Genomic DNA, 57671 nt, shown 5'->3' on the forward strand with positions numbered 1-57671 from the left:
CATGTTCGTGCGACTGGCGTTCGCGGTGATTGCTCACGTCGATGCGGATATTCTCGTGATCGACGAGGCGTTGTCGGTTGGCGACGCGGTGTTCACGCAGAAATGCATGCGCTTCATTCGCACGTTCCAGGAGAACGGCACGCTGCTTTTTGTCAGTCACGATATGCAGTCGGTGGTGAATTTGTGCCGCAATGCGATCTGGTTGAATGCGGGTGAGACGCGGATGAAGGGTACGTCGAAGAGTGTGAGCGAGGCGTATCTACAGTACACGTTGCAGGAAGTTTACGGCGAAGAGGCGATTCTCAAGTCGGCGACGCCGAAGCAGATCGAACTGGATGCGCCGATGTTCGAAGGGGCCGCGGCGCCGTTGCTGGATTACGAGGCGCAGGCTTCGGTTAGTTCGAATCTGTTGGATGCGCAAGGGTGGTCGACGGGCGGCGCCACGATTGAGACGGTCAGGATCGAATCGTTGAGCGACGATAACGAGGGGATTTTGCGGGGCGGGGAACTGATCCGAACGATCGTTCGGGTACGCGCGAATCAACCGATCGAGCGGCCGATTGTCGGGTTCATGGTTCGTGATCGTCTTGGTCAGAATCTGTTCGGGGAGAACACGTCCGCGATCAAGGGGCTACCGCACGCCAGTATCGCGGCCGGACAGGCGTTCGAGGCGGAATTCGTATTCCGCCTACCGATGTTGCCGGATGGGCAATATTCGGTCACGTCGTCGGTGGCTGATGGAGATGTGCATAACAACGTGCAGCATCATCTGCTTCACGACGCGTTGATTATCAGCGTCGCATCGAGCAAGGTGCGTTGGGGATTGGTCGGTGTGCCCTTCGAGCGGGTTACGTTGAACTGCATATGATGAAATCAATAAAACAACTCTATCAAGAGCACGAAGGTAAAGTGTCCGACAAATGGGCGCTTTACCTCGAAGAATACAATCGTCTGTTCGCGCCGTATCGCGAGTTGCCGATACGGCTTCTGGAAATCGGCGTTCAGAATGGCGGCTCGCTCGAAATCTGGTCCAAGTATTTCGCTCTGGCCGAGAAACTGGTCGGCTGCGATATCAACCCCGATTGCGCCAAATTGACCTACGCGGACCCGCGGGTCGCGGTAGTCGTCGGCGATGCCAATACAGATCAGAGCGCCGCTGAAATCCTCGGTCATTCGCCCCGCTTCGACATCGTGATCGACGATGGCTCGCATCGTTCGAGCGATATTGTGCGTTCGTTTGCACGCTATTTTTCGAAGCTCAACGACGGCGGGATTTTCGTCGCGGAAGATTTGCATTGCAGCTATTGGGATCTTTTCGAAGGCGGGATCTACGATCCGTATTCGTCGATCGCTTTTTTCAAGCGCATTGCCGATATCGTCAATCACGAACACTGGGGTATCGCCAGAGCGAACCGCACGGTGCTCGAAGGTATCTTCAAGCACTATGGTTGCGAGCTCTCGGAAGCCGAGCTCGGCCAGATTCATTCCGTCGAATTCATCAACTCGATCTGCGTGGTTCGCAAGGCGCCGGCGCATTTGAATCGGCTCGGCGAACGTTTCATCGCGGGCGATATCGAGGTCGTGGTGCCTGGTCATCGAGCACTACTGGGAAGCCAGGCCGAATCGCCGGATCAGACGGGCAATCGCTGGTCGACGCTGGCTATGCCGCCGGACGAGGAATTTGATCTACTCAAGGCGCAGATCGACTATCTGCACCAGGCGGCGAGACTGCGCGATGAGCAGCATCGCGCGCAAGCCGCGGTCATCGGTCAGCGCGAACAGGAAATTGCGCGGCTCAATGGCGTTGTCAACGAATACACGAACGAAATTGGCAAATATCATCAGGTTGTGTTGGCGCGCGATGCCGAGCTCGAAGCAATCCGGACCTCCAGCAGTTGGCGTATTACCGCGCCGTTGCGGCGCGCAGGAGGTTTGGCACCAAGAAAACTGCGCTATCGCGTAGGCGGGGTGGTGGGGCTCGTGCGTCAGCATGGAGTTCGCAATCTGGTGGGCAAGACCTGGCAGATTTTGCGTCAGCAGGGCACGGGAGGTTTGCGTCAACGTGCGTCGCTCGCTTTGCGGCAGCATCATCTGAGCGTGGGGCCGGCCATCGCCCTGCGCCATCCCGAGGCGAACTATTTTCCCGTGACGCCGGTCGATCGGCCGCCGTTGCCTGACGTAACGGTCGACGTCGTGCTGCCGGTGTATCGAGGTCTCGACGAAACGCGCAAGTGCATCGAGTCCGTTCTCAAGGCGCGATGCGACGCGAAGATGCGCGTCATCGTGATAGACGATGCGAGTCCGGAGCCCGCGGTCTCCGCCTATCTCGACAGCCTGCCGCAAACGCCGAGCTTTCAGGTGCTGCGCAACGAGGTCAACCTCGGCTTCGTGAAGACAGTCAATCGCGGCATGAAGCTGGCGCCGGCCAACGATATCGTTTTGCTGAACAGCGACACCGAAGTGGCCGACGGCTGGCTTGACCGGCTCGTATGGCACGCCTATAGCCGCTCGAAGATCGCATCGGTCACGCCGTTCTCGAACAACGCGACGATCTGCAGTTATCCAACCATTTACGGCACACGCGTGCTGCCGTCGGGGGAAACGCTCGAGGAGCTGAATCAGGCGTTCTATATCGCGAATGCCGGCCGTTCCGTCGAATTGCCGACGGGGGTTGGCTTCTGCATGTACATTCGCCGCGCCTGTCTCGACGAGTTGGGCCTGTTCGACGAAGAAACCTTCGGCAAAGGTTATGGCGAAGAAAACGACTTTTGTCTGCGGGCCATCGCGCGCGGCTGGACGCATCTGCTGGCGGCGGACACCTTGGTGTACCACGCTGGCGAGGTAAGTTTTCTCGATACCAGCTCACCGGGCAAAGCGCGAGCCATGGAGATTCTGCGCGAGCGTTATCCCGACTACGAAACCCGCATCGCCGAGCACGTCACGCAAGGCGACGCCGAGCCGTTTCGTATCGCAGCGACTGCAGCGCGTTTCCGTCAGAGCGGCAAGCCGGTCACGTTGATGATCAGCCACCACCTGGGTGGTGGCACCGAAAAGCATCTGCTCGATCTGGCCGATAGCCTCGTACCCGATGTGCACAGTCTGGTCCTGTCGCCGGATCAGCACGTGCCCCACCGCATCGTGCTGCGTTCGGCGAGCGCAAGTGACAGCTTCGAACTGCCTCTGGATTTGCCGCAGCATGAGCGGTTTCTCACCGAGTTGCTGAAGTCGTTCGGCGTGTCGCGCGTGCATTTTCATCATTTGCTCGGCTTGCCGGATTCGATTCAGCAAATCGTTCAGCAACTGGGTGTTGGGCATGACTTCACGGTGCATGACTACTACACGGTCTGTCCGCAAGTCAGTCTGACCATCGACGGCCGCTATTGCGGAGAGCCCGCCAATGGCGGATGCAATGCGTGCATAGCCAAACGCCCGTCTTATGGCGCACAGGACATCGACTGGTGGCGCCTGAAGCACGCGTGGGTCATCGACGACGCCGATCGGGTGATTTGTCCGAGCCACGATGTGGCGCAACGCATCCGGCGTTATCGGCCGGCGGCGAGGACGGTGGTTGCCGGCCACGAGCAAATCGTTCACGTTCCAGTGAACGCGCGATCGCTAGAGGCGGCCGAACCGCTGCGCATCGTCATGCTGGGGTGGCTCGCCACGCACAAGGGTGGTCCACTGGTCGCGGAATGCGTGGAGTTGGCCAGGCGCGAAAAGCGTCCTGTGCACTTTCATCTGATCGGCCGATCCGTTGACCCGATCGCTGCGTCGAGCGTGTACAGCGAGACCGGCGAATACACCGACGAAAACCTTCAGAGTCTGATCGCGCAGGCAGAACCGCATCTGATCTGGCTGCCGTCCACCTGGCCGGAAACCTATAGCTATACGCTCAGCGCTGCGATCGCTGCCGGCGTGCCGGTTGTCGCGCCTTCCATTGGCGCATTTCCGGAACGGTTGAGCGGTCGCGAGTGGAGCTGGGTAGTTCCATGGGACAGCACGGCCCGGCAGATGCTGGACTTTTTTTCAGAGGCGCGCGGGCGCTTTGAAGGCGGCGTGTCGCCGGCAGCGCCGGCCGCCGGTGAAGCTCCACCGGAAGGTTTCTACGAAGGCCTATATCAAGCTGAGTTGCGCGACAAGCACGCCCGGCCGATCGACTTGCGCCGTCCGGACGTGCCCAGTGTGTTGGCCGTGGTCGAAACTTATGGCAAGCACGCCAGCCCATGCGCGTATATCCGCATCCTGCTGCCGCTGATGAAGATTGCGTCGCAGCGACCGTTGACCGTCAAGGTCGTGGCTCCGGAACACGTGAGCGATTATGTGGCGGACACGGTTTATACGCACCGCGTCGCGCTTGCCGGCGGCGATGCGCTTACGGTGGTAGAGCATTGCCGCCGCAACAATATGCGGCTTGTCTACGACATCGACGATGATCTGCTCTCGATTGCCGAGGGCGATCATCCTGAGAAAGACGTGTATGCCGCGTACGCGCAGAGTATCCGGCTGCTCGCTTCTGAGGCGGCGCATGTGCACGTCTCGACCGATGCCTTGCGTCAGAAAATGTCCGCGTTCAGTCGCCACGTGAAGCTGGTGCCGAACGCATTGGACGGCGACCTTTGGCACCTCGGAAGTGAGCGGTCGGCGCGCCCGGCGAACGGGTCGGTGTCGATTCTCTATATGGGGACGCAAACGCACGGCGCCGACTTCGAGATGGTCCAGCCGGCATTGGCGCGCCTGAAGAGCAAGTATCGGGACCGCGTCAAAATATCGGTGATCGGCGTGACGCAGGATCGCGCGAAGTCGAGCATCTATGAATTCGTCGACGCTCCGGCCAGGGTCAACGGCAGTTACGCCGCGTTTGCCGAGTGGCTGGTCGAGCAGAATCGCTTCGATATCGGCATCGCGCCTCTGATCGACAACGAATTCAATGCAGGCAAGAGCGGAATCAAGTTCCTCGATTACGCGGCTTTGGGGCTGGCTGCTGTCTGCTCGGATGTCAGATCCTATCGCTCCGTCGTCAGGCACGAGGAAACCGGGTTGCTGGTGCGCAACGACGAAAACGCCTGGTTCGAAGCGTTGGACCGGCTTGTGTCCGACCGGCAATACCGACTCGATTTGGCGGCGAATGGCCGGGCGGACCTCATCGCGTATCACACCTTGTCGCGTGCCTACGAGAGTTCTCCAGATATGTGGCCGATCTGAGCGCGGGCTGACTGCGCGGTCGGCAACGGGATTGCCGACGGGTTGTGTCAAGGAGCTGGCGCGAGCCGGCTCCTTTGTTTGGTGGATTCGAGTCGCCACAGTTGCCATCGCAGAAGGATGTCGGTCGCCATGCAAGAGTTGTCGCCAAAGACGGTAGTCGTCGAAACCCCCAGATCCACCATAGCCGGCCCATGGAGCGGTTGGATCGGCATCGCCGTGCTGGCCGTCCTGATCTATTTCATCCGGGATCGTCACCAGTTTTCGAATCCCCAGTTCTGGGCGGAAGACGCGACAGTTTTTCTGGCTGTTTCAGTTCGCGATGCGCTGCTTGATTTCGTGCATCCGTACGCGGGCTATTTTCATTTTGGACCGCGGACGCTTGCGCTGATCGGATCGTTTTTTCCTGTAGTCCTCGCGCCGAAGATCTTTTTCTATGCTGCGGTCGTGGTTGCCGCGGCATCGTGCGTCGTCATCTACCGCATGGTGCGGACGTTACCCGCGTACTTGCGTGTGCTGTTCGCCCTTGCGCCGCTGCTTGTTTTGCCGGCTGGCGAAGTGTATGGGAACGTCACCAACGTTCAGTGGTTTTGCGGCGCCGTGTTCGGTGTGCTCGTGCTGACTTACCGTGCCGACACGTTCCGGTCTCGTGGATGGCTTGCGCTGGGCGCGGCGCTGGCGCTGACCGGCCCATTTTCGGTGGTGTTCTGGCCTTGTCTCTTCGCCTGGTCCCTGTTGACGCGTCGGCTAAGGTTGAATGCTGCGATGCTGACTGTTGTTGGCGTCGGCGCGCTGATTCAGCTCGCCACGATCGCGATCATGGGCACCAACAAATACGGCGTGGGATTCGCGGGAGAAGCGGCCTGGCTGCGAGCCGTCAAAATATTTCTTGCGACTTTTGTCACGCTCCATGGCGTCAAGGCCGGGATTGCCTTCCTCGCTGTCATCGCCTTGCTGGCGTACGGCCTCTATCGCAATCTTGGCAAACTTCGCCTTGGGTATCTGCCTGCAGGCTTGCTCTGCATGACGGCGCTGACCTTGTTGATGGGGCTCTGGACTCACAAACACATGCCCGACCTGCTTAATCCCCTCGGGCCGGGTGAACGCTATTATTTCCTGCCGTTCAATTTTCTTCTAATGGCTGTTATCGCCTCGGCACCTGCTGCCGGCAAGAAATACGGTTGGCTTTGTTTTCTGGTCGTGGTGCTGCTGATATTCGGCTGGACCCGCCATTTCGGTAAGGACGAGCAAACGGACTTCAGATGGCGCGACTACTATGCGCTTTCGCAACGAGCACCGGATGCGCTCATTCCGATTCTTCCAAGCTGGGTTTTTCGACCGCCTCAGGAGGCCCAAGATTCTGCCGTGCAGCCAGTGCCGGTCGATCTATCGGGTTTGAAAGCGACCTTCGGCGAGTTGCATGTCGACGGAGGGGGCCATGCGTTGAGTCGGGCGAACGGGCCGGAAGGCGCCGACCCGCAAATCTTTTTCGACGTGCCGTCAGCCTGTTTGAACGACCCGCATCGTTTCGTGCGCGTGGCGCTCAAGGATGCAGCGCGGGTTCGCCTGTTTCTCGCGAATGCCGACGGCAGTTTTGCCGGACCCGGCTCGCAGAGTTGGCCGATCGGCGCAGGCGATCACTGGTACTACGACGTGCCGCGCGAACTCGACAAACAGAAGGTACGCCTCGACGTCGCGAGCGACTCAGGCACAGTGGTGCACGGCCTGGATGTCTCCTGGGTGTGCTGGTAGTCAATACAATGTGGGACGCAACATACTATGAGTTCAATGCGGAAGCTCAAGGTTCGGAGCCGGGGGTGGCGATGGTAGTGCGCAGGTCGACTTGCGGCATTGCGATGTGCACATGCAACGGCGTGGCTTACCTCGACGCGCAGTTGCGCTCGCTCGTCGAGCAGACGCGCTTGCCCGAGCGAATTGCCATCAGCGACGACCGGTCCGACGATGGCACATGGGACCGTTTGAATGTATGGGCGGGCGAGGTCCGTTCGGCTCATGGCATTGATGTGATCTTGCTGCGCAATGAAACGCGGCTCGGCGTCACCCGCAACTTCGAACAGGCGATCAAGGCGCTTGATACGGAGATCATCTTTCTCGCCGACCAGGACGATGTATGGGCGAAGAACAAGATCGAGGTGTTGGCCGATTGTCTCGAGACGGATTCGCATGCGCTGCTGGTCCATTCCGACGCCTACCTGATCGGCGATCGGGACGAGGACCTCGGCCGATCGTTGTTCGAGTCCCTCTACCTCACCGCGGCAGACCGCGAATTAGCGAGTCAGCAGCGTTTCTTCGAAGTGTATTGCCGTCGCAACCTGGTGACCGGTACGACGGCGGCGTTTCGCCGCGAACTGCTTGAACTCGCTTTGCCGTTTCCCGTCAACTGGATTCACGACGAATGGCTGGCGGCGTGCGCAGCGGCCTGGCAGCACGTAACGATGTTGCCTCAAAAGCTGACGTTTTATCGGCAGCATGGGCGTAACGCGATTGGTGTGCCTAGCGGCCGTTTGTCCCGGCTCGCCAAATACGCGCAGCGCGTGCTGGCGACCCCGCGCGATGTCTACCTTGCCGGCAAGATCAGTCGCCTGGGTGCATTGCATCAACGACTTGAAGCGGCCGGAGTCGCGAGTAGCGAGACGATCGAATTGCTCACGCAGGCAGAGCGGCATTTCTTGCGACGCAAAGCGTTTAGCCGGCGATTGCCGTTGCGAATGATGTCGATAATCCGCGAGTCGCGAACGCGCGGCTACATACGTTTCGCGGATGGCGCAGCGGGCATGCTACGGGACCTGATTCACCTCTGATGGTGTAACCTTCCGACAGGCGCGGGTCACGCCCGAGCTGTCTGCTACCATAGGTTTTCCATCGTTGCACACACGAGGTGCCGATAGCATGGACAGACGAGCGGCGGTTCTCAAATTTCTTACAAAAGACATGAGGGGCCTGGAGATCGGTCCATGGTACAACCCGCTGGCCCCGAAGGCAGAGGGCTATAACTGTCTGGTGCTCGATGTCTTCGATCTGGAAACGCTGAGGGCACGCGCCCGAAGTTTCCCGAATATCCCGGTCACGCACTGGGACAAGATTGAAGAAGTGGATGTGCTGGGTTCGTCCACCCATATCGACCAGTTGATCGAAGCGCGCGGTGAATTGGGAACATTCGATTATATCGTTTCCTCACACAATTTCGAACATCTGCCCAACCCGATACGCTTTTTGCGAGGCTGTGCAAAAGTACTCAAGCCTGGCGGCATCATCTCGATGGCGATGCCGGATCGCCGGGCGTGCTTCGACTACTTCAGACCCGTCACCACATTATCTTCGTGGATCACGGCGTTTCTCGCGGACGCGAGCCGTCCAAGTCCGGCCCAATATTTCGACATGGTGACGTGCACCAGTTTTTTCGACACTGGAGATGATAAGACCATTTCCTTCTACCGGGGGGTGGATCCCGACAAGGTGTCGACGCCATTGCGCCTCGATGAATCGTTGGCCGAGTGGAAAGACGAATCGCGGGACGGGGAATATTTCGATTCACACTGCTCGGTGTTCACCCCGTCGTCATTTGAATTGTTGATCCGCGATGTGGCCTATCTCAACCTGGCTCCGTTTGAAGTGATCGAGATATTCGATTCCCCCGAGGTGGACTTTTACGCTCACCTTCGTTTAAACGATTCCAAAGAGGTGTTGCGACCGGAAGGCTATGAGTCGTTTCGCGACGCATTGTTACATCGAATACTCGAAGAGGCGGCCGAAACATCCATCTCGCAGCAGCGGGTGCAGGCGTTGCAGCACGAGGCTGTCACTTTGCGCGAGCGGGTTGACGCTCAGCAGCGAAAAAATTCTGGACTGGAGGACCAACTCGAGCGCAGACGCGCCGAGGTCGAACGGCTGGCTGAGAGAGGGCGCTTGCTCGAAGATGAACTGCGTGCGATACGCGCGTCGACGAGTTGGCGTTTAACTTCACCGATACGGAGTGTAATCGGCAGGCTTCGTAAGTCTTCTTAGGCGCGACGGGCGACCTTTCACGTGAATTCGACCAAGTCTCCCGTCCGACCTGATTCCAGACCGACATGGATAGCGTCCGACGTGGCGTTGGCGTTCTTCGCACTCCTCCTCTCAGCGCTCCTCCTAATCCCATTCCTCCCCAACATGCCGGCCAGCGGCCTCGACGCATCCTGGGGCTACGCGCTCAACGAGGCCATCGCGCACCACCTGATCTTCGGCCGCGATCTGGTCTTCACGTACGGCCCGTTGGGAACGGCCTTCACCCACATGTACCATCCGCAGACGGATGGACTGATGCTGGTCGCCAGCACCGTACTTTCCCTCGCGCTGTGCGCCGGCTTCGCGATTCTGGCGCTTCCGCAGCGGCCGCTGACGCTTCTGCTACTCCCCATCGTACTCGCGACGGCGCAAAGCCCCGACGCGACCTTCGTGGCAATTCCCTTCTGCCTGCTGATCGCCACGTTCGTCACGATCGATCGAAGCAACGCGCGCCCAGACCGCACGCTCCCAAAATCCGTATCGGTGGCCCTGATTTTCATCGCCGCCGCCTGCGGGCTGTTGCCTTTGGTGAAAGGCAGCTTTGTCGCCGTCACCCTGTTTCTATGCTTCTGTTCAGCGCTGCTGCTCGCGATCGCGCGACACACGAAGCTCGCGATAACGATCCTCGTCGCCGTGCTCGCGAGCATGCCCGTGTGCTGGACCGTGGTCGGTCAGCCCTTGGCCGCGCTGCCGCATTTCTTCATTGCCCAATTGCCCATCATCTCCGGTTACGCGGGTGCGATGTCTTCACCGGGCTCGTACCTGGTCGTGGCGCTTTGGCTGCTGCTGGCTTTGGCGGGTCTGGGTGTCGTCCATGCTTCACTGAGCCGTGGACGTGGACGTGCAGGCCTCGTGTTGTCGGTGGGCGTCCTCGGCTACCTGTTCATCACGTTCAAGGCGAGCTTCGTCCGGCAAGACGATGGCCATTTGTACACCGCGCTCGCCGCCATGAGTTTTCTGGCGCTGACGTTGATCATGTCCGTGCGGATGCGTGTCGCGCTCGTCTACGCCGTTCTGACGATGGCCGTGTGGTCCGCGATCGAAGTGCAGACCAACCACTTTCATCCAGTCGACACGATGCTGCAACCGTGGCGCGCGTTCCAGCGCCTGCACGCCGGTCTTGACGCCCGCCTCGATTCGCAGAACCGTCTGCACGCCGATTTTGACGAAGCCAATGCACGCATACGGGCGGCGTTCCCGATCGCGAAGATCGAAGGGTCAGTCGATATATATCCGACCGAACTCGCGCCGATTTTCGCGTACGGCCTGACATGGTCCGGGCGTCCGGTGCCGCAAAGCTATTCGGCTTACACGCCGAGCCTCGATCTGCTGGACGCAAACCATCTGCGCGGCGCGAGCGGCCCGCAGAACGTGTTCTATTCGACGGACTCCATCGACGGGCGTCTTCCATCGTTGGAGGACGCAAGCAGCCTGCCGATCTTCCTGACGCAGTATCGGGTAGTTGGCAAGAGGGAGGAAGTTCTGCAGATGTCGCGCCTGCCTCAAACGCATGCAGTCGATTTCCGCAAACTTGCTGAACGCGACGAGCATCTGAACGAGGCATTCGACGTGCCGCGATCCGCGGACCCGGTAGTTGCCAGCATAGTCATGACGCCGACGCTCCTCGGCAAATTGACCGCAGCGGTCTTCAAGCTACCGCGCCTCTACATCGAGACCGTGTTTGACGATGGAACCGTCCGGCAAAACCGCTTCATTCCGGGAATGGCTGCAAATGGCTTCGTCGTCGCGCCGTATGTCGGGTCCGTCGACGCGGTCGTTGAAATGGCGGCGGGCATATCGACGATGAAGGTCAAGCAGATCCGGATCGTCGGTGGTGAACTGGGGCTGTGGAGAAAGACGATTCACGTGGTCTTCTCTTCGTTCGCGGTCAATCCTCAGGACGCTGCCATCGCCATGGCCGGGTTCACCGCGCAGTCCTCGCCGCCGGCCGCGCTGCATGAAGTATCGAGCACGACGGCTGCCTGCTATCTGGAGTCGGTGAACGGCACACCGAAGGCAAAATTCCCCGCCGGCAATGCCGAAACCGGCAACACCGCCACCATAGTCGGCTGGGCTTCTCCCTCCACCGACAAAGGCCTCACGCCCGATGAAATCTGGCTCGCCGCCACCTCACCGGACGGCGCAGAGCAATTCTACAAAGCGCAGATCACCGACCGCTCGGACGTCGGCGCGTTTTTCCACCACCCCGAGATGGCGAACGTGGGTTTCAAGGTCAAACTTCGCGAAGCAGCGCCAGGCGCCGTAACCATGCGAGTGCTCACGATTCGCGACGGCGTCGCGCAGGACTGCGGCATCGGGCAACGCGTAACGTTCGTGAATCAAGCAGGAGGAAGGGGAAGGGCGAACGCGCAGCCATGAAGGCTGCGCGCGAATGGCAGACCGCTTGCCGGTCTGCCTAGTGCTTGAAACTCCAGCGCTTGTGCCCGATGTAGCTCGTAAACACCGGCACCGCGACGCCCACTGCATGCGCAAGATCGCGCGCATGCCAGGTCATGCCCATGCGCGGAAATACGTAATACGCCAGACCGATGCTCACCGCCCATGTCTGCACGACCGCCACCAGATTCACGAGCGTGAAGAAGAACACCGAGCGTCCGGTCGACTGCGTGCTCTTCGTGAACACGAACAGCTTGGCCAGGATGAACGCGGTGATCATCCCCGTGATATACGCGACCACGATCGCGGCCGAGTACGGCATCCAGATGTTGTAGACGATCCGGCTGCCCCAGTTGACCGCCGCGGCAAAGCCGCCGGTCAACAGGAACAGCAGAAAGCTCTTCGAGACGAACGTACGCTTGACGACCGCGTGGGCTCGCGTCATATCATCCTCGCCATCTTGCGCGAAAGTCCGATGCTCTCCGAAATGCCGCGATCTTCGGGGTAGTAGTACGAGGTATCGGCCACGAGCAGACCTTCAACCGGCAACTGGATCGGCGGCAGACGGTCGAGATAGCCCGGCTCGCAGATCGGCTGGGCAAAGCGATAGCGGCTTGCGCGCACGTCGATGAAGTCGTCCGGCTTCAGTGCCGGATTGATCTTCATCAGATAGCGCTTCACCTTGTCGATAAACACCGAATCCGCTTCCTGATACTTTGGGTGCTCGCCGGGAATATAGAACGGCACGTACACGACGTGGTGATCGAGCGGCCGCAGATTCGTGTATTCGACGATGCCCGGAATATCCATCTCCGGGTCGTTCGTGTTCAGCCAGAAGTTCTCGGTGACCGGCTTCTTCAGCTTCGCAATGACGCACACCACGGCCACGTTCTTGACGCTGCGGAACGCGTCGAGAATGTTGGCGGGCAGGTCGGGAATCACGCGCGGCACGTAAGGCAGCGGAATCGTGCTGATCACCTTGTCGAACGGCAGAAATTCGCCGCCCGCTTCGATGCCGGTGACTTTGCCGTTTTCGATCACGACTTTTTGCGCGGGCGTGCCGAGGCGGAATTCGCCGCCGTTCGCCACGATGTAATCGCGCATGCCGTTGAGCAGCGTGTCGGAGCCGCCTTCGAGGAAGCCGAGTTTCTCGTGAAAGAGGTTATAGCGCGAGCGGCCGATGCGGCGGATGCGGCTCCAGATCCACGCGGCGGACAGGTTGTCGGCGTAGTCGTAGAACTTGTAGTCGAACAGACGGCGCCACAATACTTCCCACGCTTCGTCACCGATCCAGCGGCGAATCCAGCCGGTCGCCTCGACATGATCGAGCGGCTTCCAGTCATTGCGTTTGGTCGACAGGAACGCATGCAGGCCGTAGCGGAACTTGGCTTGCAGGCTGAGGCCCTTGAACTTGAGCAGCGCCATCGGGTTGCCCCACGGCTGCACACGGTTCTGGTAGAAGTAGCCCATCTTCGTTTCGCGCCACTGCATCTTTTCTTCGATGCCAAGCTCGCGCAGCACTTCAAAGAACGCGTGATCGGAGATCGCGTGGAAGTGGTAGTAACGTTCGATCGACAGGCCGCCGAAATCGAAGCATGCGGCCATCCCGCCGACGCGGTCGTCGGCTTCGAAAATGATCGGCTTGCGCCCGTCCTTGACTAGCTGGTACGCGGCGCCGAGACCCATTGGGCCGGCGCCCAGCACTGCAATGCGTTCTGTGCTCATTGTGTTTGTCCGCTCAGAATTCCAGGGCGATATGGCTATAGGTCGGGTCGTTGAACGTCTCGTCCATCGCCTTCGCGAACGGGGTCGCGCGAATCTTGAAGATGCCTTCCCAATCGATCACTTCGAACTCGTCGCCGGCGGTCAGCGCTTTCAGTTGATCGGCGGTGAACGGCGGGTTCTTGTCGACCAGCGCGTAGATCTTCAGCAGCACGTAGAACAGGCCGTACGGAATGCGCACGATCGCGCAGCGCGCGCGGGTGGCGCGCTTGATCTGGCGAATGATGTCGATATAGTCGACCTGCTCGAGGCCGGTAATATTGAACGCCCGTCCCTTGATGCGAGATTCTATGCAACTGATGATCACGTTGCAGAAGTCGCCCACATAGAGCGGTTGACGCATATAGCGGCCGCTGCCAGGAATCGGGAACACCGGCACACGATGCATGAAGCGCGACAGCCAGCCGAGATGCTTGCGGTCGAACCAGCCGAACATCAGCGTGGGACGCAGCACGACGCATTCGATGCCCGAGGCGAGCACGATCTCTTCCTGCTCGCGTTTCGTGTCGGTATAGAAATCCTCGCCGACCGAATTAACGACCGACGAACTGATGTGCACCGTATACGGAATGTCGTAACGCTTGATGACCGCGAGCACGTTGCGCGTGGCGGTAATGTTGTTGCGGATGAACGGATCGAGCGTCGGCGCGCCGATCTGGGCCTGCAACATCACCACCAGGTCCGCGCCTTCGAAGTGCTGTTCCCAGCCGCCCGGCTCGGCGAGATCGGCGTAGATCACCGTGACGTCGGGATGGACCTTGCGGAGCACTTCGATATTGGCCTTGTGCTTGTCCAGCACGACCAGGTTCGAATACCCGCGCGCTTTCAGTCGCGCGACGAGGTTCTGGCCGACGAGGCCGGCGCCGCCTGGAAGAAGGATGCGGGTTTGGTTCATGCGTTAACTCGTTGAATTGGGGTGTTCAGCAACTTTGTAAGGGCTAGATGATACAAGCAAGCTCGGGTCGCCCCGGAAAATAGCGTGAAATGAGGCGCTTGCAACAGGTGGGATTCCGGCTATCCGGCGCGGGGCAACTGTGGCTCCGGCATCGGTTTGACGCGGTTGACAGCGCAATAAGCGCCGGTGGCGGTTTGCCCGGCGAGCCTGATGTCGCCGTTTGCCGGCGCCTTGAAAAAGGCAGTCCAGCCGCTGTATCCCGCTCGGTGCCCGTAGACCTTGCGCATGTCGTCTCGCTGCGCACCGGATATGCCGGTTCCCAGCGTCGTTCCTGCCGCGTCGGTGATGACCACGGCGTGCGGCACCTCGCTGTCGGCGGGGGCATAGATCCATCCTGTCGCGCGATCGATGCCGGCAGTCGTCGTGGCCGAAATGTCGTCGATAGCGCCGTCGCAGGACGACGATGCGTGGATCGCATCCGGCGGCACGAGGTAGTCGGGCTGATCCGCCGCGAAGAGGGACAGTTTCGCCGCCTCGGCATCTCGCGCGATTGCGGCCAGCACGTCCGGGAATGGATAGAGCGGCCTCGTGACCGACGCATCGTAGACATGAGCGCGCAGCGCGAGACCTGCGACGAGTCGCGCGTAAGTCTGGTCCTGGTCGGTCCTCAGCATGAGGCGCTGAGCCGACGCGACGATCACGATGGCCAGCACCGCCACTAGCGCGACGCGTTTGCGCTGCTTTGCGGAGCGGCTGTTCAGCGCGGCAAAGATAATCAGGGCGAGCCAGCCGGCGAGCGAGGCCGTCGTGTAGCGTGAGGCCAGCGCGGATTCCACGCCGGACCACAGTCTGCCGCCGGCGGTCAGTAAGGCGTTGCCGGCAATGAACAACGCGAACACCAACAATGCGAGGCCTTGCGGATGCCGCTCGCCCGGCTGGAGCGCCCTGACGCCATACACCGCGAGTGCCGCGAGCGCGAACGCGCCGGCGATATAGCCGCCCACCAGGCCGAGTCTCGCGCCAAAGGCGGGCGCACCGAGGTAGAGCAAGACGAAACGCAATGCGATAAACGGATGCAGACTCAGCCCGGTGGTCAGGTCGCCGCTACTGGGCGACTTGTGCCAATCGAGGAAATACGCGAGCCATACGGCGACCGTCACAGCGGTGAGCAACACGAGCTCGCGCGGCTTCAGTCGCACATACACCGCCTGAGCGATGAGCACCGGAAATACCAGCACGCCGCTCGACATCGAGTAAGCGGCAAGCCAGCCGCTCGCCAATGCTGCGATAAACCATCCAGACGATTTGCCGCGCTCGCCGCGCGCTTGCGCTTCGGCGCACAGGTCGATCGCATGGAACGCGAGCAGGGCAAAGAGGTAGACCGCGAACCACTGGCTCTGAAAGCCCCACGTGAAGTTCTCTTTCTGGACCCACGAAAAGGCGAACACGAGCACGCAGCCCGCCAGGCCAAAGCGGGCTTCACGCGAAAGCGTCGCGCGATGATGGATCGCGATGCGCCAGAAGGTGACAGCCAGCGCGCCCGCCAGTACGAGATTGGCGGCAAGCGACAACACATTGCGTCCGCCGAAATAGCGGACATCGGGGAAAAATATCAGCCGCGAGAACGTGAGGCGATGTTCGTTGTGCTGTTCGAAGAACGCGCGCCACGGGTCCTGCATGGCGCGCAGATAGAAACCGATGGTGCCGTCCCACGAGTCGCCGATCGGCAGCGGCGAGAAGTGCTGCCACACGCCGAGCGTCGTGGTCGCGAGCGTTATTACGCCCAGCGCGAACAGGGCGTAATAACGAAAACTTGCGGGCCGACTCATTCAGACGCTAGAGGTTTTACAGCGACGCGCGTTTGAACAGGAATCGCGGCACGGATCGAATGATCAGCATGATGATTGCCCAGAACCAGCGGGTGTAGAGCACGTCCTTGCGCTTCTCGACTGCGCGCACGATGTCGGTTGCTACCTGATCCGGCGTTGCCACCAGCGGGCCGGGCAAGGGCAGGCCGGCGGTCATCGGCGTGGCGACGAAGCCCGGCTTGACGGTCACGACGTGGACGCCCGACTTGAACAGGCGCGCGTTCAAGCCTTCGCAGAAGGCCGACAGCGCGGCCTTCGCGCTGCCGTACAGGTAGTTCGACGGCCGGCCGCGGTCGCCTGCGACCGATGAGATCACCGCCAGCGCGCCGCGCTTCTGCGCTTCGAGGAGGTTGGCGATCGGCGTCAACAGAGCGATCACGGACACGGCATTCGTGTTGAATTCGCGCACCGCGACAGCAGCGTCGGCCTGGCAGGCAGCCTGATCCGGCAGCGTGCCGGGCGCGACCAGCACGATATCCAGCGCACCGAGTTCTCGCCGACATTGCTCGAGCATGGCGGCGTGCCGGTCGAGGTCGTCGATGTCGAGCTGATAGCTGGCGGCCAGTTGCGCGCCGCGCGCGGTCAGATCCGCCGCGACCTGTTGCAGGCGTTCACCATTGCGGCCGACGAGAAAAAAGCGTGCGCCCTGGGTCGCCCATTGGCGTGCGCAGGCGATGGCGATCGCCGACGTGGCGCCGACGATAAGAATGTTTTTCATGTTCGAGTGGTCCGTTCCCAGAAGCGCGAGAGCAGTGCGGGATCGCGCAGCGCTTCGAGTTGCTGCCATTGAGGGTAGGCGGCGCGAAAGTCGGCGCCGGACATATGGGCGTCTTTGGCCGGGTAGATGCGTCCGCCGGCTTCACGCACGATGGCGTCGAGCCTGGCAAAAAGTTTGAGGTTCACTGCATCGCGCTGCGGGAAGTCGAGTGCGAGCGAGGTCCCCTCGCGCGGAAACGACAATAGTCCCGGCGATTGCACATCGCCGCAGCGTTTGAGCACGGCGAGAAACGAGCCCGTGCCGCTGCCGGCAATTGCATCGAGAATCGCGCGGGTGGCTTCGCGCGCGGTGACCGGCGGCACGACGCATTGATATTGCTGAAAGCCCGCGCGGCCGTAAATACGGTTCCATTCCAACAGACTGTCTAGCGGATAGAAGTAAGCGTCGTAACTGACCTGTGCGCTGACCTCACCACGCTGCTGCTTCTGGTAGTAAAGCTCGTTGAGCGCGCGCAGCGTGAAGCGGTTGAAGACGGGCACCGGCAGCGTGAAAGGCACAGTGCGCTTCTTGCGCCGCGCGACTTCGAGCGGGCCGTTCTGCGCGTGATCGCCGACCATGAAGATGCCGCGGCCGAGCGCCGAGCCGCGGCTCTGGCAGTCCACCCACGCGACGCTGTACTCATGCAGCGAATCGAGCCGCTCCGAGAGCGCGAAGAATTCGTCGAGATTCTCGAAGCGGATGCTCGTCACGTCGATCAGGCTCGAGCGGATCGGCATCAACTGGATTTCGGCCCACAGGATCAGACCGGTGAGCCCCAGGCCGCCAATCGTGGCGGCGAAGTAGTCGGGCTGTTCGTCGGGCGAGCATTCGAACTGCGTGCCGTCGCTGCGCGCCAGCGCAAAGCGCCGCACATGGCGCCCAAACGTGCCGCGCACGTGGTGGTTCTTGCCGTGGACGTCGTTGGCGATCGCGCCGCCCAGCGTGGCGTACTTGGTGCCGGGCGTGACCGGCAACATCCAGCCGCGCGGAATCGCGACGTCGAGAATCTGTTCGAGCGTGACACCCGGCTCCGCGCGCAACACGCCGCTTTGCCAGTCTGCCGAGATCAGACGGTCGAGCGGCAGCGTCTGCACGACCTGACCGGACGCGGCCAGACAGCTGTCACCGTAGCTGCGGCCATTGCCGAAGGCGAGGGCGGTGCCGCTCGCGCGGCTCGCTTCGGCCCATGCCGCGCGGGCGCCGTCACGCCAGGCAACGACGTGTGCTTCCTGCGGTACGTTCGGGTAATGGCCCCATGACAGCACGGTCTTCATCGTTTAGATGGCCGCCCAGAACACCAGGCCGCACAGCACGACGACCGCGAGACTGACGCGGTCGCGTGCGGCGAAGACGATCGGGTCGTCGTGCATCAGACCACGGTGCGCGATGATCCAGGTGCGGCTGACCCAATACAGCAGCAGCGGACACGCGAGCCAGATGATCTGCGGATGGTGGTACATGCTCAGGGTCTTCGCATCCTGGATGTACAGCGCCAGCACCAGCACCGCGAGGTAGCCCGACGCCGTGCCGAGCGATGAGATCAGCGGCAGGTCGCTGGCGACATAGCCCCGTCCGCGCGTCTTGACGAGCCCACGTTCGCGCATCGAATGCAGTTCCGCGTAGCGCTTCACGAGCGCGAGACTCAGGAAGATGAACATCGAGAACGCGAGCAGCCAGAACGTCAGCTGGGCGTCGACCGCCGCCGTGCCGGCGACGATGCGGATGGTGTAGAGCGTAGCCAGCACCACCACGTCGACCATTACCTGACGCTTGAGGAACATGGAATACGCGAGTGTCAGCACGTAATAGCCGAGCAGCACCACGCAGAATTCCCAGGGCAGGAATAGCCATGCCATGGCAAACGATCCCACCAGCAGGACAGGGAAGAGTGCGATCCCCCAGGTGAGCGGCAGCGCGCCCGAAGCAAGCGGACGTTTGCGTTTGACGGGGTGGTGGCGGTCGTCTTCGAGATCGAGCAGGTCGTTGAGCAGATACACGCTCGACGCGCACAGGCCGAACGTGAAAAACGCCAGCACGGCAGCCAGCGCGAGTTCCGGCGACGAGAGCTTATGCGCGGCCAGCAACGGCACGAAGATCAGCAGATTCTTCAGCCATTGATGCAGCCGCAAGGATTTGGCCCAGGTCTTCATGGAGGGCGGGCGCGACTCGATCACGCGCTCCACGTTGCCGATCTTGCGGGCGGCGCGTTCCACGCCACTGGAAGGATTGACCACGTACGCGCGATCGGCCGATTGCCAGACCGCGACGTCGTCGTGCGAATTGCCGGCGTAGTCGAAACCCTTTTCGCCGTACTCGGCCACCAGCAGGTCGCGCTTGTTATGTGAGGACAGGTTGACGTCGCCGTTGGTGGCGAAGGTTTTGTCGAACAGTCCGAGGTGAGCCGAGATGGCGTGCGCGTAGCGTTCGTGGCTGGCCGTGGCGAGCACGAGCGAGCGACCGGCGTCGCGCTCGGCCTTCAGCCATTGCAGCACGGCGGGGTCGTAGGGCAGCACGCTGACGTCCACGTTCGTCGCCTCGGCGAGGCGCGCTTTCAGGCCCGGCTTACCGTCGCGCGCGAGCCAGAGCAGCGGCTCGTAAAAGCGGTGCGGTGCGGCCTTCAGATAGGCGAATCCGGACTCGATCAGGACGTCTGAGCGAATCAACGTGCCATCGAGATCGACGACTAAGGGTCTGCTGCGCATTCAGTCTGCCCGGTGGGCGGTAATTATGTTGGTGAGCGAGATGACGATGGTCGGCCGCGCTGGCGCAGCCTGTATCCACCCAATGAGTGACCACTTGGAGTTTGGCGGCGTTACTTTACTATTCCGGGATAATGCGCACAACCTTACAGGGCAAACGCCTGATTTTGCAGCGCGTTATTCGGAGTGTGGATGATAATTAGGGTTTGATTCGGCTGATTCCGCGATAGTGAGCCGTAACAAAAGGAAATGGCAGTTGCCGAAGCCGCCAAATTTGAGCAAACTTCGGTTTTGTTGCGGCCACACAACGAAGTGTCGTCTAAAAAGGCACGCAGTTTCTTACCTATGAAAGTTCCGAGCGCGCCGCATTCCCCAACCGCACTGTCCGCGGGCTTGTCCGTATCCGTGGTGGTTTATCGGCCTGATATCGAGCAGCTCGATTCGACCCTGGTCAGCCTTGGCGCCGCGTGTGACACGCTGCGCGAGCACCGGCCGATGCTGCCGCTCGCGCTTTATCTCGTCGATAACGGCGGCCTGCCCGACGCGTCGGCGTCCCTCGACGATCTGCGCTCGCACGGCGTTGCCGTCACGGTCATTTCCGGTCACGGCAACGTCGGCTATGGCCGGGGCCACAATCTGGCGATCGAGCGCAGCAACAGCCGCTATCACCTGGTATTGAATCCCGACATCGACCTTGCCCCCGACGCGCTCGCGCAAGCCCTCGATTTCTTCGACGTTCATACGGACGCCGGCTTGCTCACCCCCTGGATCGGCGACGAAGCCGGGCATCAGCAGTTCCTTTGCCGTCGTTACCCGACGCTGCTCGATCTGTTCGTGCGCGGTTTCCTGCCGTCGCGGCTGCGGCAGTTGTTCGCACGGCGTCTCGCGCGCTACGAAATGCGCGATAGCATCAACGCGCGCGACGTGGTGTGGGACCCGCCTATTGTCAGTGGCTGTTTCATGTTATTCCGCACGCCCGTGCTGAAACAGCTCGCGGGTTTCGACGCGCGCTACTTCCTGTACTTCGAGGATTACGACCTGAGCCTGCGCGCGCACGACGTGACCCGGGTCGCCTATGCGCCCGCCGTACGGGTACTGCATCACGGCGGCGGCGCGGCGCGCAAAGGCTCCGCGCACATCCGCATGTTCCTGGCCTCGGCGTACAAGTTCTTCAATCGATTCGGCTGGAAGTGGCTATGAGTCATGTGCTCGTCAGCGGAGCCAACGGGTTCGTCGGCCGTGCGCTGTGCCGCGCGCTACTCGCGGCGGGTCACACGGTCACCGGCCTGGTACGACGCGCAGGGCAACTCGAGAGCGGCGTAAGCGAGTGGGTCGACGCCAGCGTCGATTTCTCCGGCATCGACACGGCATGGCCCGCCGATTTGCAGGTCGACTGCGTAGTGCATCTGGCCGCGCGCGTGCACGTGATGCGTGAAGAAGCCGCCGATCCCGAGGCAGCCTTTCACGCGACCAATGTCGACGGCGCACTGCGCCTCGCTCGAGCCGCGCAGCATCATGGCGTGCGACGGTTCGTTTTCGTCAGCAGCGTGAAGGCGCTGGCCGAAGCTGACAACGGCCGGCCATTGCGCGAGGACGACGTGCCCGCGCCGCAAGACCCGTATGGGCGTTCGAAACTGGCGGCGGAGCAGGCCCTGTCGAACTACGGCGAAGCGGCCGGACTCGACGTCGTGATCGTGCGGCCGCCACTGGTTTACGGTCCCGATGTGCGCGCCAATTTTCTGCGCCTGATGGACGGCATCTGGAAGCGCGTGCCCTTGCCGCTGGGTTCGATCGACGCGCGGCGCAGCCTCGTCTACGTCGACAATCTCGCCGACGCGCTGATGCATTGCGCGCTCGATCCGCGCGCGGCGCATCAGTGCTTTCACGTCGCCGACGACGAGACGCTGACCGTCGCCGAACTGGCGCAAGCACTCGCGAGGCATCTGCAGAAGTCCGGCCGCCTGTTGCCGGTGCCGCCGGGCTGGCTTCATCTTGCCGGTCGCCTGACGGGACGCACCGCGCAGGTCGACCGGCTGGTCGGCGCATTGCAGCTAGACACGACTCACATTCGCACACTGCTCGGCTGGCAAGCGCCCTTTTCCACCGACGAAGGGCTGGCGCAAACCGCCCGCTGGTATCGTTCCACGCACTGAGAGCGCGCAAACTTGACGGATCTTTCGACTTCTTCGCCCTGGCTTGCCGTGGCCGCGATCGCGCTTGGCGCGGCGTGCGTCTGCGCGCTGATCCTGTGGGCGCTCCTCAAGAGCGGCATCGCCTGGCGGCTGGCGACGGATATTCCTAATGACCGGTCGCTGCACGTCGCGCCGACACCGCGCGTAGGCGGCTGGGGCATCGTGCCGGTGGCGGTCGCGGCGACGCTAATACTGGCGCCAGGCCTGTGGGCTGCGGCACTAGGCACGGCGTTTCTCGCGGCCATTTCGCAAATCGACGACCGCCGCGGCTTGCCGGCGCGTGTGCGTTTCGCCGCTCATCTGCTGGCCGTCGTCGGGCTGGTCGTGTTGTTCCCCGCTGCGGCGCCCTGGTGGGTACTGGTAATTCTTGCGTTTTTGATGATCTGGCTGGTTAATCTCTACAACTTCATGGATGGCGCCGACGGTCTCGCGGGCGGCATGGCGTTGTTCGGCTTCGCGGGCTATGCCGCAGCCGCCTTGCTGAGCGCCCATCCGTTGCCCGAGCTGGCGTGGTCGGCGACGGCCATTTCAGGCGCCGCACTCGGCTTCCTGTTGTTTAATTTCCACCCTGCGCGCATCTTTCTCGGCGACGCCGGCTCCATCTCGCTGGGCTTTCTGGCAGGCGCACTCGGTTACTGGGGCTGGCGCGGCGATGTCTGGCCGGTCTGGTTTCCGATCCTCGTCTTCGCGCCGTTCATCGCCGATGCGTCGATCACACTGGCGCGGCGCCTGCTCCGTGGCGAAAGATTTTGGCAAGCGCATCGCGAGCACTACTATCAACGTATGGTGCGTGCCGGAGCCGGGCACGCCAGGACAGCTTTGACGTGGTATGTACTAATGGTAGCTGGCATAATGCTTGCTATTTTTGCGCTTGGTCAGTCCGCGATTGTGCAGTCGTGCGTGCTGGCAGGTTGGAGCGTCGTTCTCTGCGTCGCAGGTGCGGTTGTCGATAGACGCTGGCGCCGTTTCCAATCAACCCTGTCCGATAACTGAGGTAACGCTGATGTTAAGAAACAAGGCCACGTGGCTGTCTCTCAGCGCTTTCCTTTTCGATTTGTGCGCAGTAGCCGCATCGTGGCTCACTGCGTACCTCATTCGCTTCAACGGCGCGATTCCGGAAGACTTCCGGCTCGGCGCCATGCATTCGCTCCTTTGGGTCTTGCCGACCTACGCCATCATGTTCCGCATCTTCGGTCTGTACCGTGGCATGTGGGTGTTCGCGAGCTTGCCGGACCTCGTGCGCATTTCAAAAGCGGTGGTGACCGGCGCGCTCGTGACGATGGTCGTGTCGGTGATGGTCCAGCCGCTGCCGATCGTGCCGCGCTCGGTGCTGGTGGTGTCGCCGCTGTTTCTATTTCTTGCGATGGGCGGCTCGCGCGCGCTCTATCGTGCGACCAAGGAGTTCTATCTCTACGGTGGACTCGTCGCGCAGGGTAAGCCGGTGGTGGTGCTCGGCGCGGGCAACGCGGGCGCCAGTCTCGCGCGCGAACTGTCGCGTTCGAGCGAGTGGCGTCTGGTCGGTTTGCTCGACGACGACGTCTCCAAGCACGGTCGCGAAATCTACGGCTACAAGGTGCTGGGTTCGATCAGCGAGTTGCCGCAACTGGCCGAGACGCTGAAAACCGAATACGCGATCATCGCAATTCCGTCGGCCACGGTGGACGTTCAGCGGCGCGTCGCCACACTATGCGTGCGCGCCGGCGTGCGCGCGCTGGTACTGCCGGCGCTGACCGCCGTGACGCAAGGCCAGGCGTTTCTGTCGCGCGTGCGGCAAATCGATCTGGAAGACCTGCTGGGCCGCGACGCGGTCAACATCGACACGCCCCATGTGGAAGCCCTGCTACGCGACCGCGTCGTGATGGTCACCGGCGCCGGCGGGTCGATCGGTTCCGAGTTGTGCCGTCAGATTCTGCGTTTCCAGCCGGCTCAGCTCATTGCTTATGACCTGTCCGAATTCGCGATTTATCGCTTGACCGAAGAGCTGCACGAGCGTTTTCCGGATGTGTCGGTCATCCCCGTGATCGGCGACGCCAAAGACTCGCTGCTGCTCGATCAGGTGATGTCGCGCCACACGCCGCACATCGTCTTCCACGCCGCCGCCTACAAACACGTGCCGCTGATGGAAGAGCAGAACGCGTGGCAAGCCGTGCGTAACAACGTGCTCGGTACTTACCGGGTAGGGCGCGCGGCGATTCGCCACGACGTCAAGCATTTCGTACTGATCTCGACCGACAAGGCCGTCAACCCGACCAACGTCATGGGCGCGAGCAAACGTCTGGCGGAGATGGCGTGCCAGGCCTTACAGCAGACCAGTCCGCGTACCCAGTTCGAGACGGTTCGATTCGGCAACGTGCTCGGCAGCGCCGGCAGCGTGATTCCGAAGTTCCAGCAGCAGATTGCCAAGGGCGGCCCGGTCACGGTCACGCACCCCGAGATCACGCGTTTCTTCATGACGATCCCGGAAGCGTCGCAGCTCGTGCTGCAAGCGTCGAGCATGGGCCACGGCGGCGAGATCTTTATTCTGGATATGGGCGAGCCGGTCAAGATCGTCGACCTGGCGCGCGATCTGATTCGTCTGTATGGCTTTACCGAAGAGCAGATCAGGATCGTCTTCACCGGCCTGCGTCCCGGCGAAAAGCTCTACGAAGAACTGCTGGCTTGCGACGAAACGACCACCCGCACGCCGCATCCCAAGTTGCGTACCGCGCGGGCGCGTGAAGTCGCGGATGATCTGCTGGACAAGTTGCTGCCGTGGCTCATGCAGCATCGCGTGCTGAACGACGACGAAGTGCGTCGCGATCTGCGCCGCTGGGTGCCGGAATATCAACCGGCCAGCGCGCCGGCTTTGCGCAGTGTCGATGTGGCAACGCGGGCTTCGTAAAGTCAGTCCGGAACGCAGCATGAGAAAAGGCGCCCCAAGGCGCCTTTTTTTATTACCGCTTGTGCTTCCTCACCACCATCCACCTTGGCGACTTGAAGCGCACGATGCTCACATACAGCCAGACATACGTCGCCGCGAACACCATCACGAAGCAGAACAGGTGCAGCGTATGACGCCAGAACAATGTGGCCGGCACGACCGCGATCAGGCATAGCAACCACAGGTACGGTGACGTCAGTGAATTACGCCGTGTCAGTTCCCGTGCCGTTCTCGTGCCCACCGCCCAGCGCATCAACCGCTTATAAACCAGCATGTGCAGATGCACGCCATCGGGGATGCCGGGCGACATGCCGCGAATGAACTTCTTCCGGTAGATCGAGAAACACGTCTCGAAGATCGGGTACATGAAGAGCAGCACCGGATACCACGCCGACACGTCGCGGTTGCGCATCACCAGCATGATCGATAGCTCGGCCAGCATGAAGCCGATGAAATACGCGCCGCCGTCGCCGAGAAAGATCAGCCCCGCCGGGAAATTCCAGATGAAGAAGCCGAGCACCGCGCCCATCATCATGAACGACGCCGACAGCACGATCGGATCGGACACCTGGAAGGCCACATAGGCGAGCGAGGCGAACATCATGAACGCCACCATCGAGGCGAGCCCGTTGAAGCCGTCGATGATATTGATCGCGTTGGCCAGCGCCGCGACGGCCAGCACGGTGACCGCGCAGGAGATCACCGCGTACGAGAGCAGGAAGTCGAGCGGCGGCACGCTGATGCGCGTGACCGCGATATTCAGCAGGAAATAGGCGAGCGCGGCGGCCGCCATCGTGCACAGGAGACGCAGCAGCGGCGAGACACGCTTGGTCAGATCTTCCACCAGACCCGAGCCGAAGGCCGGCATCCCGCACGCGATCAGCCCGAGAATGCCGCCCGACACGGCCGGATACGCGTGATGCAGCTGCACGGCGGACACGATCAGACCGACCAGAATCCCGGTCCCGCCGATGCGCGGCACCGGGCGCACATGGAATTTCTGGACGCCGGCCAGATCGGTGTCGGAGAATTTTTCATGCAGATGCGCATAGCGCACGATCAACAGCGTGATCAGCAGTGAAACGAGAAAGCCGAGCGCAAAACTAAGCATGAAAGTGGGCCTGAGCGAAGACGCCGAATTATACAAACGAAACGCCCATGCCCCGGAAAAGCGCCGTTCGTGCCAAACGCCGGATAAATCCCAGATAGTGAGGCCAAGGCTGCTCGCAGAGGCGCGCCAGTCATGGATTCCCCCTATTTAGCGCGATCTCGGCGAGGTCGTTAACCTGGATGCGGCGAAGTGTAAGTCACTCACAAAAAGACGACTCGCGCGCACGCGAGCCCACCGTTTTACCGCCGTTCGAGAAGACGTTCCGGAGACCCAATGCTAAACAACATCACAATTCGTGGCGGCCTGACGCTGGTGATCAGCGTATTCGTCGCTTTCCTGCTGACAGTGATCGGTGTCGGCTATGGCGCGCTGCAACTCGCCAATAGCAGCCTGGATGCCACCCAGCACAGCGCCGCCGCGTTGTCGCACCTGAAGTCGAGTTCGGAGAAGCTGTTGCAGGTGCAGCTCGCGCTGGGTTCGTACCAGACCCTCTTCAGCGTCGGCAAGCAGACCGACGACCTGTTGCCGGCCGCGCACAAAGTGCTGGTCGAGTCGAACAAGGACTTCGGCAACTACATGGCCGGCCCGTTTGCGAGCGAAGACGAGCACAGGCTCGCGCAGAGCGTCGAACAGGCGCGTAGCACACTGGTCGACAAGGCGATCGAGCCGGAATTCAAGGCGCTCACCGACTTCGACTTCAACACCTTCCGCAACATTCAGGGCGAGACGGCGAACGGCTTCTACGCCACTTATTCGAAGGCCATCGACGCACTCCAGCGCACGCAGATCGACAGCCAGCGTCAACAGGCCGACACGGCCGCGCAACGTTTCCATATCGCGACGCTGCTGTTCGCCGTGATCGGCGTCGTCGCGCTCGTGATCGGCGTGCTGGCGCGAGTCGGTTTGTCGACGGCCTTGATCAAGCCGGTCAATGCAACCGTCAAGCACTTCGAACGCATTGCGGCGGGTGATCTGACGGTGCCCATCAAGATCAGATCGCGCAACGAGATGGGGCAGTTGCTCGGCGCATTGACGAAGATGCGCGACGGACTGGTGGACACGGTCGGCAAGGTGCGCGGCAGCACGGCGGCGATCACGCAGGGCGCCAACGAGATCGCCTCGGGCAATGCGGACCTGTCCTCGCGCACCGAGCAGCAGGCGGCGGCGCTTCAGCAGACGGCGGCGAGCATGGAGCAGCTGTCGGCCACGGTGAAGCAGAACGCGGACAACGCCAAACAGGCCAACCGTCTCGCGCACGGCGCACTCGACACGGTGACGCGCGGCGGCACGGTGGTGTCGCGCGTCACCGAAACCATGGACGGTATTAGCGCATCGTCGCGCAAGGTGACCGAGATCATCGGCATGATCGAGGGAATCGCGTTTCAGACCAATATTCTGGCGTTGAACGCGGCGGTGGAAGCTGCACGCGCCGGCGAACAGGGACGCGGTTTCGCCGTGGTGGCCTCGGAAGTGCGCAGTCTCGCGCAACGTTCAGGCGCGGCGGCGAAGGAAATCAAGGAATTGATCGGCGAATCGGCGGCCAAGGTGGAGCAGGGCGCCACGCTGGTGTCCGATGCAAAGAAGACGATTCACGAAGCCATGGACGCGGTGGAGCGCGTCACGAGCGTGATGAAGGAGATCGAGGCGTCGGCCGTCGAGCAGAGCGACGGCATCGAACAGGTGAACAAGGCGGTGTCGCAGATCGACGAGGTCACGCAGCACAACGCGGCCCTCGTTGAAGAGGCGGCTGCGGCGGCGAAGTCGCTGGAAGAGCAGGCGGGCGTGCTGCGCGATGCCGTGGCCGTGTTCCGACTCGATGCGATGGCGGCGTAAGCGCGGTATCTGAATCGACGGCGGCGCAGTCTCTACCGGACAACTCGCGTCGCCGCCGCTAAAGCTCAGCTAGAGCTCAGCCAAGCTCGATTACCTCAAGCAAAGCCTCGCGGATTCAGCGACTGCCAGCGCCAGTGATCCGCGCACATCCGCTCGATGCCGAACTCCGCACGCCAGCCGATGATCGTGTCGGCCGCTGCCGGATCGGCAAAACACGATGCCACATCGCCCGGACGGCGCGCCACGATCTCATACGGCACAGGCTTGCCCGAGGCTTTCTCGAACGAGCGCACCACGTCCAGCACGCTGTAACCCTGGCCCGTACCGAGATTCACCACGAAGCTCGCATCGCGCCTGACCAGCGCGTCGAGCGCGGCCAGATGTCCGCGCGCCAGGTCCACCACGTGGATATAGTCGCGCACGCCGGTGCCGTCAGGCGTGTCGTAGTCGCCGCCGAACACGCGCAGCTTTTCCAGCTTGCCGACCGCCACCTGGGCAACGTACGGCATCAGGTTGTTCGGCACGCCGGCCGGATCTTCGCCGATCAAGCCGCTCTCATGCGCGCCAACCGGGTTGAAATAACGCAGCGTCGCGATGCGCCATGAGGCATCGGCGATTTCGAGGTCGCGCAACACCTGCTCCGCGATCAGCTTCGACTGACCATACGGATTGGTGGCCGACAGCGGAAACGATTCGTCGATCGGCGAGCTCTTTGGCACGCCATACACCGTGGCTGACGAACTGAAGACGAACTGCTTCACGTTGCGCTCGCGCATCACGCCGAGCAGCGTCAGCAAACTGCCCACGTTGTTGCTGTAATACTCGATCGGCTTGGCCACCGATTCGCCCACCGCCTTCAACGCGGCAAAGTGAATCGCGCCGGTGATCGGGTGAGCGTCGAAAATGCGGTTGAGCGCCACTTCGTCGCGGGCGTCGGATTCGTAGAAGCTCACGGTCTTGCCGGTGATTTCCTCCACGCGCCGCAGCGACTCGCGGTTGCTGTTCACGAGATTGTCGATCACCACGACGTCGTAGCCGCCGTTGAGCAATTCGACGCACGTATGCGAGCCGATAAAACCTGCACCGCCCGTTACCAGAATCGTGCCCTTCGTGGTCATGCTGTTGCTCCGTTAAAGTCCGTCAAAGTAATACGCCCGTCATTTTTTGCACCAGGTCTTTATACGTTTCGACGACCACGCGTTCGTCGAATTCTTCCGCGACTTTCTGTCGGCCGCGTTCAGCCATTGCACGGCGCCCGGCAAGGCTCATGTCGAGCATCTGCGCGAGCTTCGTGGCGAGGCTCCGGGCATTGCGCACTTCGCACAGCAGGCCATTGACGCCGTCCGCCACCACTTCGCGGCAGCCCGGCACATCCGTCGCGACGATCGGCCGGCCCATCGCCGAGGCTTCCATCAGCGTGCGCGGCACACCTTCGCGATACGACGGCAAGACGATGCAATCCGCATCGGCGATGAAAGGCCGCACGTCATGCGCCTCACCAAGATACTCGATGATGCCTTCCTGCTCCCAGGCCGCGACTTCTTCGCGCGTAATCGCGCTCGGATTGTCGACGCCGACGGGACCGAGCAATTGGAACCGCGCCTGCGGATAACGTTCACGCAATTGCCGCGCGGCCTCGACATATTCGCCGACGCCTTTGTCCCACAGCAGTCGGCCGATCAGCACGAAGCGGAATGCTTCACGCTCGGGCAGCGGTGCGAAGGCGAACTGTTCGAGATCGACGCCTTCGCCGTGCAGGAGCCGCGCCCGCTCAGGATGCACCAACAAATTCTGCTCGACAAACGCCGCCTGGTCGTCGCGATTCAAAAACCAGATTTCGCGCGGGAAACGGAACGCGAACCGGTAGAGCTTCTTCGCCACCTGTGCGGCGCGGCTCTGCTGAATGAAGACATAGCCCAGCCCGGTGGTGACCGCAACCGATTGCACGCCCGCCAGCTTCGCCGCGATCGAACCATAGATATTCGGCTTGATGGTGTAGTGAAACACCACGTGCGGCCGGATGCTCCGGTACTGGCGGTAGAGCGACCAGAGCGTGCGCAGATCGTCACGCGGACTGGTGCCCTTCGAGGCGACCGGCAATTCGATGCAGCGGCAACCCATCGCGGTGAGCAATTCAAACGTGCGGTCGCGCGGCGCGAGCACCGTCACGTCGACGCCGCGTCCGACCAGCATGCGGATCAGCCCTTGCCGATAGGTATAGATTGCCCAGGCGGTATTACAGACGAGTGTAATGCGCAGCGCGGGCGTCGACTTCAGGGCAGGCTTCATGCGGGAACGGGCTCAGCGGTGAATGAAAAGGATGAATCAGGGTGAATCAACGGCTCGTGCGCGGCGCGAGCAGGCAGCGTTTGACACGTTGCAGCGCGCGATAAGGCGTGACCAGATGCAGCAGATTTTTAGCGAGCCCGAGCCAGTCATACAGATTGGCCGCGTTGAAGTAGCGCAGTTGCAGGCGCAGCGTCGAACTCACCTGGCGGCGCCGTTTGGTCGCGCTGATGCCGCCTTCGTTCAACTCATAGTAGAGGCCGAGCTCCGGCAGGTTTGCGCAATCGTAGCGTTCCATGAGACGCACGAACAGATCGAGATCTTCGGCGGAAGGATAGTCGGCGCGATAGTTGCCGACCGCGCGCACGGCGTCGATCCGCAGCATCATCGAAGGATGCGCGAGGCATGAACGGAAGAAGCGCAGGCGCCGGATCGCGTTCGGCTCGGCAGGCGGCGTCAGCATGAACAGCGGCTTGCCCTCGCGCGTGACCACCTGGGTCCACATGCCGAGGCCGGCCACGTGCGGATGCAATTCCATGAACACGCGCTGTCTGGCGAGTCGTTGCGGCACGCTGCGGTCGCCTGCGTCGATGCGCGCCGCGTAACGGAAGCCGCGTTGGGCGAGCGCGTCGATGCCGGTTTGCAGCGCGCGCTCGATGCCGCCGTTCTGCGCCATGCGCAGCACTTCGATGTGCAGATTCGCTAGCGTCGGCGCGACAATCGGCGGCGTGCTGCCGTCATCGACGATCAGTACGTGCACTAGCGCACTTTCGCTGAACGATGCGAGCGTAAGATCGACGTCGGCTTGGCCGTTATAGGCGGGCATGAGCACCGCGACGTCGTCGAGGGCGATTTGCGCGGTGGCGGATGCGTTCGTCATGGGCGCAATTTGAAACGAATGTAATAAAGATTAACCGACGCCGCCGCGAGATAACCGGCGGCCAAACCTACCAGTGCGCCGTAAGCGCCAAGTCGTTGAATGGCCAGCAGATTGACCACCAATGCGACGGCGAGCGCCAGCAGCCATTTGGAGAGCAAGACGAATTTGGCCTGGTATTTCAGCACGATCAGATTGCCGATCGCTTCGATGCCGGCCGGCACCGATAGCCACACGGCCCAGCGGAAAATCCCGATCGCGCCTTCGAAGTCCGGCCCGAACACGCGGCGGATGATGAAGCCGGCCAGCAGATCGAGAACGATCGCGCCGCTCACCATCAGCGCGGCGGTCATGACGGTGAGGCGCCACACGTTGCGGCGCAGTTGCGCGGCATCCTGTACGCGGTAGATAAAGGCGGGCGCGATGGTCTGCGCGAGCATCAAGGCGAGCGTGATCCAGTTTTCGTTGAGTTGCTGGGCGGCGGAATAGCGGCCGAGGTCGGCGAACGAGATTGCCCGTTCGAGCATCAGCCGGTCCAGTTTCAGGAACAGATACATACAGATCAGGCCCAGCCAGAACACCGTGCCGGCACTCGCGAAATGTTTGAAGAGCGAGCGCTCGACGTGCCAGCCGAGCTTGCCGCCATGACGGCGGATGAAGTAGATCAGCAGCACCGCGCCGATGACAGCCGATTCGAGCGCCCAGAGCCAGCCGAAGCGCGCGGGTGTCGTCGCTGCGCGCACCAGCAGATAGACGCAGGCGGCCTTCAGCAGGGCAGTGCTCATGCTGGTGAGCAGCTGCGGCTTGCTGTAGGTCATGCTTTGCAGCCACGCGTTGATCACGCCGACGAAGGGCTCGCGAAACAGCATGGTGACCGCGAGACCGGCGAGCATGGCGCCGACCAGCGGCTCGAAGAAATGCAGGGCGATGCCGAGCCACGTCAGCAGCAAGGCCGCGACCGAGACGGAAAAGCGCAGCGCGAAGGCGCTGCCGAGCACGGTGCCGAGTTGCGCAGGCGGCCGGTTCACGATGGTGGGAACGAGAATTTCCGCGCCGCACACCCAGGTGATCGGCGAGAGCACTAGCAGCAGCGTATTGGCGTATTGCCATTTGCCGAACACGTCCGGCCCGAAGTAGCGCGCCAGCATGCCGCTGATCAGCACCGCCACGCCGATCTGCGTGAGCCGTTCGAGGCCCAGCCAGACGATGTTCGTGAAGGCGCGCGTGACGTCGGGATTGGCGAAGCGCTTGAGCGTCAGCATCCGGTGGCCGCTCGCCGGTTGGCTTGTGCGGCGGGCGAGACAGGCCTGCGCAACGCCACGGCGATGGCGGCAATGCGCGCGTTTGCCCACCCGGCCGACTGACGCGGCGTCGTTACAAATGGAGGGCGTCTAAGCATTAGAATGGTGCTATAAGGCTAGTCCGAAAAGCGCAATTATAAGTTGGAACCGGATCGCTTCCGGCAAGGGCGCGCCGCGATGTTTATTCGTTAGGTTTTACCGATTCATCTTCGGTGCGCCGGTCAAAATTTTCCATTGCACGCAAGTGAGCCAACATGATCTCCAAATCTATTTTCAAGGCGTATGACATTCGCGGTGTAATCGGCAAGACGCTCGACGCCGACGCAGCGCGCTCGATCGGCCGCGCGTTCGGCAGTGAAGTGCGGGCGCAAGGCGGCGACGCCGTGGTGGTCGCGCGCGACGGCCGTCTTTCGGGCCCCGAGTTGATTCAGGCGCTGTCGGACGGTTTGCGCGAGGCGGGTGTCGACGTGGTCAACGTCGGCATGGTGCCGACGCCGGTCGGCTACTTCGCGGCCAGCGTGCCGTTGCAACTCGAAGGCGGCGAGCGTCGCGTCGATTCGTGCATCGTCGTGACGGGCAGCCACAATCCGCCGGACTACAACGGCTTCAAGATGGTCCTGCGCGGCGCGGCCATTTATGGCGAACAGATCCTGGCGCTGCATCAGCGTATCGTCGACGAAAATTTCTCCAACGGTAACGGCACCTATACCGAGTACGACATCGAGGATGCGTATCTGGATCGCATCGCGAGCGACATCAAGCTCACGCGTCCGATGAAAATCGTGGTCGATACCGGCAACGGCGTGGCAGGCGACCTCGCACCGAAGCTCTTCAAGAAGCTCGGCTGCGAACTGGTCGAACTGTTCACGGAGATCGACGGCAACTTCCCGAACCATCACCCGGACCCGGCTCACGAGGAAAACCTCCAGGACGTGATCCGCGCGCTCAAGGAAACGGACGCCGAGATCGGCTTCGCATTCGACGGCGACGGCGACCGCCTCGGCGTAGTCACCAAAGACGGCCAGATCATCTATCCGGATCGTCAACTGATGCTGTTCGCCGAAGAAGTGCTGTCGCGCAACAAGGGCGCGCAGATCATTTACGACGTGAAGTGCACGCGCAATCTCGCCAAGTGGGTCAAGGACAAGGGCGGTGAGCCGCTCATGTGGAAGACCGGCCACTCGCTCGTCAAGGCGAAGCTGCGCGAAACCGGCGCACCGCTGGCGGGGGAAATGAGCGGCCACGTGTTCTTCAAGGACCGCTGGTACGGTTTCGACGACGGCCTGTACACGGGCGCACGTCTGCTCGAAATTCTCACGCGCGTCGACGACCCCAGCGCGCTGCTGAACTCGCTGCCGAACTCGCACTCCACGCCCGAGCTGCAACTGAAGCTCGAAGAAGGCGAGAATTTCGAACTGATCGCGCGTCTGCAGCAGAGCGCGACGTTCACCGGCGCGGACGAGGTCGTGAAGATCGACGGCCTGCGCGTCGAATATCCGGACGGCTTCGGTCTGGCGCGTTCGTCGAACACCACGCCGGTCGTGGTGATGCGTTTCGAGGCCGACAACGACGCGGCGCTCAAGCGTATCCAGGAAGACTTCCGCCGTGTGATTCTGGCGGAGAAGGCCGACGCGAAGCTGCCGTTCTAAAGCTTAAAGCGGCGGCGCGGTTCGAGACGAACTGGCGCCGTCGTCCGACGCGGCGCGGGTTTGACTTACCGCGCCGCGTTTTTTTGATGTTAATGACATACGACGCGCTAAAATTGCCGTCCTCGTGAGACAACGCCTCTTCAGGGTTTCTCATCCCCCGGGGTTGGGGGCTCTTTCAACGCATCTTCGGGCCGGATAGCCGGTTTTCCCACTCTTGAGCGTGCAAAAGATACTGATCGTGAGGGTGTCGTCCCTGGGCGATGTCGTTCACAACATGCCGGTCATCGCCGACATCCGGCGCCGTCATCCCGAGGCTCAGATCGACTGGCTCGTCGAAGAGAGCTTCGTCGGACTCGTCGAACTCGTGACCGGCGTGCGTCGCGCCATTCCCGTGTCGCTGCGGCGCTGGCGCAAGCGCCTCTTTTCGCTCGACAACTGGCGCGAGATCGGCGCGTTTCGCCGGGCGCTCGCCGCTGAGAACTACGATCTCGTGATCGACTGCCAGGGGCTCATCAAGACCGCGTGGGTCGCGAGCATGGCACGCGGGCCGCTGGTCGGTCTCGCGAACCGCACCGACGGCGCGGGCTTCGAATGGCCGGTGCGCTTCTTCTACGGCAAGCGCGTGCCGATCGAGCCGCGTACGCATGTGGTCGAACGTACCCGGCAGCTGGTGGCCGCGGCGCTCGGCGACCCGAAGCCGCAGCCCACCGATGAGATCGACTTCGGCATCGACACGCAGCGCGCGGCGCTGGCTTTGTCGAAAGCGGATTTGAATCTGCCTGTGCCGTACGTCGTGTTCGTGCACGCGACTTCGCGTGAGGACAAGCAATGGCCGGATACCGCGTGGATCGAGCTGGGCCAATCGCTGGTGCGGCGCGGCGCGTCGATCGTGCTGCCGTGGGGCAGCGAGGCCGAGCGTGCCACCAGCGAGCGGCTCGCCAGGGAATTTGGCGCGGCGGCGATCGTGCCGCCCAGGCTGAGCTTGGCCGCCGTGGTCGGTTTGATCGAAGGCGCGGCGGCGACGGTCGGCGTTGACACAGGTCTGGTTCACATCGCGGCGGCGCTGAAGCGGCCGACGGTCGAGTTGTACAATTTCGCCACCGCGTGGCGCACGGGCGGCTACTGGTCGCCGAACGTCGTCAATCTCGGCACGGCCGGGCAACCGCCCACGCTGCAACAGGTGAAGTCGGCGCTGGCCGGTTTTGGCCTGCTGTAAGACGTCCGGCGCGCTTCGCCTCACGCACCATCCGTTCCCAAGGGCGACCATGAACGAAACCCAGATCATCGAAGTAGCGAACGCCGACTGGCACGGACGCAACCTGTCCGTGCCGCGCGAGACGCTGCTCGCCGGCGTCGAACGCGGCAAAGTGCTGTATTTCCCGAACCTGCGCTTTGCCATCGAAGGCGGCGAACAGGCGCTGCTCGACCCGGCACTGGCCGATCCGAACCGCAAGAACATCAGCCTCGAACCGAATGGCGGCGCCTTGCATGGCGTAGCCGGCGACGCCGTCACGCAATCGGCGGTGCGCGCGTTGATCGCCCGTTACCAGGCCAATGCGCGCACGCTGGTCGACGGGCTTTTTCCCGAATACAACGGCAAGCTGCGCGTCGCGCCGACGAGCTTGCGGCTGCATCAGGTGGAAACGCGCGAGACCTCGTGGCGTAAAGACGATAGCCGCCTGCATGTCGATGCTTTCCCGTCGCGGCCAAACTACGGCGAGCGCATTCTGCGCGTGTTCACCAACGTCAATCCGAACGGCTCGCCGCGCGTGTGGCGCGTCGGCGAACCGTTCGAGGACATGGCCAGCCGCTTCCTGCCGCATATCAAGCCGCCAATGCCGGGCTCGGCGTGGTTGCTGAATCTGCTGCACGTCACGAAATCGCCGCGTAGCGAGTACGACCATCTGATGCTGAATCTGCACGACGGCATGAAGGCCGATCTCGACTATCAGAAGTCGAGCCCGCAGGAGACCATGCCGTTTCCGCCGGGCAGCGTGTGGGTATGTTTCTCCGACCAGACCTCGCATGCGGTGATGTCCGGGCAGTTCATGCTGGAGCAGACGTTCTTCCTGCCAGTCAAGGCGATGGCGCAGCCCGAATGCGCGCCGCTTGGCATTCTCGAACGCCTGAAGGGCAGGGCGCTGGTTTGAGCGCCGCGGTCCAGGTGCCGGTTGGGTTCGACGCGTTGGCTCGTCCGTTCACACAGACGGAGCGCCGCCGATGCTAAGGGCGATCTATAACGCGTTGTGGTGGATCGTCGCGCCGGTTGCCGTGCTGCGCCTGATGATCCGTTCGCGCAAGGAGCGCGGTTATCGCGAGCATATCGGCGAACGCTTTGGATATTCGCGCGGCCGTCTGCCGGAAGACAACGCGCCGTTGATCTGGGTGCATGCGGTGTCGGTGGGCGAGACGCGTGCCGCGCAACCGCTGATCGACGCACTGATCAAGGCGCGTCCCGACGCGCGCATTCTGCTGACTCACATGACGCCGAGCGGCCGTGCGACCGGGGAGCAGATTTTCGGCGACCGCGTGTTGCGCTGCTATCTGCCGTACGACATGCCGCATGCAGTGCGGCGGTTTTTGCGGGCATGGCGGCCCTCGCTCGGTCTGGTGATGGAAACCGAGGTGTGGCCAACGCTGATCGACGAATGCCGTCGCGCGGATGTGCCGCTGATTCTGACCAACGCGCGAATGTCGGCGCGCTCGTTCAGGCGCGCGGCCAAGTTCGGCAATGCGACCAAAGACGTGTTCGGTGGCTTTGCGCGGGTGTTGGCGCAGAGTCCGTCGGATGCGGAGCGCTTGACCTCGCTCGGCGCGCGCAATGTCGCGGTGCTCGGCAATCTGAAGTTCGATATGAGCACGCCGCCGGAGTTGGCCGCGCGCGGGCATGCATGGCGCGCGGCAATCGGCACGCGGCCCGTGTGGGTTGCGGCGAGCACGCGTGAGGGCGAAGAGGAACTGGTGCTGCAGGCCTTCGCGGCGCTCGGTGTCGACGATGCATTGCTGATTCTGGTGCCGCGCCATCCGCAACGGTTCAATGAAGTGGCGGCGCTGGTCGAGAAGGCCGGGCTGCGACTCGAGCGGCGCTCGAACTGGGCGCCGGATGCGAAGATGGCGTCGGCGGCAGTGACGGCGGATGGTGGCGTGCCTGCTTTGCCCGCTGGCGTGAAGGTGCTGCTGGGCGATTCGATGGGCGAGCTCGGCGCTTACTATGCCGCTTCGGATCTCGCGTTTATCGGCGGGAGTCTGTTGCCGCTCGGTGGGCAGAATCTGATCGAGGCGTGCGCGGTGGGCGTGCCGGTGCTGATTGGGCCGCACGTGTTCAATTTCACGCAGGCTACGGCGGATGCGGTGGCCGCTGGCGCGGCGGTGCAGGTGCAAGATCCCGCCGATCTGGGTCGCGCGTTGCGCGAGCTGTTCAGCGATAAAGCGCGGCGGCTCGCGATGGGCGGCGCGGCGTCGGCGTTCGCGGCGCGCCATCGTGGCGCGACCGCGCGGACCGTGGATGTGTTGATGGCGATGGTGCCGGAGTCGGAGTGAAGGAACGGGGGCGCAATACGCAGAACACATGCCCCCGGCTTCACACCTTCAGCAACCCCTTCTTCTCGATAAACGCGATCACATCCGGCAGGCCATCCAGCGCCTTCAGATTGCACATCACAAAGGGCCGCTCGCCGCGCATCTTCTTCGCGTCCGAGGCCATCACGTCGAGATTCGCGCCGACCATCGGCGCGAGGTCCGTCTTGTTGATCACCAGCAAATCCGACTTCGTAATCCCTGGGCCGCCTTTGCGCGGAATCTTCTCGCCGCCGGCCACGTCGATCACGTAGATCGTCAGGTCCGACAGTTCCGGGCTGAAGGTCGCCGCGAGGTTATCGCCGCCCGATTCGATGAAGACGATATCCGCATCCGGAAAACGCGTGAGCATGCGGTCCACGGCTTCGAGATTGATCGAGGCGTCTTCGCGAATCGCCGTATGCGGACAACCGCCCGTCTCCACGCCCATGATCCGCTCCGCCGGCAATGCGCCCGCCACGGTCAGCAGACGCTGATCTTCTTTCGTATAGATGTCGTTGGTGATTGCAACGAGGTCGTACCGGTCGCGCATCGCCTTGCAGAGCATTTCGAGCAGCGTGGTCTTGCCCGAACCGACCGGGCCGCCGACGCCGACACGCAGCGGCGGCAGTTTCTTCGTACGTTGAGCGGGATGATGAGGTGCGTTCATGATGGTTCGTTTTATGAGCGAAAGAGCCGCGAATACTGCGACTCGTGACGCGCCGACAGAATGCCGAGTTGCGGCGCGAAAGTGTTGATGTTGTCAGGCGACGTCGCCAACGCGCGCGTGACGGCGGCGTCGATCGGGTCGCGCAGGGCGACGATGATGCGTTGTCCCGCGACTTGTCCCAAGGGCACCGCTTTCAATGCAGCCGCGGCCTGGTTCTCCACCCAGCTGAACGCATAGGCGGCGAGAGTGGCGTCGACGGCGGCATTGTTGGCGTAGGCGGCGAAGGCAAAAGCCGTGGGTTGCGCGAGTGGCGTCATCGAGGCGAGCGTCGCGCGTCGCTCTGCATCGCCCCATTCCAGCGATACGCACAACTGCCGCAGCGACCAGCCCATCTGCTCCGTTTCGCGGCGCAATTCCGCCGATTCGCGGCTTGCCAGGAATTCACTGTTGGCTTCGGCGAGCGCGGCGGCGTCGTGCGTGCGCCAGCGTTCCATCTGATGCGCGAGGAACGGCAACTCGCCGTGCGCGAGCACATCGGTCAGGCCGCTTGCGATCCAGTTGCGCGCGGAGTCGGCGTCGGTGATCAGTTGCGCTTCGATCGCTGCTTCGAGTCCCTGCGAGTAGCTGAACGCGCCGATCGGCAGCGCCGGCGACGCGAGATGCAGTAGCGCCGTGAGTTCAGCGATGCGCATGATCGTGGTGATGGCCGTGGCCGCAGGATTCGTCGTGGACGTGGTCGGCGTGATCGTGATCGTGGCCATGGTCATGGCCGTGCTCATGCGAGTGTCCGTGAGCCTGAGTCTGTCCATGCCCGTGATCGTGATCGTGCGAATGACCGTCCTCGCCATGATCGTGCGAATGCGCATGCCCATGGTGCTCGCCGAACACCTGCTGCGCGAGCGCATAGTCTTCAGCGAAGGTCTCGTCATGACCATGCTTATGTCCGCCGCCGTATGCGCCGGATTCCGGCTGGAACGGCATCGACACCTGATCGACCGTTGCGCCGATGCGCTTGAGCATATCGGCCAGCACCGGATCGTATTCGAGCTTCAGATAATCCGCGCCGACTTCCACCGGCGTGTGGCGATTGCCGAGGTGATAGGCGGCGCGCGTCAACGTCAACGTATCTTTCGCGCGCACCACCAGCACCGCCTCAGCCGCTGCGACGACCCGCACGAGACCGCCGTCGTCCGCGACCAGCACGTCGCCGTCGCGCAGCACCGTGCCGCGCGGCAGTAGCAGCGCGACTTCTTCACCGCTGTCGAGCGTGGCGGCGAGCCGGCTCTTGCGACGCTCGTCGAACGCGAGCGTCAGCGTCGGCGCCCGCTTCACCAGCACGGGCGCGAGCTTAAGATGCGGCGCGATGAGTTTATCCAGAGTGCGCATGGTTCTTTAGAACAGGAAGTAGCGTTGCGCCATCGGCAGCACGGTGGCCGGTTCGCAGGTCAGCAACTGACCGTCCGCGATCACCTGATAGGTTTCCGGATCGACGCTGATCGCCGGGCGCCACGCATTGTGAATCATGTCTGCCTTCGAGATGTTGCGGCAGTTCTTTACCGCCACGATACGCTTGTTCAGACCGTAACGTTCGGCGACGCCCGCATCGGCGGCCATCTGCGACACGAAAGTCAGCGACGTGCGTCCCAAAGCGCCGCCACGCGTCGCGAACATCTCGCGATAGTGGACCGGCTGCGGCGTCGGAATCGACGCGTTCGGGTCGCCCATCTGCGCCATCGCGATCATGCCGCCTTTCAGGATCAGCGACGGCTTGATGCCGAAGAATGCCGGCTCCCAGAACACCAGGTCGGCCCACTTGCCCGGCTCGATCGAGCCGACTTCGTGCGCGATGCCGTGCGTGATCGCCGGGTTGATCGTGTACTTGGCGACGTAGCGTTTGGCGCGGAAATTGTCATGACGCGCGTTGTCTTCCGGCAAGGCGCCGCGCTGCACCTTCATCTTGTGCGCGGTCTGCCAGGTGCGGATGATGACTTCGCCCACGCGTCCCATGGCCTGCGAATCGGACGACAGCATCGACAACGCGCCCAGGTCGTGCAGGATGTCTTCGGCGGCGATGGTCTCGCGGCGGATGCGCGATTCGGCAAACGCAATGTCTTCCGCAATCGACGGGTCGAGGTGATGGCACACCATCAGCATGTCGAGATGCTCGTCGAGCGTGTTGACGGTGTACGGACGCGTCGGATTGGTCGACGAAGGCAGCACGTTCGCTTCGCCGCAGACCTTGATGATGTCCGGTGCGTGGCCGCCGCCCGCGCCTTCGGTGTGATACGTGTGAATCGTGCGGCCCTTGAACGCGGCCACGGTCGCTTCCACAAAGCCCGCTTCGTTCAGCGTGTCCGTGTGGATCGCGACCTGGGTGTCGGTGTCGTCGGCGACCGAGAGGCAGTTGTCGATTGCGGCGGGCGTCGTACCCCAGTCTTCGTGAAGCTTCAAACCGATCGCGCCCGCGGCGATCTGCTCGAGCGCCGGTTGCGGCAGGCTCACGTTGCCCTTGCCGAGAAAGCCGAGATTCATCGGATAACCGTCGGCCGCCTGCAGCATGCGTTCGAGATGCCACGGACCGGGCGTACAGGTTGTAGCGTTCGTCCCCGTGGCCGGACCGGTGCCGCCGCCGAGCATCGTCGTCACGCCGCTCGCAAGCGCTTCTTCGATCTGCTGCGGGCTGATGAAGTGAATGTGCGTATCGATGCCGCCCGCCGTGACGATCAGGCCTTCGCCCGCGATCACTTCGGTGGCTGCGCCGATCGCGATCGTCACGTTCGGCTGGATGTCGGGATTGCCCGCTTTGCCGATCGCGGCGATACGGCCGTCCTTGATGCCGATGTCGGCCTTGACGATGCCCCAGTGATCGAGGATCAGCGCGTTAGTGATGACCGTATCGACGACGTCGGCGTGCACGCGTTGCGACTGGCCCATGCCGTCGCGAATCACTTTGCCGCCGCCGAATTTCACTTCTTCGCCGTAGGTGGTGAAGTCGCGTTCGACTTCGATCAGCAGATCGGTGTCGGCGAGACGCACGCGGTCGCCGGTGGTGGGGCCGAACATTTCCGCGTAAGCGCGGCGGCCAATGCGTAAGGTCATGATGTGAGTCCGGAAATGAGCAGGTCGGTCAAAGCGGAGGGGCGCGGCGCGCGCGTCACAGCTTGCCCATCACCTTGCCGTTGAAGCCGTAGACGACGCGCTCGCCCGCCAGTGCGACCAGTTCGACGGTGCGTTCCTGGCCGGGCTCGAAACGCACGGCGGTGCCCGCCGCGATGTTCAGCCGGAAGCCGCGCGCCGTTTCGCGATCGAAGGCGAGGGCCTCGTTCACTTCATAGAAGTGGTAATGCGAGCCGATCTGCACCGGCCGGTCGCCGGTATTCGACACGACCACGGTGACGGTGGCGCGGCCTGCGTTGAGTTCGTGTTCGCCATCGTCGATGATGAGTTCGCCGGGAATCATGGGGCCTGCCTCAAGGAATCGGATGATGGACGGTGACGAGCTTGGTGCCGTCGGGGAACGTGGCTTCGACCTGGATGTCCGGGATCATTTCCGGCACGCCTTCCATGACGTCGTCGCGCGTGAGCAGGGTCGTGCCGTAGTGCATGACCTCGGCGACGGTCTTGCCGTCGCGGGCCGCTTCCATCAGCGCGGCGGTGATGAAGGCGATCGCTTCCGGGTAGTTGAGTTTGAGACCGCGGGCGCGGCGCCGCTCGGCGAGCAGCGCGGCGGTGAAGATCAGCAGCTTGTCCTTCTCACGAGGTGTCAGCTTCATCGAATGTGTGCTTTGGGTTTCGTTGCGCCGATCCCGGACGGGACCGGCTGCGAAAATGATAGGCGCTGCGCGTCATGGGGGCGATCGTGTGCGATGCACTGGATGCATCCATGACGAGTGCAAGGCCGGATAAGCCGGTTACGGTATCAAGCGCGCCTAACGGGCCGCTTACAGATCGGCCGGCAACGGTGCGCCGAACCATTTCTTCGACATCGTGTTGAGCGTGCCGTCCTGCCTGGCTTGCGCGATAGCGGCGTCGACCTTCTGTTGCAGACGCGGCTCGTTCTTGTTCATGCCGACGAAGCATGGCGAATTCTTGATCACGAACTTCGGCTCCGGCCGACGCGGCGGATTTTTCGCAAGGATCGCGGCGGCCACGATGTTGCCGGCGGCGATCAACTGCACTTGCCCCGAAAGAAATGCGGCGATCGTTGCGTTGTTATCTTCGAAGCGTTTGATGGTCGCATTCGGCGCCATCTGCGTGAGCCCGATTTCTTCGAGGGCGCCGCGCGTCGCGCCGACCGTCTTGCCGGTGAGATCGGCGGGGCCGGTGACCTTGATGTCGGCGGGACCGAACACGCCCTGGTAGTACGGCGCGTAGGCGGTGGAGAAATCGATGACCTTTTCACGATCCGGCGTTTTGCCGAGCGACGAGATCACCAGATCGACCTTGCCGGTTTGCAGATACGGAATACGGTTCGCGCTGTTGACCGGCACGAGTTCGAGTTTGACGTTCATCGACTTGGCGAGGAGCGCGGCAGTGTCGATGTCATAGCCTTGCGGCTTCATGTCGGCGCCGACCGAACCGAACGGCGGATAGTCTTCCGGCACGGCGACTTTGAGCACTCCGGCTTTGGCGATGTTGTCGAGCGTATCGGCGTGCGCGGCGGCCGCGTGGATGGCGAGGACGGGCGAGAGCAGGAGCGCGGCAAGCCAGGCGCGACGCGCGGGGCGAAGAGTCGATCGGTTCATGTTCTTTGAGCGGTGGTGGCGAATCAGGTCGGCCGCCGTCAGGGCGCGGCAGCATCGTAAGGGGTTGTTAAGCAAGGTATGTACCATGCCGGTGCGGCGCGCACACGTGAGAAGCGGGGGATCATGCACCGAAATCGAGCGCATGTTCGCCCTATTGTGGTGCGTTCGCGGGCGACTGCCCTTAGACACTGCTCGTCGTCATGAACAGAGAAGAATTCAGAGCAGTCTGATTTGTCAGGCGTTATGCCAAACCTAACATCGCGCTTTCATAAAAATTTGGGGCGCGAATGATTAGGGAACGCAGGAAACCGTTTGGCAGGGCGCGGCGGACAGTCCGTTTCTCGCTATGCCTGTTATCCGCGGCAGTTCTGGGGGCGTGCGGCGGCGGTTCCGACAGCTTGACTCCGAATGCCACGCCGGCAGTCGCGGGGAAAATCACTTACGACTACGTCCCGACCACGTTGAGCGTCGACTCACAAGGCGCGGCGCAAGGCGGCCTCGACTACGCGAAGACCGAAAAGCGCCCGGTGCGCCGCGCGCTCGTCGAGCTGGTTTCGGACGACGGCGTTACCGTACTCGGCAAGACCACCACGGACGACACCGGTGCTTATCGCGTCGAGGTACCGGCCGGCAAACGTGCCTATTTGCGCGTCACGGCACAGGCGTCCGAAGCGACGGCGAGTGTGTCCGACTACGCGATCGGGATTCGCGACAACACTGCACCGGAGTACAGGAATGCGCCGGACACCGCGCCGCTCTATTCGATGCGCGGCAGTGTTTTCACGACCACCTCGGCCGCAACGAAGCTCGACTTGAACGCCGGCTCCGGTTGGACTGGCGCAAGTTACGGTGCGCCACGCACGGCGGCGCCGTTCGCGATTCTCGACCAGACCGTGAATGCCGCGCAGAAACTGCACCGCGCGGAGCCGGGCGTGGCGCTGCCGATGCTCAATGTTTTCTGGAGCGTCGACAACCGGCCGACCTCGGGCGACTTGAACAGTGGCTTCATCGGTACGAGCCACTGGCAGGATTCGGACTCCGCCATTGGCTTGTACATCCTCGGCGCTGAGAACGTCGATACCGACGAATACGACGCCAGCGTGCTCGTTCACGAGTTCGGGCACTACGTGGAGAGCAGCGTTTCGCGCTCTGACAGCATGGGCGGTATCCACACCTCGGGCGACAAGCTCGACATGCGGGTCGCCTTCGGCGAGGGGTTCGGCAACTCGTTCTCGTCGATGATGCGCGGGACGCCCATCTACACCGACACGGCGGGGCCAAAACAGGCCGCTTTGGGTGTCTCTATGCGCCTCGATGAAGTAGAACAGGGTAGCGAGCGTGCGTGGTTCGATGAGTCGGCGGTCGGCAATTTCCTTTACTCGCTGAGTCAATCACCGGACATCGGCTTCGCGCCGCTGTATCACGCCATGCTAACGGGGGAAAAGACCACGCCCGCGCTGACCAGCGTATTTTCATTCGCGTCCGTGCTGCGGCCGGGGCTCACCGAAGCGGGCAAGCGCATGCTCGACCAATTGCTTGGCGCCATCAAGGTGCAGCCGGGCGAGCGACTCGACGCGTGGGGAAGCCAGACGAAATTCGAGGGCAATCCGGAGGATGCCAACCCGGCGGTGTTTCCGGTCTACTTACCGCTCACATCCAACCAGACTGTGACGGCATGCATGACGACGCAATTCGGCGGAGGCAACAAGCTCGGCAACTATCGCCATCTGCGCGTCACAGTTCCCGCGGCGGGCGAGTACCGGTTCATGGTCGAACCCCTGGCGAACGAAACCGACGCCAACGACTACGGTGTGAAAGCTTATGTTTTGGGCCAGCGGTCGCCGGACCCGGAGCCTGGCCAGCACACGACGATCGTCGACTTTCCCGCGGCCGGCGATTACGCCGCAGACGTCGCGTCGCAGCGCGATCTGGATGAAGACGTCGAGCGCGGCACGTCGCCCCACTGCGCCAGCTTGTCCATGCAGCCGGTCAATCCGTAACAGGGAGCCAAGACAAATGAAAATGATTTCACTCATGCTCGCGGCCGCGTTGGTGTTCGGCGCGCAAGCGAGTTCGGCGCAAACGGCGGCCATCACCGGCAAGAACTATGGCGGCGTCAATCTCCATGCCGTCGCCGCGCGCGGTGCCGCAGGTCGACCGATCAGCGTGGAGGTCCGCTACGAGGGTTTGCCGGCGACCGGCCATACCCGGGTGACCTATACGACGGAAGGCGCGCTCAAACTGTCCGGTCCGGCACAGAAGACGCTCACGCCAGACAGCAAGGGCGCTGATCGGGACACCGTTGTCGTGCAGGCCGCATCCGATGGGACGTATTTTCTGAATGTGTTTGCCACGACGACCTCGGGCACCAGTGTGCTGTCGATTCCGGTGACCGTTGGGAGCGCAATGTTCAAGCCCCGCGCTGCGGCGGCAGGGTCGGCCGTTTCCGCGTCGGGTGGACAGCGCGTGATCGAAATGCCCGCGCAGGAAATCCGGCATTAAGCGACGCTAGCGCAATCTGTCGTGGCCACTGCCGCGCGGCTCGTTCCGGCAACTCTCCGGATCGGGTCGCCGGCAGTGTATCGAAGGGCATGCCGGAAGCGCCTCGGCGCAATCACATCACTTCACGTGGACCAGATGCGTAACGGCACGGCCTCGACCCCATGCACGATCGGGCGCAGCTGAAGCCAGCATTGCGTCAACGCGCGCTGCAGCGTTTCCATAGACCGCGACACCGCGCGCACGATCAACACGCCGTCGGTGACGCAGGAAGCCGCCCCCCGCATCGACTCATCGAACGGCAACTGAGCCGTCAGCGTCTCTGCGAGCGCATCATCGCAAGCCGGTCCAACGGCCCATAACGTGCCGTATGCGGGAAACCCGGCCAACCCTTGCGCCGCGTCCCGCAACGGATCGCTTGCCGAGAGCGTGGCGCGTTCGAGCCACAGCAGTTCGCCCTTCGCGCCGATAATCCGCGACACTGCACGCAAGCTTGCGTCCGACCACCGTTCGCCCGCAGCTTGCCGTCCAAGCTGCGTGGCATCCCAGCCAATCACGGTTGCGCCTTCGCCAAGCACGAGCGAAAAATCCAGTCCTGCATTCGCATGATCGAAAACGATGTTGTTCTGCGGCAGCCAATCGAGCTTCGCGTGCTCGCCAACCCGCACGGCGATTTGCTGGTGCGCGGCGCGTCCATTGGACTTGTACCATTTGGTCGCGCCTGGCGTCGTAATGACGGCATGTGAGCCGGCGCCGACCTCGACATCGATAGCGAGCTGATCGCCGCCCGCAACGCCGCCGGGCGGATGCACGATCACCGCATGACAGATCGCCTGACCCTCGGGATAAAGCGGCCGCTGCACCCGCAAAGGCCCCTCATGCAACCGATGCTGGAGCGCAGTCCGTCCATCGTGATTGACGAACCCGAGTTCGAGCCGGGCGCGCCATTGCGAATGCGCTTCGGATTGAGCAGTAGCGAGCGTAGCGTGATTTTCGTGAAGCGACATGCGAATGGAGTACGAGGAGACGAAGAAACGAAGACAAGCGAAGCGTGGCTGCGCACGTCGGGCAACGCTCAACCGCGTCGCCACAGGATGCGGCGAGAATAGCACGCCGAATGGCGTGCGCCGGTCACACGGCGATCAACGCCCGTACGCCGTCCGTATCCATATTCGCGCCTTCGCCGCCCGCGACGATCTCACCGCGACTCATCACCCAATACCGATCGGCGATGTCTTTGGCGAAGTCGTAATACTGCTCGACCAGCAGCACTGTCATGCCCATTTCCTCGACGAGCTGTCGAAGCGTGCGCCCGATATCCTGAATGATCGAAGGCTGAATCCCTTCGGTCGGTTCATCGAGAATCAGCAACTGCGGGTCGCTCATCAACGCACGGCCAATCGCGAGCTGTTGTTGCTGCCCCCCTGAGAGATCGCCACCGCGCCGGCTGCGCATATCCTTGAGAACAGGGAACAGTTCATAGATGCGGTCGGGGATTTTCCTGGGCGCCTTCTTGCTGGCCGCACCGACCAGCAGATTTTCCTCGACGGTCAGCCGTGGAAAAATATCGCGTCCCTGCGGTACATAGGCCAGGCCCTTTTCCACTCGCGAATAAGTCGGCAGCCTGGTGATCGGCGTCCCACGCCAGGCGACAGACCCGCTCTTCGTCTGCACGACGCCCATCAGGCAACGCAGCAGGGTGGTCTTACCCACGCCATTGCGGCCCAGCAGCACAGTCAGTTTGCCGTCCGGCACGGTGAGCTTCACATCCCGCAGAATGTGGCTGCCGCCGTAGTACTGATTCAGGTTTTCTACTTCTAGCATGTGCGTTCGACCCTTGGTTTCATCGGCCCGTCCAGTGGCCCACTCATCGACCCACTCATCGACCCAGATACGACTCGATCACTGTCTCGTCCCGTTTGACCTCATCGAGCGTGCCATGAGCAAGCACGCGTCCTTCGGCCATCACCGTGACCTTGCCGGTGGCGCCCGACAAAGCCGCGACGAACTCCATATCGTGCTCGACGACCATCATCGAGCAGGTGCCGCGCAGGTGATTGAGCAATTCGGCCAGCTGCATGGTTTCGTCATCGGTCATGCCGGCGGCGGGCTCGTCGAGCAGCAAAAGCGCCGGCTGCTGCATCAGCAACATGCCGATCTCGAGCCGCTGTTTCTGTCCATGCGAAAGCTCTCCGGCAAGACGCCGCGCTTCGCTTTCGAGGCCGATCAGCACCAGCGTCTCTTCGATCCTCGCCTGCGCTTCGCGATCCAGGCGCGCGCGCAACGAAGACCACCAGCCCTTGTCCGCTTTCATCGCGAGTTCGAGGTTTTCCCACACCGGATGCTGTTCGAACACCGTGGGCTTCTGAAACTTGCGGCCGATGCCGGCTCGCGCGATCGACGGCTCGTTCATCCGCGTCAGATCGATCGACTGCCCGAGAAACACCTTGCCCGAATCCGGCTCGGTCTTGCCGGTGATGACGTCCATCATCGTGGTCTTGCCCGCGCCATTCGGTCCGATGATGCAGCGCAACTCGCCGGCATCGATCGTCAGCGTCAATGCATTCAAGGCGCGAAAACCGTCGAAGCTCACCGTCACGTCTTCGAGATACAGGATCGTGCCGTGCGACACATCGATCTCGCCGGGCACGACCGCGCGACCCATGCTCGCGACACCGCTCAAGGAGGTTTCGGCGGGCTCTTCGGGTAAGGCCAGATCAGGAACCATCGGGTTTTCGTTCATGAGCGGTTCCGTTTGCGCGTCACCATTTCGATCAATCCCATGATGCCGTTCGGCAGCAGCAGCGGGACCAGCACGAAAATCAGACCGAGAAAGAACAGCCAGTATTCAGGGAAGTTCGCCGTAAAGAAGCTCTTCGCGCCATTCACCGCGAAAGCGCCGATGATCGGCCCGATCAGGGTGCCGCGTCCGCCCACGGCGACCCAGATCGCCATTTCGATCGAGTTGCCCGGCGACATCTCGCCCGGATTGATGATGCCGACCTGCGGCACATACAAGGCACCGGCAATCCCGCACAACACGGCCGACACGGTCCACACGAACAGCTTGTAGGCGAGCGGGCTGTAACCGAGGAACATCAAACGCGTTTCGCCGTCGCGCACGGCGGTCACGACACGGCCGAGCTTCGACGTGACGATCGCACGCGCGCCGATGAAGGCGAGGACCAGCACCGCGAACGTAATCAGCAAAAGGGCGGTACGTGTGCCCGGATGCGTGATCGGAAAGCCGCCGATACGTTTGAAGTCGGTGAAACCGTTGTTGCCCCCGAAGCCCGTTTCGTTGCGATAGAACAGCAGCATCGCCGCGAACGTCATGGCTTGCGTGATGATCGACAGATACACGCCCTTCACGCGCGAGCGGAAGGTGAAGAAGCCGAACACCCACGCGACCACCGCCGGCACGAGCACCACCAGCAGCAACGCGTAGCCGAGATGCTGCGTGCCTTGCCAGTACCACGGCAGTTGATGCCAGTCGAGAAACACCATGAAGTCGGGCAGGTCGCTGCCGTACTTGCCGTCGTGACCGATCGCCCGCATCAGGTACATGCCGATCGCGTAGCCGCCCAGCGCGAAGAACAGCGCGTGTCCCAGACTCAGAATGCCGCAGTAGCCCCATACGAGGTCGAGCGCGAGCGCCGCGATCGCATAGCACATGAACTTGCCGGTGATCGTCATCGCGTAGGCGGACAGATGCAACGCGCTGGTCTCCGGCACGACCAGCGTGGCGAACGGCACGCCGAGACCGAACACGATGATCAAGGCGATCAGCGCGAGCCACGCGCGGCGCGACAACAGCGCAGGACGCGGCGGCAAGCCGAGCGCGAAGCCCGATTGCGCGTCGCGGCCGGCCAGTTCGTTGCTGCCGCTTGCGCCGACGTGAGCCGATGAAGTTGCCGATGTCATCTCATGCCTCCGCGCTACGGCCCTTGAGGGCGAACATGCCCTGCGGACGCTTCTGGATGAACAACACGATCAGCACGAGCACCGCGATCTTCGCGAGCACCGCGCCCCAGAACGGCTCGATGGCTTTGCTGACGAGCCCGAGTCCGAAGCCGCCGATCACCGTGCCGGCCAGTTGACCGACACCGCCGAGCACCACCGCCATGAACGAATCGATGATGTAGCTCTGGCCGAGGTCCGGTCCCACATTGCCGATCTGCGAGAGGGCACAGCCGCCCAGACCGGCGATGCCCGCACCGAACGCGAACGCATACGAATCGACCCGTGCGGTTTTCACGCCCACGCAAGCGGCCATGCGGCGGTTCTGCGTGACGGCGCGCACGAATAAACCGAGGCGCGTTTTCGTCAGCACCGCCCATGCAATGCCGACCACGATCAGCGAGAACGCGAGAATCGCGAGGCGGTTGTACGGCAGGATCAGATTCGGCAGCACGGTCACGCCGCCGCTCATCCAGGAGGGATTCACCACCTGCACGTTTTGTGCGCCGAACAGCATGCGGGTTGCCTGAATCAGGATCAGGCTGACACCGAAGGTGGTCAGCAGCGTTTCGAGCGGACGGCCATACAGATGCTTCAGCACCAGCCGTTCGAGCACGATGCCGACGATCCCCGCCGCCGCGAACGAGGCCGGCACGGCGAGCAGCGGATACCAGTCGAACGCGCCGGGTGCGAAGCGTTGAAAAAGGTTTTGCACGACGTACGTCGCGTACGCGCCGATCATCAGGAATTCGCCGTGCGCCATGTTGATGACGCCGATCAGCCCGTACGTGATGGCGAGGCCCAGCGCGGCGAGCAGCAGCACGCTACCGAGCGACAAACCCGCGAACAGCGTGCCGGCAATCTGGCTGCGACGCTGGATCGCATCGAGTTCGTCGATACCGCTTTGCGCGGCGGCGCGGACCCGGTCGTCGGGCTCGACGAAGGTGCCGTCGGGCTTCTTCGCGACGAGCGGGCGCAGCAATTCGTTCATGTCGAGGTCGTGGCGCGCGGCGACCAGTTGCACGGCGTCGAGCCGCTTGGCCGGATCGGCGTCGTGCAAGGCGGTCATCGCCCACAACGTGTCGAGGCGCTTCTTGAGCGCCGGATCGGTTTCCTTCGCACGGGCTGCGTCGACCAGCGGCTTGATCGACGGGTCCGGGTTCTGCAGCAGCGAGGTGATGGCCGCGTCACGGGTCGCGGCGTCCGGCGAATCGAGTTGCATGCCGGACAGCGCGCCGGCCACTTTCGAGCGCAGCAGGTTGTTCAGGGTGACCGGCTGCGCGTCGCCGGCGGGGACCGTTTTGCCGGTCACCGCATCGCGTACGGTGTCGCCGTCCTGCAGCAGCACGCCACCTGCGTCGGTGGCGAGGGCGCTGTCATCGGACAAGGCCTTGAGCACCGCCATCGATTCCTTGTCGTGGTTGGCGATCAGTTTGTCGATGGCCGCGGATTTCGCGTCGAAGTCGTCGGCGGCGAGCGGCGCAACATCGGCCGAGGTCAGCGCGTAGGCGGCGAGCGGCGTGCCGGTGAGCAGCACGAGCGCTGCGCAGCCGATGCTGCGGCGAGCGAGTCTGCGTGCGGATATCAGGAGTGAGAACGCCATGGTGGCCTTTGAAGAAGAACCGGCGGGGCGGCGCGAAATGTGGATGAAGCGCGAGCCGTGCGCTCCAGTCGCTTGTTCAGACGCGAACGCAGACCAGATTGGAACGCGCCCACGTGCGCCGCAGAACCCCCTTCACGAGTCGAACTCACGACGCGGTGGCGCGTTCGTCGTGAGTTCACGTCGGCTCGCCACACCGGCCAGCGCCGGCATAGCGAGCCGTGTTGCTGCTGTTACGCCACTCGCGAGCGTTTCAGGAAGGCCGGAATCGAGCTGACCACATCCGGCTTGCTCGAATTGCCGGCGATGTACGGACTCCACGGCTGCGCGCGAATCGCGGTCTTGGTGCGCCACACGACGTTGAACTGACCGTCGGCGCGCACTTCGCCGATCATCACCGGCTTGTGCAGATGGTGGTTGCCGTCCATGGTCAGCACGAAGCCCGACGGTGCGTTGAAGGTTTGACCGATCATCGCCACGCGGACCTTGTCGACGTCGGCGCTCTTCGCCTTTTCGACGGCCTGCTTCCACATATGGATGCCGACGAAGGTCGCTTCCATCGGGTCGTTGGTCACGCGCTTGGTGCCGCCCGGCAGATTGTTTTGCGCGACCCACGCGGCCCATTGTTTCTTGAACTTCTCGTTTTCCGGATTGCGCAGCGACATGAAGTAGTTCCATGCCGCGAGGTTGCCGACCAGCGGCTTCGTATCGATACCGCGCAGTTCTTCCTCGCCGACCGAGAACGCGACCACCGGCACATCCGACGCCTTCAGCCCCTGGTTGCCCAGTTCCTTGTAGAACGGCACGTTCGAATCGCCGTTCACGGTCGAGATCACCGCGGTCTTGCCGCCTTGCGAGAAGGTCTTGATGTTCGCGACGATGGTCTGATAGTCGCTGTGGCCGAACGGCGTGTAGACTTCCTGGATGTCGGCCTCCTGCACGCCTTTGGACTTGAGGAACGCGCGCAGAATCTTGTTGGTCGTGCGGGGGTACACATAGTCGGTGCCCAACAGGAAGTAGCGCTTGGCGCCGCCGCCTTCCGCGCTCATCAGATATTCGGTCGCCGGAATTGCTTGCTGATTCGGCGCGGCGCCCGTGTAGAACACGTTGCGCGACATTTCTTCGCCTTCGTACTGCACCGGGTAGAACAGCAGGCCGTTCAGTTCCTCGAACACCGGCAGCACGGATTTACGCGACACCGAGGTCCAGCAGCCGAATACCACGGCGCACTTTTCCGAGGTGATCAACTGACGCGCTTTTTCAGCGAACAGCGGCCAGTTCGATGCCGGGTCTACCACCACCGGCTGCAGTTGACGTCCCATCACGCCGCCGTTCTTGTTGATTTCCGCAATGGTCATCAACGCGGTGTCCTTGAGCGACGTTTCCGAAATAGCCATCGTGCCCGACAGGGAATGCAGCACCCCGACCTTGATCGGACCGGTGTCGGACTGTGCTTGCGCAAACGGCGCTTGACCCGCCAGCGCTAGGGCGCCCGACATCGAACCGAACTTCAACAGACTGCGACGTTTCATGTATATCCCCTTGCCATTGATGGTGACTGTTTTTGGGCGTCGATTTCAGCCAGCAGGGCTTATCCCGCCTAACTTGCCGCTTATCTACTGCAAGGCACATGCCATGCAGTAATTTCGACTCGAAGTTCGCGGGTGGCGTGCTGTGCCGTGCCTGAGACGGCAGACGCGGTAAGCGGGATTTATGCGGATGCGGCGCAAATATGGTGCAGGATCGGCTCGTGCGCCTCGTTCGGGTGCGTGTCGCGCCGCAACGAAGCGCGTGTATCCGCCAGCGGGCGTCGGCGGTGCATGAGCGCCGCGCCTTTGTGCATGCGCCGTGTTCTGCCCATGCGGAAAATTCGCTCGCGCGCGAAGAAGACGCGATGTGAATGAACGCGTCGGCGGCAATTAGCCCGGTCTGTGCGGGCTCGGGATGCCTTTCATGGCGGACGCCTTATCGACGGCGCCGCTCAGAACGCGATGAACGGCCCTGTCTGCTTACCGATCGTCACGTTGTCGATCGCCGTGTAGACGCTGCGGCCGTAGAAGAACGGGAGGCCCCACAGGAACAGGCTGGTCGTGGGCGAGCCGAGGCTGTCGTAGGCCGCGTAGGGGTTGGCCAGCAGGGTCCAGCCGTTGGTCAGCGAGAACGGCACCGTGACCGGCGTGGCGTCTTTCGTCGCGCCGGTCATCACGGCGCTCAGGCTGAGCGTGCTCGTCGGCACGTACCAGTCGCCGGAGTAGGGCACCGTGTAGTCGGCGAAGAGGTTTGCGTTGGAGCCGCTATCGATCGCGCTGCTGAAGGTCTTGCCCCGGTACGTGGTGGAGAAATAGCCGTTCTGATCGAGCGGGACCAGGTTGGGACGCGACGGCAGCGCATTGTTCGATTGCGTGCCGATGCCGAATATCAACTCGCCGGTCACGCTCGTCCGGCCGCCGGCTGGTAACGCCGGCAGACGGATGAGCGTGCCGTTGTTGTCCGAGGTGAAGTTGGCGACCGGGTTGGCGATCTGGGCGTCGAGCGGCATGCGGGTGTTGGTGCACGACGTCGCGGACGAGCAGTAGTAGTAGGCCGACGGCAGGCGGAGTTGCGCCGCCGCGGGCAAATCGCGCCGAGCGGGACCGATGCCGAGCACGCCGTTCGCACCGAGCCTCATGACCGTTCCGAGGTCGTTGACGCCGCGTGCCAGGCAGTCGGTAGGCGTAGCGTACTTGCCGTCCGCGATCACCTGAAGCGGCAGGTTGCCCGCCGTCTTGCCGCCGATCGTTACGTCGGCGCGTTTGATCGACGCCCACGTGTAGCCGGAGCCAAACAGCGCGCATTCGGCGATCGGCGCGTTCGCGGTGGGGTCGTCGGAGGCGCCGGATTGCGTCGGCAGACGCGCGGCGAATGCCGGACCCAAAGCGCTGCCGAGCACGCGGACGCCGACCGAGCCGGTGTCCACTTGTATGTGGTCGATCGTCGCGCACTGGTTGGCACCCCGCACCCCGGGGATGCAGATCGTGATGCTCACGTAGGGCATGTTGACGTAGTTGCCCGTCCAGCGCTCGACGGTGACGGGGACGGTGTTGGCGTCGGGTGTTGGTGTTGGTGTTGGTGTTGGTGTTGGTGTTGGTGTTGGTGTTGGTGTTGGTGTTGGTGTTGGCGTTGGTGTTGGTGTTGGGCTTGGGCTTGGTGTAGGACTGGGTGTCGGTGTCGGTGTCGGTGTCGGTGTCGGTGTCGGCGTTGGCGTTGGACTCGGACTCGGACTCGGACTTGGACTCGGACTCGGACTCGGACTCGGCGCCGACCCCGAGGCCGCCCTCACCGGCGCGGCGGTTCCACTACTTTTCGCAGCGCTACCACTAGCCGCATCACCATCCCCTCCACCGCCGCATCCAGACAACGCCGCGCCGGCCGTCATCAGCCCAACGCAAAGCGCCCGATTGAAAACCGTCGCCTTGCTCGATCCCCTCGAAGCCACGCGTCGCTTCATTGCAGTTCATCCACGCGGACACTGACCGGCACGAGTCGCGGCAAGTACGCCTTGCCAAAGAAATGCCCCGCGCGACCTGCCGACTCGACATGAAAATCGCCGCGGTCTTCGATCAGCGGACCCGTGCCGCGCACATGCTCTTCAGCGGCGTTGGCAAAGCCCATAAAGTAGCTGCCGAGCAACGCGCTCATGTCCGGGCGCACCGGCCCTTGCCACGTAACGGCAAACACAACATTGCTGGGCAGCACATATTCGTGGATCGCCACGCCGTCGCTCCCGAATGCCGCGTGCACGGTGTACGGCGCCACAGAAGCCGCCGCGTTCGCGGATGCGGTCGACCGAAGCAACGACGCCGACCCGGCCGTGCCCGCACTCGGCGCGCCACCCAACGCCGCATACGAAGCGAGCGGCAACAGGGCCGCGACGACCAGCGCCGCCTTCACAAAACTCATCATGTTGCTCCGGGAAAAGGTCGGAGCATGGTGCCAGCGCGGCCTTATTGGGACTGACTGAAAAGTCCGAACGGCAAGTGGAAACGGACGCGCGGCGGCGTCGCCCTTGCCAGGCCGCGGCGGTCGGATCTCATGGTCGGCAAAGGGGCGGCGAAAGAACGGCTATTGAACTTGCGGCAGCGCGCGTCGCCCGAGTTTGCCGGCTGCGCCCTTTGCCGCTACGCCAGGATGCGGCACGGTCGGTGCCTGGGGCAGTGCGGTCAACGCGCCGTCGTCGATTGGCGAGAGCAGCGCGCTCAGTTGCAGCACGTCTTCGTCGGTGAGATTGGCGGTCGACGCCTTCAGTTTGAGGCTGTTGATCAGCGTGTCGTAACGCGCTTTCGCCAGATCGCGGCGCGCCGAGAAAAGCTGATCCTGCGCATTGAGTACGTCGATGTTGATTCGCACACCAACCTGATAGCCAAGCAGATTCGATTCGAGCGAGGTGCGCGCCGAGCGCTCGGCGGTTTGCAGCGCACGCACCTGCGCGAGCCCGCTCACGACGCCGAGAAACGCCTGTCGCGCGGAGAGCGCCGCGTTGCGCCGGGCCGTGTCGAGATCGGCCGAGGCCTGGTCTTCGAGGGCGAGCGTCTGACGCACGCGGCTTTGCGTGGCGCCACCGGCGAAGATCGGAATGGTGACCTGTACGCCGATCGTACTGTTGGTGTACGACGACCCCAGATTGCCCAGTTCCGCGGCGAGCGCCGGCGTGCCGCCCGCGAGCGTGTTGTCGCCGCTGCCGAAGCCGCCACCGAAATTGCCGCCGAAGTTGCCCGCGCCGGCCGCGCCGAGACTACTGCGCGAGCGGCTCGCCACGAGATCGACGGTCGGCAGATGGCCGGCCTTCGCCTTCGATGTTTCGCGCTGCGCGTTATCGAGCGCGATCTGTTTGAGCACGACCTGATAGTTGCCGTCGCTCGCGGCGTCGACCCATTCGTTGATGTCGGCGGGCATGGGCGGCGGCAGCGGCGCACCGGCCGCGAGGCCGTCCACCTGCTCGACCGGATGACCGACGATCTGCTGCAACGACGCCAGCTTCACGGCGAGATCGTTCTGCGCGGCGATTTCCTGCGAGACCGCCTGATCGTATCTGGCTTGCGCTTCGTTGGTGTCGGTAATGGTGGTGTTGCCGACTTCGAAAGAGCGCCTGGCCGATTCGAGTTGCTGGGCGATCGAGGTTTTCTGCGAGCGCGCGATGGCCAGACTGTCCTGCGCGGAAAGCGAGTCGAAGTACGCCTGCCCGAGCCGCACGATGAGGTCTTGCCGGGCCTGCGCAAACGACGCCTGCGCCGATGCCACCGCCAGCTTGCCCTGCGCGTAGCCGTACCAGCTATCGACGTGAATCAGCGGCTGCGTGAGCGAAATCACGTAGCCATTGCTATTGCCATAGGAGGAAGGAAAGCCACCGCCGAAGTCCGTACTCTGGCGGCTGCCCGTCAGCGACGCCGAGACCTGCGGCAACAGTTTGGCGCGCGCGAGCGGCAACTCTTCGCTGTTCGCCGCGAGCGAGGCGCGCGCGCTTTGCAGCTGCGAGTCGTTGTCGAGCGCTTCGTCGTAAAGCTGGGAGAGGCCGACGGCCTGCGCGGGTAGCGCGAGAGACGCGCACACCAGCGCCAGAGTGGCCGCGAGGACCGGCACCCGTAGGCGCATCATCGCGGCTGGGCGATCAGTAGGTCGGAACGGAGGGGTCGACCTGACGCGACCACGCGTCGATGCCGCCTTGCAGATTGAAAACGTTGGCGTGGCCGCGCGATTCGAGGAACATCGCGACCTGGGCGCTGCGTGCGCCGTGATGGCAGACGCAGACGATCTGCGCGTCGTCGTCGAGTTCTTCGCTGCGTGCGGGAATCTCACGCATCGGGATCGACACCGTGCCGGCGATCGATGCCGTTTGCAGTTCCCACGGTTCGCGCACGTCGAGCAGCACGGGTGCGGGGCGCGAGGTGTCGGCGAGCCATTCGGCGAGGGCGGGAGCGGTCAGGTTTTGCATCAGCGGGACATCCAGTTCAGTTCAGTGGACGGCGCGCCGGCCGTCCGAAGCAACATGCTCACTACGCGTTCTTGACGCCGCTCAGAACTTGAAACGCGGCGGCTGCACGGCGTTGACGAGCGGCTCGACATAGGTTTCGAACACGTCGGCAATGCGGTACTGCTTGTCGTCGATACGCGTGATGATCTGCGCCTTCATGACCGGCGCGGTGCCGACGAAAGCCGCCAGACGGCCGCCGATCTTCAGTTGATCGAGAATTTCCTGCGGCAGCACCGGCAGGCCGCCCGACACACAGATCACGTCGTAAGGCGCTGCGCCGGCCCAACCGCGCGAGGCGTCGCCGGTCGCGACTTCGGCGTTCAGCACGCCGTTGGCGATCAGGTTGGTCTTGGCCAGTTCAGCCAGTTCCGGCTCGATATCCACCGTCAGTACATGCTGCGAGCGATGCGCGAGCAGTGCCGCCATGTAGCCCGAGCCCGCGCCGATTTCCAGCACGCTTTCGTGCTTCTTCACCGCCAGCTCCTGCAGCACGCGCGCTTCGACGCGCGGCGCCAGCATGTGCTCGCCACCCGGCAGCGGCACTTCGAAGTCGACGAAGGCCAGATCGCGGTAGACGGCGGGAACGAAATTTTCACGCTTGACGATCGAGAGCAGATTCAGCACGTCCTGGTCGAGCACTTCCCAGGGGCGGATCTGCTGTTCGATCATGTTGAAACGCGCTTGCTCGATGTTCATGGTGGGGTCGGCAGTGTGGTTTGGCGAGTTTTGCGATTTTTTGCCGTGGGCTCGCGCTTTGGCGCAGCGGCCTCGCGGGCCGGCTCAGGACGCAAGCCACGGCAGAGT

At 62.7% G+C, this 57671-nt stretch carries 47 protein-coding genes (1 of these 47 only partly in view); 17 read left to right on the forward strand and 30 right to left on the reverse strand.

From position 1 onward, the window contains the following. From FQ705_RS23705 to FQ705_RS23730, 6 genes are all read left to right on the forward strand, one after another. Positions 1–868: the 3' portion of an ABC transporter ATP-binding protein gene (locus tag FQ705_RS23705; RefSeq protein ID WP_144144851.1), read on the forward strand. It extends 479 nt beyond the left edge of the window; 868 of the gene's 1347 nt are visible here — the last part of the coding sequence; its start codon lies off the left edge, out of view; it ends in the stop codon at positions 866–868. 41 nt (positions 869–909) lie between these two features. Beyond that, the gene (locus FQ705_RS23710) at positions 910–5202 is read left to right on the forward strand and encodes a glycosyltransferase (protein ID WP_186307979.1); all 4293 of its coding nucleotides are present in this window, start codon (positions 910–912) and stop codon (positions 5200–5202) included. A gap of 129 nt (positions 5203–5331) precedes the next feature. Continuing rightward, positions 5332–6951, forward strand: coding sequence for a hypothetical protein (locus FQ705_RS23715; protein WP_144144855.1), 1620 nt, complete (start codon positions 5332–5334; stop codon positions 6949–6951). Between the two features lie 8 nt (positions 6952–6959). Continuing rightward, entirely contained in the window at positions 6960–8021 is a 1062-nt protein-coding gene (locus FQ705_RS23720; RefSeq protein ID WP_260854603.1) for a glycosyltransferase family 2 protein, read from the forward strand. Between the two features lie 88 nt (positions 8022–8109). Next, positions 8110–9225 carry a class I SAM-dependent methyltransferase gene (locus tag FQ705_RS23725; protein WP_144144857.1) on the forward strand — a complete coding sequence of 372 codons (1116 nt, stop codon included), beginning with the start codon at positions 8110–8112 and terminating at the stop codon, positions 9223–9225. Positions 9226–9369: 144 nt separating this feature from the next. Beyond that, on the forward strand, positions 9370–11643 hold the full coding sequence (locus tag FQ705_RS23730; protein WP_144144859.1) for a hypothetical protein: 2274 nt from the start codon (positions 9370–9372) through the stop codon (positions 11641–11643). A gap of 37 nt (positions 11644–11680) precedes the next feature. Here the strand turns inward: FQ705_RS23730 and FQ705_RS23735 are convergent, their stop codons facing one another. The 7 genes from FQ705_RS23735 to FQ705_RS23765 form a co-directional block, all read right to left on the reverse strand. Beyond that, a complete protein-coding gene (locus FQ705_RS23735; protein ID WP_144144861.1) occupies positions 11681–12106 on the reverse strand; it encodes a GtrA family protein in 426 nt (141 codons plus the stop codon). Continuing rightward, positions 12103–13386, reverse strand: coding sequence for an NAD(P)/FAD-dependent oxidoreductase (locus FQ705_RS23740; RefSeq protein ID WP_144144863.1), 1284 nt, complete (start codon positions 13384–13386; stop codon positions 12103–12105). The genes FQ705_RS23735 and FQ705_RS23740 overlap by 4 nt, the downstream gene beginning before the upstream one ends. Before the next feature lie 13 nt (positions 13387–13399). After that, on the reverse strand, positions 13400–14338 hold the full coding sequence (locus tag FQ705_RS23745) for an NAD-dependent epimerase/dehydratase family protein (protein WP_144144865.1): 939 nt from the start codon (positions 14336–14338) through the stop codon (positions 13400–13402). 119 nt (positions 14339–14457) lie between these two features. Then, entirely contained in the window at positions 14458–16167 is a 1710-nt protein-coding gene (locus FQ705_RS23750; protein ID WP_144144867.1) for a hypothetical protein, read from the reverse strand. Positions 16168–16183: 16 nt separating this feature from the next. Beyond that, on the reverse strand, positions 16184–16924 hold the full coding sequence (locus tag FQ705_RS23755) for an SDR family oxidoreductase (protein ID WP_144144869.1): 741 nt from the start codon (positions 16922–16924) through the stop codon (positions 16184–16186). Further along, positions 16921–18237, reverse strand: a complete 1317-nt coding sequence (locus FQ705_RS23760; RefSeq protein WP_144144871.1) for an FAD-dependent oxidoreductase — start codon at positions 18235–18237, stop codon at positions 16921–16923. Before FQ705_RS23760 ends, FQ705_RS23755 begins: the two co-directional genes overlap by 4 nt. A 3-nt stretch (positions 18238–18240) precedes the next feature. Next, positions 18241–19665: a UbiA family prenyltransferase gene (locus tag FQ705_RS23765; protein ID WP_144144873.1), complete on the reverse strand. Its 1425-nt coding sequence runs from the start codon at positions 19663–19665 to the stop codon at positions 18241–18243. Between the two features lie 342 nt (positions 19666–20007). Here FQ705_RS23765 and FQ705_RS23770 point away from each other — a divergent pair, with 342 nt between their 5' ends. Genes FQ705_RS23770 through FQ705_RS23785 form a run of 4 tightly spaced genes read left to right on the forward strand, consistent with a single transcriptional unit; the run spans position 20008 to position 24735 of the window. Next, on the forward strand, positions 20008–20862 hold the full coding sequence (locus FQ705_RS23770; RefSeq protein WP_144144875.1) for a glycosyltransferase family 2 protein: 855 nt from the start codon (positions 20008–20010) through the stop codon (positions 20860–20862). Then, positions 20859–21815, forward strand: a complete 957-nt coding sequence (locus FQ705_RS23775; RefSeq protein WP_144144877.1) for a UDP-glucose 4-epimerase family protein — start codon at positions 20859–20861, stop codon at positions 21813–21815. Before FQ705_RS23770 ends, FQ705_RS23775 begins: the two co-directional genes overlap by 4 nt. A 12-nt stretch (positions 21816–21827) precedes the next feature. Continuing rightward, the gene (locus tag FQ705_RS23780) at positions 21828–22847 is read left to right on the forward strand and encodes an MraY family glycosyltransferase (protein ID WP_144144879.1); all 1020 of its coding nucleotides are present in this window, start codon (positions 21828–21830) and stop codon (positions 22845–22847) included. A 10-nt stretch (positions 22848–22857) separates the two neighbouring features. Further along, on the forward strand, positions 22858–24735 hold the full coding sequence (locus tag FQ705_RS23785; protein WP_144144881.1) for a polysaccharide biosynthesis protein: 1878 nt from the start codon (positions 22858–22860) through the stop codon (positions 24733–24735). Between the two features lie 52 nt (positions 24736–24787). On the opposite strand, the gene FQ705_RS23790 is transcribed toward FQ705_RS23785, so the two are convergent. Further along, complete coding sequence (locus FQ705_RS23790; protein WP_144144883.1) at positions 24788–25885, reverse strand: MraY family glycosyltransferase; 1098 nt, start codon at positions 25883–25885, stop codon at positions 24788–24790. Between the two features lie 273 nt (positions 25886–26158). Between FQ705_RS23790 and FQ705_RS23795 the strand changes: the two genes are divergently transcribed. Then, positions 26159–27718, forward strand: a complete 1560-nt coding sequence (locus FQ705_RS23795; RefSeq protein WP_144144885.1) for a methyl-accepting chemotaxis protein — start codon at positions 26159–26161, stop codon at positions 27716–27718. Positions 27719–27813: 95 nt separating this feature from the next. Here FQ705_RS23795 and galE read toward each other — a convergent pair whose 3' ends face one another. The 4 genes from galE to FQ705_RS23815 are packed head-to-tail and all read right to left on the reverse strand — an operon-like array spanning position 27814 to position 32143. Continuing rightward, entirely contained in the window at positions 27814–28836 is a 1023-nt protein-coding gene (gene galE / locus FQ705_RS23800; RefSeq protein WP_144144887.1) for a UDP-glucose 4-epimerase GalE, read from the reverse strand. A 22-nt stretch (positions 28837–28858) separates the two neighbouring features. Then, positions 28859–30007 (reverse strand): glycosyltransferase family 4 protein, encoded by a 1149-nt coding sequence (locus tag FQ705_RS23805; protein WP_144144889.1) that lies wholly within the window; start codon positions 30005–30007, stop codon positions 28859–28861. Positions 30008–30053: 46 nt separating this feature from the next. Further along, positions 30054–30884: a glycosyltransferase gene (locus FQ705_RS23810; protein ID WP_144144891.1), complete on the reverse strand. Its 831-nt coding sequence runs from the start codon at positions 30882–30884 to the stop codon at positions 30054–30056. Continuing rightward, the gene (locus FQ705_RS23815) at positions 30881–32143 is read right to left on the reverse strand and encodes an oligosaccharide flippase family protein (protein ID WP_144144893.1); all 1263 of its coding nucleotides are present in this window, start codon (positions 32141–32143) and stop codon (positions 30881–30883) included. Before FQ705_RS23815 ends, FQ705_RS23810 begins: the two co-directional genes overlap by 4 nt. Before the next feature lie 293 nt (positions 32144–32436). Here FQ705_RS23815 and FQ705_RS23820 point away from each other — a divergent pair, with 293 nt between their 5' ends. The 4 genes from FQ705_RS23820 to waaA all read left to right on the forward strand — a co-directional run bounded on the left by FQ705_RS23820 (position 32437) and on the right by waaA (position 37371). Then, complete coding sequence (locus FQ705_RS23820; RefSeq protein WP_144144895.1) at positions 32437–33831, forward strand: phosphomannomutase/phosphoglucomutase; 1395 nt, start codon at positions 32437–32439, stop codon at positions 33829–33831. Between the two features lie 214 nt (positions 33832–34045). Continuing rightward, a complete protein-coding gene (waaC, locus tag FQ705_RS23825; protein WP_144144897.1) occupies positions 34046–35047 on the forward strand; it encodes a lipopolysaccharide heptosyltransferase I in 1002 nt (333 codons plus the stop codon). Between the two features lie 49 nt (positions 35048–35096). After that, positions 35097–35981: a Kdo hydroxylase family protein gene (locus tag FQ705_RS23830; RefSeq protein ID WP_144144899.1), complete on the forward strand. Its 885-nt coding sequence runs from the start codon at positions 35097–35099 to the stop codon at positions 35979–35981. A gap of 70 nt (positions 35982–36051) precedes the next feature. Then, a complete protein-coding gene (gene waaA / locus FQ705_RS23835; protein WP_144144901.1) occupies positions 36052–37371 on the forward strand; it encodes a lipid IV(A) 3-deoxy-D-manno-octulosonic acid transferase in 1320 nt (439 codons plus the stop codon). A 40-nt stretch (positions 37372–37411) separates the two neighbouring features. Here waaA and ureG read toward each other — a convergent pair whose 3' ends face one another. The 7 genes from ureG to FQ705_RS23870 all read right to left on the reverse strand — a co-directional run bounded on the left by ureG (position 37412) and on the right by FQ705_RS23870 (position 42801). Further along, on the reverse strand, positions 37412–38056 hold the full coding sequence (gene ureG / locus FQ705_RS23840; protein ID WP_144144903.1) for an urease accessory protein UreG: 645 nt from the start codon (positions 38054–38056) through the stop codon (positions 37412–37414). An 11-nt stretch (positions 38057–38067) separates the two neighbouring features. Then, entirely contained in the window at positions 38068–38748 is a 681-nt protein-coding gene (locus tag FQ705_RS23845; RefSeq protein WP_144145784.1) for an urease accessory protein UreF, read from the reverse strand. Next, on the reverse strand, positions 38735–39442 hold the full coding sequence (gene ureE / locus FQ705_RS23850; RefSeq protein WP_144144905.1) for an urease accessory protein UreE: 708 nt from the start codon (positions 39440–39442) through the stop codon (positions 38735–38737). The genes FQ705_RS23845 and ureE overlap by 14 nt, the downstream gene beginning before the upstream one ends. Before the next feature lie 6 nt (positions 39443–39448). Then, positions 39449–41155, reverse strand: a complete 1707-nt coding sequence (gene ureC, locus FQ705_RS23855) for an urease subunit alpha (protein WP_144144907.1) — start codon at positions 41153–41155, stop codon at positions 39449–39451. A 55-nt stretch (positions 41156–41210) separates the two neighbouring features. Then, entirely contained in the window at positions 41211–41516 is a 306-nt protein-coding gene (locus FQ705_RS23860; RefSeq protein WP_144144909.1) for an urease subunit beta, read from the reverse strand. A gap of 10 nt (positions 41517–41526) precedes the next feature. Continuing rightward, positions 41527–41829, reverse strand: a complete 303-nt coding sequence (gene ureA, locus FQ705_RS23865) for an urease subunit gamma (protein ID WP_011487082.1) — start codon at positions 41827–41829, stop codon at positions 41527–41529. A gap of 168 nt (positions 41830–41997) precedes the next feature. Then, a complete protein-coding gene (locus FQ705_RS23870) occupies positions 41998–42801 on the reverse strand; it encodes a transporter substrate-binding domain-containing protein (protein WP_144144911.1) in 804 nt (267 codons plus the stop codon). A 398-nt stretch (positions 42802–43199) separates the two neighbouring features. On the opposite strand from FQ705_RS23870, the gene FQ705_RS23875 reads away from it, so the two are divergent. Both FQ705_RS23875 and FQ705_RS23880 read left to right on the forward strand, forming a co-directional pair. Then, the gene (locus tag FQ705_RS23875; protein ID WP_144144913.1) at positions 43200–44801 is read left to right on the forward strand and encodes a hypothetical protein; all 1602 of its coding nucleotides are present in this window, start codon (positions 43200–43202) and stop codon (positions 44799–44801) included. A 16-nt stretch (positions 44802–44817) separates the two neighbouring features. Beyond that, the gene (locus tag FQ705_RS23880; RefSeq protein ID WP_144144915.1) at positions 44818–45303 is read left to right on the forward strand and encodes a hypothetical protein; all 486 of its coding nucleotides are present in this window, start codon (positions 44818–44820) and stop codon (positions 45301–45303) included. Between the two features lie 122 nt (positions 45304–45425). Here the strand turns inward: FQ705_RS23880 and FQ705_RS23885 are convergent, their stop codons facing one another. From FQ705_RS23885 to FQ705_RS23935, 11 genes are all read right to left on the reverse strand, one after another. Beyond that, the gene (locus tag FQ705_RS23885) at positions 45426–46307 is read right to left on the reverse strand and encodes an urease accessory protein UreD (protein ID WP_144144917.1); all 882 of its coding nucleotides are present in this window, start codon (positions 46305–46307) and stop codon (positions 45426–45428) included. Positions 46308–46431: 124 nt separating this feature from the next. After that, positions 46432–47124 carry an urea ABC transporter ATP-binding subunit UrtE gene (urtE, locus tag FQ705_RS23890; RefSeq protein ID WP_144144919.1) on the reverse strand — a complete coding sequence of 231 codons (693 nt, stop codon included), beginning with the start codon at positions 47122–47124 and terminating at the stop codon, positions 46432–46434. Positions 47125–47179: 55 nt separating this feature from the next. Beyond that, positions 47180–48043 (reverse strand): urea ABC transporter ATP-binding protein UrtD, encoded by an 864-nt coding sequence (gene urtD, locus FQ705_RS23895; protein ID WP_144144921.1) that lies wholly within the window; start codon positions 48041–48043, stop codon positions 47180–47182. Next, positions 48040–49224 (reverse strand): urea ABC transporter permease subunit UrtC, encoded by a 1185-nt coding sequence (gene urtC, locus FQ705_RS23900; protein WP_144144923.1) that lies wholly within the window; start codon positions 49222–49224, stop codon positions 48040–48042. The genes urtD and urtC overlap by 4 nt, the downstream gene beginning before the upstream one ends. 1 nt (position 49225) lies before the next feature. Then, positions 49226–50863 (reverse strand): urea ABC transporter permease subunit UrtB, encoded by a 1638-nt coding sequence (gene urtB, locus FQ705_RS23905; RefSeq protein ID WP_144144925.1) that lies wholly within the window; start codon positions 50861–50863, stop codon positions 49226–49228. Positions 50864–51093: 230 nt separating this feature from the next. Continuing rightward, complete coding sequence (gene urtA, locus FQ705_RS23910; RefSeq protein ID WP_144144927.1) at positions 51094–52392, reverse strand: urea ABC transporter substrate-binding protein; 1299 nt, start codon at positions 52390–52392, stop codon at positions 51094–51096. Between the two features lie 449 nt (positions 52393–52841). After that, on the reverse strand, positions 52842–54347 hold the full coding sequence (locus FQ705_RS23915) for a DUF3443 domain-containing protein (RefSeq protein WP_144144929.1): 1506 nt from the start codon (positions 54345–54347) through the stop codon (positions 52842–52844). After that, complete coding sequence (locus tag FQ705_RS23920) at positions 54344–54799, reverse strand: DUF2844 domain-containing protein (protein WP_144145786.1); 456 nt, start codon at positions 54797–54799, stop codon at positions 54344–54346. The genes FQ705_RS23915 and FQ705_RS23920 overlap by 4 nt, the downstream gene beginning before the upstream one ends. Positions 54800–54961: 162 nt before the next feature. Then, a complete protein-coding gene (locus tag FQ705_RS23925; RefSeq protein ID WP_144144931.1) occupies positions 54962–56491 on the reverse strand; it encodes a TolC family outer membrane protein in 1530 nt (509 codons plus the stop codon). Positions 56492–56504: 13 nt separating this feature from the next. Beyond that, positions 56505–56828, reverse strand: a complete 324-nt coding sequence (locus FQ705_RS23930; RefSeq protein ID WP_144144933.1) for a rhodanese-like domain-containing protein — start codon at positions 56826–56828, stop codon at positions 56505–56507. 81 nt (positions 56829–56909) lie between these two features. Next, positions 56910–57563, reverse strand: a complete 654-nt coding sequence (locus FQ705_RS23935; protein WP_144144935.1) for a protein-L-isoaspartate O-methyltransferase family protein — start codon at positions 57561–57563, stop codon at positions 56910–56912. Positions 57564–57671 lie beyond the last annotated feature (108 nt).

The organism is Paraburkholderia sp. BCC1884, assembly GCF_900996225.1.
GTDB lineage: Bacteria > Pseudomonadota > Gammaproteobacteria > Burkholderiales > Burkholderiaceae > Paraburkholderia.

Excerpts from the sequence above, each read along its gene's own strand:
- FQ705_RS23785 (WP_144144881.1), top strand. The coding sequence starts at position 22,858 with ATGTTAAGAAACAAGGCCACGTGGCTGTCTCTCAGCGCTTTCCTTTTC.
- FQ705_RS23920 (WP_144145786.1), bottom strand. The coding sequence starts at position 54,799 with ATGAGTTTTGTGAAGGCGGCGCTGGTCGTCGCGGCCCTGTTGCCGCTC.
- ureE (WP_144144905.1), bottom strand. The coding sequence starts at position 39,442 with ATGCGCACTCTGGATAAACTCATCGCGCCGCATCTTAAGCTCGCGCCC.
- FQ705_RS23775 (WP_144144877.1), top strand. The coding sequence starts at position 20,859 with ATGAGTCATGTGCTCGTCAGCGGAGCCAACGGGTTCGTCGGCCGTGCG.
- ureG (WP_144144903.1), bottom strand. The coding sequence starts at position 38,056 with ATGAACGCACCTCATCATCCCGCTCAACGTACGAAGAAACTGCCGCCG.
- urtE (WP_144144919.1), bottom strand. The coding sequence starts at position 47,124 with ATGCTAGAAGTAGAAAACCTGAATCAGTACTACGGCGGCAGCCACATT.
- FQ705_RS23880 (WP_144144915.1), top strand. The coding sequence starts at position 44,818 with ATGAAAATGATTTCACTCATGCTCGCGGCCGCGTTGGTGTTCGGCGCG.
- FQ705_RS23735 (WP_144144861.1), bottom strand. The coding sequence starts at position 12,106 with ATGACGCGAGCCCACGCGGTCGTCAAGCGTACGTTCGTCTCGAAGAGC.
- ureC (WP_144144907.1), bottom strand. The coding sequence starts at position 41,155 with ATGACCTTACGCATTGGCCGCCGCGCTTACGCGGAAATGTTCGGCCCC.
- FQ705_RS23925 (WP_144144931.1), bottom strand. The coding sequence starts at position 56,491 with ATGATGCGCCTACGGGTGCCGGTCCTCGCGGCCACTCTGGCGCTGGTG.
- urtA (WP_144144927.1), bottom strand. The coding sequence starts at position 52,392 with ATGAAACGTCGCAGTCTGTTGAAGTTCGGTTCGATGTCGGGCGCCCTA.
- FQ705_RS23760 (WP_144144871.1), bottom strand. The coding sequence starts at position 18,237 with ATGAAGACCGTGCTGTCATGGGGCCATTACCCGAACGTACCGCAGGAA.
- FQ705_RS23820 (WP_144144895.1), top strand. The coding sequence starts at position 32,437 with ATGATCTCCAAATCTATTTTCAAGGCGTATGACATTCGCGGTGTAATC.
- FQ705_RS23810 (WP_144144891.1), bottom strand. The coding sequence starts at position 30,884 with ATGACGAACGCATCCGCCACCGCGCAAATCGCCCTCGACGACGTCGCG.
- FQ705_RS23750 (WP_144144867.1), bottom strand. The coding sequence starts at position 16,167 with ATGAGTCGGCCCGCAAGTTTTCGTTATTACGCCCTGTTCGCGCTGGGC.
- urtD (WP_144144921.1), bottom strand. The coding sequence starts at position 48,043 with ATGAACGAAAACCCGATGGTTCCTGATCTGGCCTTACCCGAAGAGCCC.
- FQ705_RS23740 (WP_144144863.1), bottom strand. The coding sequence starts at position 13,386 with ATGAGCACAGAACGCATTGCAGTGCTGGGCGCCGGCCCAATGGGTCTC.
- urtC (WP_144144923.1), bottom strand. The coding sequence starts at position 49,224 with ATGACATCGGCAACTTCATCGGCTCACGTCGGCGCAAGCGGCAGCAAC.
- FQ705_RS23720 (WP_260854603.1), top strand. The coding sequence starts at position 6,960 with ATGTGGGACGCAACATACTATGAGTTCAATGCGGAAGCTCAAGGTTCG.
- urtB (WP_144144925.1), bottom strand. The coding sequence starts at position 50,863 with ATGGCGTTCTCACTCCTGATATCCGCACGCAGACTCGCTCGCCGCAGC.
- FQ705_RS23860 (WP_144144909.1), bottom strand. The coding sequence starts at position 41,516 with ATGATTCCCGGCGAACTCATCATCGACGATGGCGAACACGAACTCAAC.
- FQ705_RS23715 (WP_144144855.1), top strand. The coding sequence starts at position 5,332 with ATGCAAGAGTTGTCGCCAAAGACGGTAGTCGTCGAAACCCCCAGATCC.
- ureA (WP_011487082.1), bottom strand. The coding sequence starts at position 41,829 with ATGAAGCTGACACCTCGTGAGAAGGACAAGCTGCTGATCTTCACCGCC.
- waaA (WP_144144901.1), top strand. The coding sequence starts at position 36,052 with ATGCTAAGGGCGATCTATAACGCGTTGTGGTGGATCGTCGCGCCGGTT.
- FQ705_RS23885 (WP_144144917.1), bottom strand. The coding sequence starts at position 46,307 with ATGTCGCTTCACGAAAATCACGCTACGCTCGCTACTGCTCAATCCGAA.
- FQ705_RS23755 (WP_144144869.1), bottom strand. The coding sequence starts at position 16,924 with ATGAAAAACATTCTTATCGTCGGCGCCACGTCGGCGATCGCCATCGCC.
- FQ705_RS23805 (WP_144144889.1), bottom strand. The coding sequence starts at position 30,007 with ATGAAGCCTGCCCTGAAGTCGACGCCCGCGCTGCGCATTACACTCGTC.
- FQ705_RS23725 (WP_144144857.1), top strand. The coding sequence starts at position 8,110 with ATGGACAGACGAGCGGCGGTTCTCAAATTTCTTACAAAAGACATGAGG.
- FQ705_RS23730 (WP_144144859.1), top strand. The coding sequence starts at position 9,370 with ATGCCGGCCAGCGGCCTCGACGCATCCTGGGGCTACGCGCTCAACGAG.
- FQ705_RS23870 (WP_144144911.1), bottom strand. The coding sequence starts at position 42,801 with ATGAACCGATCGACTCTTCGCCCCGCGCGTCGCGCCTGGCTTGCCGCG.
- FQ705_RS23795 (WP_144144885.1), top strand. The coding sequence starts at position 26,159 with ATGCTAAACAACATCACAATTCGTGGCGGCCTGACGCTGGTGATCAGC.
- FQ705_RS23930 (WP_144144933.1), bottom strand. The coding sequence starts at position 56,828 with ATGCAAAACCTGACCGCTCCCGCCCTCGCCGAATGGCTCGCCGACACC.
- galE (WP_144144887.1), bottom strand. The coding sequence starts at position 28,836 with ATGACCACGAAGGGCACGATTCTGGTAACGGGCGGTGCAGGTTTTATC.
- FQ705_RS23845 (WP_144145784.1), bottom strand. The coding sequence starts at position 38,748 with ATGCGCATCGCTGAACTCACGGCGCTACTGCATCTCGCGTCGCCGGCG.
- FQ705_RS23935 (WP_144144935.1), bottom strand. The coding sequence starts at position 57,563 with ATGAACATCGAGCAAGCGCGTTTCAACATGATCGAACAGCAGATCCGC.
- FQ705_RS23915 (WP_144144929.1), bottom strand. The coding sequence starts at position 54,347 with ATGAAGCGACGCGTGGCTTCGAGGGGATCGAGCAAGGCGACGGTTTTC.
- FQ705_RS23790 (WP_144144883.1), bottom strand. The coding sequence starts at position 25,885 with ATGCTTAGTTTTGCGCTCGGCTTTCTCGTTTCACTGCTGATCACGCTG.
- FQ705_RS23765 (WP_144144873.1), bottom strand. The coding sequence starts at position 19,665 with ATGCGCAGCAGACCCTTAGTCGTCGATCTCGATGGCACGTTGATTCGC.
- FQ705_RS23770 (WP_144144875.1), top strand. The coding sequence starts at position 20,008 with ATGAAAGTTCCGAGCGCGCCGCATTCCCCAACCGCACTGTCCGCGGGC.
- FQ705_RS23830 (WP_144144899.1), top strand. The coding sequence starts at position 35,097 with ATGAACGAAACCCAGATCATCGAAGTAGCGAACGCCGACTGGCACGGA.
- FQ705_RS23815 (WP_144144893.1), bottom strand. The coding sequence starts at position 32,143 with ATGCTGACGCTCAAGCGCTTCGCCAATCCCGACGTCACGCGCGCCTTC.
- FQ705_RS23745 (WP_144144865.1), bottom strand. The coding sequence starts at position 14,338 with ATGAACCAAACCCGCATCCTTCTTCCAGGCGGCGCCGGCCTCGTCGGC.